The 57671-nt window shown below is 42.1% G+C and carries 54 protein-coding genes, 1 tRNA gene and 1 rRNA gene (1 of these 56 running past the window's edge); 28 read left to right on the plus strand and 28 right to left on the minus strand.

Annotation, left to right across the window (positions count from 1 at the left end; all coding sequences use genetic code 11):
* The first annotated feature begins 42 nt into the window (after window positions 1-42).
* Together AC1EU0_RS18165 and rrf are read left to right on the plus strand one after the other, a co-directional pair.
* Window positions 43-118 (plus strand) — tRNA-Thr (locus AC1EU0_RS18165).
* A gap of 22 nt (window positions 119-140) precedes the next feature.
* A 5S ribosomal RNA gene (gene rrf, locus AC1EU0_RS18170) occupies window positions 141-256 on the plus strand.
* A 181-nt stretch (window positions 257-437) separates the two neighbouring features.
* Here the strand turns inward: rrf and AC1EU0_RS18175 are convergent.
* From AC1EU0_RS18175 to AC1EU0_RS18185, 3 genes are read right to left on the minus strand one after another with little or no spacing between them, the layout of a single operon-like run.
* Window positions 438-887 carry a thioesterase domain-containing protein gene (locus tag AC1EU0_RS18175; RefSeq protein WP_480304069.1) on the minus strand — a complete coding sequence of 150 codons (450 nt, stop codon included), beginning with the start codon at window positions 885-887 and terminating at the stop codon, window positions 438-440.
* Window positions 884-1327, minus strand: coding sequence for a D-aminoacyl-tRNA deacylase (gene dtd, locus AC1EU0_RS18180; protein ID WP_480304070.1), 444 nt, complete (start codon window positions 1325-1327; stop codon window positions 884-886). The genes AC1EU0_RS18175 and dtd overlap by 4 nt, the downstream gene beginning before the upstream one ends.
* Entirely contained in the window at window positions 1293-2186 is an 894-nt protein-coding gene (locus tag AC1EU0_RS18185) for a virulence factor BrkB family protein (RefSeq protein ID WP_480304072.1), read from the minus strand. Before AC1EU0_RS18185 ends, dtd begins: the two co-directional genes overlap by 35 nt.
* 108 nt (window positions 2187-2294) lie before the next feature.
* Here AC1EU0_RS18185 and AC1EU0_RS18190 point away from each other — a divergent pair, with 108 nt between their 5' ends.
* Both AC1EU0_RS18190 and AC1EU0_RS18195 read left to right on the plus strand, forming a co-directional pair.
* Window positions 2295-2777, plus strand: a complete 483-nt coding sequence (locus AC1EU0_RS18190; RefSeq protein ID WP_480304073.1) for a SycD/LcrH family type III secretion system chaperone — start codon at window positions 2295-2297, stop codon at window positions 2775-2777.
* Between the two features lie 51 nt (window positions 2778-2828).
* Window positions 2829-4922, plus strand: coding sequence for a hypothetical protein (locus AC1EU0_RS18195; protein WP_480304075.1), 2094 nt, complete (start codon window positions 2829-2831; stop codon window positions 4920-4922).
* Here AC1EU0_RS18195 and AC1EU0_RS18200 read toward each other — a convergent pair.
* A complete protein-coding gene (locus AC1EU0_RS18200) occupies window positions 4902-5837 on the minus strand; it encodes a pseudouridine synthase (RefSeq protein ID WP_480304077.1) in 936 nt (311 codons plus the stop codon). The genes AC1EU0_RS18195 and AC1EU0_RS18200 overlap by 21 nt on opposite strands.
* Window positions 5838-5944: 107 nt before the next feature.
* Here AC1EU0_RS18200 and AC1EU0_RS18205 point away from each other — a divergent pair, with 107 nt between their 5' ends.
* Window positions 5945-6865, plus strand: coding sequence for a manganese-dependent inorganic pyrophosphatase (locus AC1EU0_RS18205; protein WP_480304079.1), 921 nt, complete (start codon window positions 5945-5947; stop codon window positions 6863-6865).
* A 49-nt stretch (window positions 6866-6914) separates the two neighbouring features.
* On the opposite strand, the gene AC1EU0_RS18210 is transcribed toward AC1EU0_RS18205, so the two are convergent.
* Window positions 6915-7787 carry a hypothetical protein gene (locus AC1EU0_RS18210; RefSeq protein ID WP_480304081.1) on the minus strand — a complete coding sequence of 291 codons (873 nt, stop codon included), beginning with the start codon at window positions 7785-7787 and terminating at the stop codon, window positions 6915-6917.
* Between the two features lie 386 nt (window positions 7788-8173).
* Between AC1EU0_RS18210 and AC1EU0_RS18215 the strand changes: the two genes are divergently transcribed.
* Entirely contained in the window at window positions 8174-8737 is a 564-nt protein-coding gene (locus tag AC1EU0_RS18215; protein ID WP_480304082.1) for an SDR family NAD(P)-dependent oxidoreductase, read from the plus strand.
* 164 nt (window positions 8738-8901) lie between these two features.
* Here the strand turns inward: AC1EU0_RS18215 and AC1EU0_RS18220 are convergent, their stop codons facing one another.
* The gene (locus AC1EU0_RS18220; protein WP_480304084.1) at window positions 8902-12414 is read right to left on the minus strand and encodes a hypothetical protein; all 3513 of its coding nucleotides are present in this window, start codon (window positions 12412-12414) and stop codon (window positions 8902-8904) included.
* Window positions 12415-12586: 172 nt separating this feature from the next.
* Window positions 12587-13996: a glutamate--ammonia ligase gene (glnA, locus tag AC1EU0_RS18225; protein ID WP_480304086.1), complete on the minus strand. Its 1410-nt coding sequence runs from the start codon at window positions 13994-13996 to the stop codon at window positions 12587-12589.
* A gap of 399 nt (window positions 13997-14395) precedes the next feature.
* Here glnA and typA point away from each other — a divergent pair, with 399 nt between their 5' ends.
* Window positions 14396-16219: a translational GTPase TypA gene (typA, locus tag AC1EU0_RS18230; protein ID WP_480304088.1), complete on the plus strand. Its 1824-nt coding sequence runs from the start codon at window positions 14396-14398 to the stop codon at window positions 16217-16219.
* A 61-nt stretch (window positions 16220-16280) separates the two neighbouring features.
* Here typA and AC1EU0_RS18235 read toward each other — a convergent pair whose 3' ends face one another.
* Window positions 16281-19775: a hypothetical protein gene (locus tag AC1EU0_RS18235; protein WP_480304090.1), complete on the minus strand. Its 3495-nt coding sequence runs from the start codon at window positions 19773-19775 to the stop codon at window positions 16281-16283.
* 797 nt (window positions 19776-20572) lie between these two features.
* Between AC1EU0_RS18235 and AC1EU0_RS18240 the strand changes: the two genes are divergently transcribed.
* Complete coding sequence (locus AC1EU0_RS18240; protein WP_480304092.1) at window positions 20573-21337, plus strand: hypothetical protein; 765 nt, start codon at window positions 20573-20575, stop codon at window positions 21335-21337.
* 34 nt (window positions 21338-21371) lie between these two features.
* On the opposite strand, the gene purD is transcribed toward AC1EU0_RS18240, so the two are convergent.
* On the minus strand, window positions 21372-22664 hold the full coding sequence (gene purD / locus AC1EU0_RS18245) for a phosphoribosylamine--glycine ligase (RefSeq protein WP_480304094.1): 1293 nt from the start codon (window positions 22662-22664) through the stop codon (window positions 21372-21374).
* A 180-nt stretch (window positions 22665-22844) separates the two neighbouring features.
* Complete coding sequence (gene purH, locus AC1EU0_RS18250; RefSeq protein ID WP_480304096.1) at window positions 22845-24434, minus strand: bifunctional phosphoribosylaminoimidazolecarboxamide formyltransferase/IMP cyclohydrolase; 1590 nt, start codon at window positions 24432-24434, stop codon at window positions 22845-22847.
* A gap of 248 nt (window positions 24435-24682) precedes the next feature.
* Between purH and zntR the strand changes: the two genes are divergently transcribed.
* The 3 genes from zntR to AC1EU0_RS18265 all read left to right on the plus strand — a co-directional run bounded on the left by zntR (window position 24683) and on the right by AC1EU0_RS18265 (window position 27831).
* Complete coding sequence (gene zntR / locus AC1EU0_RS18255; protein ID WP_480304098.1) at window positions 24683-25147, plus strand: Zn(2+)-responsive transcriptional regulator; 465 nt, start codon at window positions 24683-24685, stop codon at window positions 25145-25147.
* The gene (locus tag AC1EU0_RS18260) at window positions 25141-26349 is read left to right on the plus strand and encodes an SO_0444 family Cu/Zn efflux transporter (protein ID WP_480304100.1); all 1209 of its coding nucleotides are present in this window, start codon (window positions 25141-25143) and stop codon (window positions 26347-26349) included. The genes zntR and AC1EU0_RS18260 overlap by 7 nt, the downstream gene beginning before the upstream one ends.
* A 99-nt stretch (window positions 26350-26448) precedes the next feature.
* A complete protein-coding gene (locus AC1EU0_RS18265) occupies window positions 26449-27831 on the plus strand; it encodes a hypothetical protein (RefSeq protein ID WP_480304102.1) in 1383 nt (460 codons plus the stop codon).
* On the opposite strand, the gene greB is transcribed toward AC1EU0_RS18265, so the two are convergent.
* A complete protein-coding gene (gene greB / locus AC1EU0_RS18270) occupies window positions 27810-28292 on the minus strand; it encodes a transcription elongation factor GreB (protein ID WP_480304103.1) in 483 nt (160 codons plus the stop codon). The two genes, AC1EU0_RS18265 and greB, sit on opposite strands and share 22 nt — an antisense overlap.
* 222 nt (window positions 28293-28514) lie before the next feature.
* Here greB and AC1EU0_RS18275 point away from each other — a divergent pair, with 222 nt between their 5' ends.
* Window positions 28515-30851, plus strand: a complete 2337-nt coding sequence (locus AC1EU0_RS18275) for a Tex family protein (protein WP_480304105.1) — start codon at window positions 28515-28517, stop codon at window positions 30849-30851.
* Between the two features lie 46 nt (window positions 30852-30897).
* Here the strand turns inward: AC1EU0_RS18275 and AC1EU0_RS18280 are convergent, their stop codons facing one another.
* Window positions 30898-31362, minus strand: a complete 465-nt coding sequence (locus AC1EU0_RS18280) for a hypothetical protein (protein WP_480304107.1) — start codon at window positions 31360-31362, stop codon at window positions 30898-30900.
* 34 nt (window positions 31363-31396) lie between these two features.
* On the minus strand, window positions 31397-32173 hold the full coding sequence (gene bioH, locus AC1EU0_RS18285; protein WP_480304167.1) for a pimeloyl-ACP methyl ester esterase BioH: 777 nt from the start codon (window positions 32171-32173) through the stop codon (window positions 31397-31399).
* Window positions 32174-32201: 28 nt separating this feature from the next.
* Here bioH and AC1EU0_RS18290 point away from each other — a divergent pair, with 28 nt between their 5' ends.
* Complete coding sequence (locus AC1EU0_RS18290; RefSeq protein WP_480304109.1) at window positions 32202-32945, plus strand: ComF family protein; 744 nt, start codon at window positions 32202-32204, stop codon at window positions 32943-32945.
* A 77-nt stretch (window positions 32946-33022) separates the two neighbouring features.
* Complete coding sequence (locus AC1EU0_RS18295; protein ID WP_480304111.1) at window positions 33023-33985, plus strand: aldo/keto reductase; 963 nt, start codon at window positions 33023-33025, stop codon at window positions 33983-33985.
* A gap of 409 nt (window positions 33986-34394) precedes the next feature.
* On the opposite strand, the gene AC1EU0_RS18300 is transcribed toward AC1EU0_RS18295, so the two are convergent.
* The 8 genes from AC1EU0_RS18300 to mlaF all read right to left on the minus strand — a co-directional run bounded on the left by AC1EU0_RS18300 (window position 34395) and on the right by mlaF (window position 40051).
* Entirely contained in the window at window positions 34395-35060 is a 666-nt protein-coding gene (locus AC1EU0_RS18300) for a hypothetical protein (RefSeq protein WP_480304113.1), read from the minus strand.
* Between the two features lie 365 nt (window positions 35061-35425).
* Window positions 35426-36685: a UDP-N-acetylglucosamine 1-carboxyvinyltransferase gene (gene murA, locus AC1EU0_RS18305; protein ID WP_480304114.1), complete on the minus strand. Its 1260-nt coding sequence runs from the start codon at window positions 36683-36685 to the stop codon at window positions 35426-35428.
* 12 nt (window positions 36686-36697) lie between these two features.
* Window positions 36698-36955 carry a BolA family protein gene (locus AC1EU0_RS18310; protein WP_480304116.1) on the minus strand — a complete coding sequence of 86 codons (258 nt, stop codon included), beginning with the start codon at window positions 36953-36955 and terminating at the stop codon, window positions 36698-36700.
* 20 nt (window positions 36956-36975) lie between these two features.
* Window positions 36976-37269 carry an STAS domain-containing protein gene (locus tag AC1EU0_RS18315; RefSeq protein WP_480304118.1) on the minus strand — a complete coding sequence of 98 codons (294 nt, stop codon included), beginning with the start codon at window positions 37267-37269 and terminating at the stop codon, window positions 36976-36978.
* Window positions 37269-37913, minus strand: coding sequence for an MlaC/ttg2D family ABC transporter substrate-binding protein (locus AC1EU0_RS18320; protein ID WP_480304120.1), 645 nt, complete (start codon window positions 37911-37913; stop codon window positions 37269-37271). Before AC1EU0_RS18320 ends, AC1EU0_RS18315 begins: the two co-directional genes overlap by 1 nt.
* A 9-nt stretch (window positions 37914-37922) precedes the next feature.
* Entirely contained in the window at window positions 37923-38396 is a 474-nt protein-coding gene (gene mlaD / locus AC1EU0_RS18325; protein ID WP_480304121.1) for an outer membrane lipid asymmetry maintenance protein MlaD, read from the minus strand.
* Between the two features lie 73 nt (window positions 38397-38469).
* Entirely contained in the window at window positions 38470-39252 is a 783-nt protein-coding gene (gene mlaE / locus AC1EU0_RS18330; RefSeq protein WP_480304123.1) for a lipid asymmetry maintenance ABC transporter permease subunit MlaE, read from the minus strand.
* Window positions 39239-40051 (minus strand): phospholipid ABC transporter ATP-binding protein MlaF, encoded by an 813-nt coding sequence (gene mlaF, locus AC1EU0_RS18335; protein WP_480304124.1) that lies wholly within the window; start codon window positions 40049-40051, stop codon window positions 39239-39241. The genes mlaE and mlaF overlap by 14 nt, the downstream gene beginning before the upstream one ends.
* Before the next feature lie 388 nt (window positions 40052-40439).
* On the opposite strand from mlaF, the gene AC1EU0_RS18340 reads away from it, so the two are divergent.
* The 12 genes from AC1EU0_RS18340 (at window position 40440) to AC1EU0_RS18395 (ending at window position 49316) form a co-directional block, all read left to right on the plus strand.
* Window positions 40440-41417: a KpsF/GutQ family sugar-phosphate isomerase gene (locus AC1EU0_RS18340; protein WP_480304126.1), complete on the plus strand. Its 978-nt coding sequence runs from the start codon at window positions 40440-40442 to the stop codon at window positions 41415-41417.
* 11 nt (window positions 41418-41428) lie between these two features.
* Window positions 41429-41974, plus strand: a complete 546-nt coding sequence (gene kdsC, locus AC1EU0_RS18345; protein ID WP_480304169.1) for a 3-deoxy-manno-octulosonate-8-phosphatase KdsC — start codon at window positions 41429-41431, stop codon at window positions 41972-41974.
* On the plus strand, window positions 41971-42534 hold the full coding sequence (lptC, locus tag AC1EU0_RS18350; RefSeq protein WP_480304128.1) for an LPS export ABC transporter periplasmic protein LptC: 564 nt from the start codon (window positions 41971-41973) through the stop codon (window positions 42532-42534). The genes kdsC and lptC overlap by 4 nt, the downstream gene beginning before the upstream one ends.
* The gene (gene lptA, locus AC1EU0_RS18355; protein ID WP_480304130.1) at window positions 42518-43081 is read left to right on the plus strand and encodes a lipopolysaccharide transport periplasmic protein LptA; all 564 of its coding nucleotides are present in this window, start codon (window positions 42518-42520) and stop codon (window positions 43079-43081) included. Before lptC ends, lptA begins: the two co-directional genes overlap by 17 nt.
* Window positions 43078-43809 (plus strand): LPS export ABC transporter ATP-binding protein, encoded by a 732-nt coding sequence (gene lptB, locus AC1EU0_RS18360; protein WP_480304132.1) that lies wholly within the window; start codon window positions 43078-43080, stop codon window positions 43807-43809. The genes lptA and lptB overlap by 4 nt, the downstream gene beginning before the upstream one ends.
* A gap of 66 nt (window positions 43810-43875) precedes the next feature.
* A complete protein-coding gene (locus AC1EU0_RS18365) occupies window positions 43876-45357 on the plus strand; it encodes an RNA polymerase factor sigma-54 (RefSeq protein ID WP_480304133.1) in 1482 nt (493 codons plus the stop codon).
* Window positions 45358-45398: 41 nt separating this feature from the next.
* On the plus strand, window positions 45399-45698 hold the full coding sequence (gene hpf / locus AC1EU0_RS18370; protein WP_480304171.1) for a ribosome hibernation-promoting factor, HPF/YfiA family: 300 nt from the start codon (window positions 45399-45401) through the stop codon (window positions 45696-45698).
* A 2-nt stretch (window positions 45699-45700) separates the two neighbouring features.
* A complete protein-coding gene (gene ptsN / locus AC1EU0_RS18375) occupies window positions 45701-46144 on the plus strand; it encodes a PTS IIA-like nitrogen regulatory protein PtsN (protein WP_121838426.1) in 444 nt (147 codons plus the stop codon).
* A complete protein-coding gene (gene rapZ / locus AC1EU0_RS18380; protein ID WP_480304135.1) occupies window positions 46141-46992 on the plus strand; it encodes an RNase adapter RapZ in 852 nt (283 codons plus the stop codon). The genes ptsN and rapZ overlap by 4 nt, the downstream gene beginning before the upstream one ends.
* Complete coding sequence (locus tag AC1EU0_RS18385) at window positions 46979-47254, plus strand: HPr family phosphocarrier protein (protein WP_480304137.1); 276 nt, start codon at window positions 46979-46981, stop codon at window positions 47252-47254. Before rapZ ends, AC1EU0_RS18385 begins: the two co-directional genes overlap by 14 nt.
* 351 nt (window positions 47255-47605) lie before the next feature.
* Window positions 47606-48229 (plus strand): HAD-IA family hydrolase, encoded by a 624-nt coding sequence (locus AC1EU0_RS18390; protein WP_480304139.1) that lies wholly within the window; start codon window positions 47606-47608, stop codon window positions 48227-48229.
* 94 nt (window positions 48230-48323) lie between these two features.
* Window positions 48324-49316, plus strand: coding sequence for a transposase (locus AC1EU0_RS18395; protein ID WP_480304141.1), 993 nt, complete (start codon window positions 48324-48326; stop codon window positions 49314-49316).
* An 85-nt stretch (window positions 49317-49401) separates the two neighbouring features.
* Here the strand turns inward: AC1EU0_RS18395 and AC1EU0_RS18400 are convergent, their stop codons facing one another.
* From AC1EU0_RS18400 to lptM, 6 genes are all read right to left on the minus strand, one after another.
* The gene (locus tag AC1EU0_RS18400; protein WP_480304143.1) at window positions 49402-50124 is read right to left on the minus strand and encodes an HAD-IA family hydrolase; all 723 of its coding nucleotides are present in this window, start codon (window positions 50122-50124) and stop codon (window positions 49402-49404) included.
* Window positions 50121-51020, minus strand: a complete 900-nt coding sequence (xerC, locus tag AC1EU0_RS18405; RefSeq protein ID WP_480304145.1) for a tyrosine recombinase XerC — start codon at window positions 51018-51020, stop codon at window positions 50121-50123. Before xerC ends, AC1EU0_RS18400 begins: the two co-directional genes overlap by 4 nt.
* Complete coding sequence (locus AC1EU0_RS18410) at window positions 51020-51673, minus strand: DUF484 family protein (RefSeq protein ID WP_480304147.1); 654 nt, start codon at window positions 51671-51673, stop codon at window positions 51020-51022. The genes xerC and AC1EU0_RS18410 overlap by 1 nt, the downstream gene beginning before the upstream one ends.
* Window positions 51670-52497, minus strand: coding sequence for a diaminopimelate epimerase (gene dapF, locus AC1EU0_RS18415; protein WP_480304173.1), 828 nt, complete (start codon window positions 52495-52497; stop codon window positions 51670-51672). The genes AC1EU0_RS18410 and dapF overlap by 4 nt, the downstream gene beginning before the upstream one ends.
* A 71-nt stretch (window positions 52498-52568) precedes the next feature.
* Complete coding sequence (gene lysA / locus AC1EU0_RS18420) at window positions 52569-53816, minus strand: diaminopimelate decarboxylase (protein WP_480304148.1); 1248 nt, start codon at window positions 53814-53816, stop codon at window positions 52569-52571.
* Window positions 53817-53836: 20 nt separating this feature from the next.
* Window positions 53837-54004 carry an LPS translocon maturation chaperone LptM gene (gene lptM, locus AC1EU0_RS18425; RefSeq protein WP_480304150.1) on the minus strand — a complete coding sequence of 56 codons (168 nt, stop codon included), beginning with the start codon at window positions 54002-54004 and terminating at the stop codon, window positions 53837-53839.
* A gap of 74 nt (window positions 54005-54078) precedes the next feature.
* On the opposite strand from lptM, the gene cyaY reads away from it, so the two are divergent.
* Window positions 54079-54408, plus strand: a complete 330-nt coding sequence (gene cyaY, locus AC1EU0_RS18430) for an iron donor protein CyaY (protein ID WP_480304152.1) — start codon at window positions 54079-54081, stop codon at window positions 54406-54408.
* Here the strand turns inward: cyaY and AC1EU0_RS18435 are convergent.
* Window positions 54405-56825 carry a class I adenylate cyclase gene (locus AC1EU0_RS18435; RefSeq protein WP_480304153.1) on the minus strand — a complete coding sequence of 807 codons (2421 nt, stop codon included), beginning with the start codon at window positions 56823-56825 and terminating at the stop codon, window positions 54405-54407. The genes cyaY and AC1EU0_RS18435 overlap by 4 nt on opposite strands.
* Window positions 56826-57291: 466 nt before the next feature.
* Here AC1EU0_RS18435 and AC1EU0_RS18440 point away from each other — a divergent pair, with 466 nt between their 5' ends.
* Window positions 57292-57671: the 5' end (the start) of a hypothetical protein gene (locus tag AC1EU0_RS18440; protein WP_480304155.1), read on the plus strand. 463 nt of this gene lie beyond the right edge of the window; the window shows 380 of its 843 coding nt (coding positions 1-380); its start codon is at window positions 57292-57294; the stop codon falls past the right edge of the window.

Raw genomic sequence — 57671 nt, forward strand, 5'->3', positions numbered from 1 at the left:
TATAAATCTTTACTGGCACTAAAAGTAAAGATGCTTTATTTCGCTGATATGGCTCAGTCGGTAGAGCGCATCCTTGGTAAGGATGAGGTCCCCAGTTCGATTCTGGGTATCAGCACCATTATAAAATTGAAAAGAATTTGTCTGGTGACAATAGAACTGTGGTACCACCTGATCCCATCCCGAACTCAGAAGTGAAACGCAGTCTCGCCGATGGTAGTGTGGGGTTTCCCCATGTGAGAGTAGGTCATTGCCAGACGCCAAATACGAAAGTGCCCCGCGCAGAAATGCTCGGGGTTTTTTTGTCTTTGCTTTTTGAAAATAATTAAATCGAACATGGGAATAGAGAGATTGCATGCGTAGTTTGCATGCATCATCACTCGTGTTGAGTAGGGCAAAGACGATGTTTATAAAGGTTAGGTTCGTTGCTGGTATATGAATCAAACGGGCAGGCTAACGTATACCCCCTCAAATCTTGCACATAATGTGTCTTTGCAAAAAATTTCAACCTTGAGCGTTACCCGCTGCTTCTTTGCGACGTTCAGCTCTGTTAGGTCTTTATTTACCCATTTGACTTTAGCTTGTGGTTGGGAGTCGATAGGGGCTAGGTACCTTATGTCGCCTTTCGCTAAGACGATATCTCCTTTGACGTGTTGAAGTTTATGGTTAAGCCAGAATACGCCCCAGCCAGTTAAAGTTGCTAAGGTTGATATCGAACCCGCAAACATAGTCTGGTGACAGTTTATATTTGGCTCTACAGGAGCGGTGACGACAAACTCTTTATCTTTATAACTGACAGGGGTAATGCTCATGGCTTTAGAAATTGGAATGGTGCTATGCCAAGTCGTTTCTAGTTCAGCAATTAATGATTCTATATGAGGTGTGGTCATTTTTTTGTTTCCAAGATAAAGGTAACTGGCCCATCATTGGTGAGGCTAACTTGCATATCGGCGCCGAAACTCCCTGTTTCAGTTATCACTCCTTGCTGCTGACAGTATTCAATAAAATGTTGATATAGGGCATTAGCTTGTTCTGGCGTCCCTGCTGATGAAAAACTTGGCCTACGCCCTCGACTGGTATCTGCTGCAAGGGTGAATTGAGAAATAACCAGTAACTCTCCCTGAACTTGCTCAAGATTAAGATTCATTTTTCCAGCATCATCTGAAAAAACGCGATAGTTAATGATCCTTTGAGCAAGTGTTTCGGCATCTTTAGGCGTATCTTGTTGCTCAACACCTAATAATATCAGTAACCCTTTTTGTATCTGACCTATTGTGGTTTGGTCTACTTCAACCTTAGCTTGACTGACTCTTTGAATGATAGCTTTCATCTTGTTGTTCTTGTATTTGATTAAAAAATTCTGGTAATGCAGCCGTAATTAATGCGCCTAATAACACGATCATCCATGAAATATACACCCAAACAAATAAGATCGGGATGGTGGCTAGTGTTCCGTAGATAGCTTCATAACTTGGAAAGTGAGTGAGATAAAAAGCGAATACTTTTTTGCCTGCTTCGAACAAAAAGGATGCGCATGCGGCACCAATAAGTCCATGCTTCCAGTTTACGTGTGTGTTTGGAACAGTCAGATAAAGCATAAAAAAAGCGGCAAAAGAAAATAACATAGGAAGCTTAGAGATAAAGAATGGTGCCACTTGGGGATCATTAAAAAACTTTAATGAGATCAAGTAAGAGCTTGCGGCTAAACTGGCTCCAACAAATATTGGGCCAAGGGTTAATACCATCCAATACATAGAAAACGAAATGGCCCAGCGACGTTTTTTCTTGATTCGCCAAATTTTGTTTAATGTGCGATCTACCGTTGAGATCAGCATTAAGGCCACAACGACTAATACCATGATACCAATAGTGGTGCCCTTAGAAGCGTTATTAACAAACTTGTTGATGTTGGACTGAATGATGTCATTGGCGGAGGGTAAAAAGTTTTGATAAATGAATTGTTCTATCAATTCTCGTATTCCCTGAAATACGGGAAAAATGGACAGCATCGACATCATTACGGCCACGATGGGGACCAATGACAGTAAGGTAACGTAGGTTAGATGGCCTGCAACAATGTTGATTTGGTCTTGTTTAAAGCGGTTAAACAAGTGAACTAAAAAGCAAGCAAAGGTCCTTACAAAAGATAATTGCTGGGGTAATGTGGCTAATGATTTAAACCCATTCATGGTTGAGTTCTCCGAGTCCATGAGAATTTTCGTAAACTATCGCATTGAAATGGCATTAGTGCAATACAGTCTATACTGATGATCAGTCCACATCATTAGGAGTCTTAAATGAAGCAGCGTGATCCTGACTGGGAAGTCGATATCAAACAGCTGGAAGAAGCGTGCCATCAAGCGTTAGTCGAGCATAAGACTTTGGCTGAAGCAAAAGGGATCAGCCCTCAAGAGCTCGAAGACCTATATGCGAAAGGCTTAGAAAAGTATCATGCTGAAAAACCAGAAGAGGCATTAGCCGACTTTAGTTATCTTGTGATGCACCAACCTTATGATCGCCGATTCCATATGGCACTAGGTTCAACTTTTCATTGGTTAGGTGAATTTAAGCACGCGATGAATTTTTATGGGTATGCATTATTAATGGATGCTTGTGATCCTGGTGCGACCTTTCGTATTGCTCAATGTTTTTTGAGCTTAGGGGATGAAGCCTCGGCGATAGATGCGTTGCAAACGGCTATATCTCAAAGTTTTACCAAACCTGAACATTACGAGATTGGTCAGCATGCTCGTAAGTTGCTAGAAGAAATTAATAAGTAACATTTTCTTTTAATCCTCAGGGAAGAGCTGTATTACACATAAAGAGGTAGTATGGCTGTCGTTGGTGATATAAGTCTTGCTCCAGCATTGGTAAGTACTTATAGCGATACAAACTCTGCTTCAGCTGATGAATGTTCAGAGCAAGATAAAAAAGTTCCTACCGTTATAGTTACTCCTCCATCAGATACTCCTCCAATGCGCTCTGCTATCAACTCTTCGTCTGCATTAACAACATTTCATCCAAATCAGATAGACATAACGGCTTCAAGGACAAGTTCACGTAAAGCACTACTTACTACGGTAAGTGAGCAAGTTAAAGCCTCAAAACTGGAGTTCGAAGAGTCACGAGAAAGAGCACAGCAAGAGCGTATTAATCTAGCAAAGAAGCGGTTTTTTCTTAAATTAGCCGCTCTAGGCGTGAGCATTTTTGCTTTAATTGTCTCTCTTGGTATTACAGCTGCTACAGGAGGGCAAGGGGCACCCGTCACAGTGATTTTTGGGGTATTAACACTGATTACATTGGCCGATCTCATGTGCGCATTAAAAGATCTCTCTGATAAAAAAAAAGGACTAAGAGGATTGCCCATGGCTGATGATTCTATCGCTAATGGCGTTTATGCTCTTTTGGCCAAAGCAGGGGTTAAACCAAAGCACGCTAGAGTCACAGCGAAAATAGGTTCTGTATCCGTTAAAGTATTACTTGGTATTGCTCTGATTGGCTTTTTAGAAGCTTCTCCAGAGTTTTTAAGTACTCCAGCAGGCATCATTCAAGCCGTGGATGAAGTGGTGGAGCAAGGCGTTATTTTTGGCGTCGAGCAGTCTCAAGTTTTACCGGAAACACAAGACTCTGTTTCACATCATAGAATTGAGCAAAAAGTCAGATATCAAGTCTATCTCGCTTTGGTGGAAAAAGAAAAAAAACTAAAAAAAATCACAGATGAACAAATGAGAATTGAACAAGAGTTTGCAGATAAAATCATTAAAGAAAAAGTGAATGTAGAGGAGCAAATTAAACGGACGGATGCTGAATTAACGATAGTAAAAAGACAACTAATGGCTTGGAATCAATTGGTCTCGAAAGCAAATAGCGATCAAGTTGAACTATCGCATAGTCTGGAAGACGTTAATGTTGAAATACAACCGCCTACTGTTACGGATGATGAAATAAAGCAGCATGCACTTATGTTTCAGCCATTCGAAGAAGCTCGCAAGATTAATATAGAGTTTAGCGAGGATGCACAAAGAGTCAGGGAACAAAAAAATCAGGCTCTAAAGGAGTTAAAAGAATCTAAGCTCAAGCATGCAAAATGGAACCTAGTGACTAAAAGCATTACAAGTGGAGTGTTGTTTGTCGGAATAGGCATTGCTGCTTCGATAACGGTTTTTACGTTAGGCTTAGGGGCGCCTTTGTTGCTATTTGCTATGCTCAGTTTTGGGATCAGTGCCTCTGATACTGTTGGTGCTTCTATAGAGTTGCATAACACAAAGAAAGAGCAGCCCTCTCAAGAGTTCGGTTGGGATATGCTTGCTAACCTCTCTTTTCGCTTTTTTACTTGGCGGAACGTAGAGCAAACAAAAGCAAGACGTTGGGCTGAAAGAACATCTGGAATCACTCGGTTATTGTGCAGTTTTGGTGCGTTATTACCCAGAACCTCAGCGTCAGATGTCACTGAAAAAATTGATGACGTAATGGATGTGATACAACAAATAGCTGAGCCTATTCAAGATTTATCGGAGCAAATGTCATCCCGTGAGGAGTGTGCAGAGGTTGTGACGGCGGTTGACCGTAAAATGTCACAAGAAGCACATCAACAGTCGCTGGTTTTTACTTCACATAATGATGCTATGGGGCGTCTTAAAAAAGATGCAATGCATAACCTCAATCCCTGTATACAAGAACGTTTAATCCATTTAGCCTTACTCAGAAGCTGCGAAGAGCAACTATCACAGTGCAAAGCACAGTTCTTGAAGCTCAAAGAGCAAGAAAAAGAAAAATTATTTTCCTACATTGGGGACATTAGTGGCTGTGAATGGTTAGTTTCGCTGCTGACGACATCGGAATTTGAAAAATATAACGAACGAATACCGCTTAAGAGGTTAGGCAGTTTAAGAGGGGAAGAAGTACTACTTCCTCTCATGGCTTAACGTCCATGGTTGGCAACTAAACGAAAAAGTTTGCTTTGAAATAGGATCAGTAAAACTTAATTTATGAGCCAACAATTTTAGCGGTTTTTCAAAAAAGTGGTCATCGATCATTTTGGGTTTGATTTGTAATGTTGGATAAAAGCGATCATTTAAAATAGGCATCCCTAAGCTTTGCATATGAACTCGCAGTTGATGGGTGCGACCGGTAATCGGACTAAGTTCAAATAATCCTATTCCTTGGTGAGTTTCAACCAATGAGATCTCAGAGTGTGAATTTACGTCTCCTTCAGCGACCTTGACTAAAAATGATGGCGTTGAGCGTTCAAGGCAATTTTTGACTGTCCAGTTCATTACTTTTTTTGCTGAAAACTCCTTTTCTATTGTTTTCGTTAGCACAGCAAGGGCTTGATAATGTTTTTCAATGTCACCATTTGAAAACAAATTATGATAGGTGCCTCTGTATTGAGGATCTTTAGTAAATAACATGACTCCGGCGGTATCTTTATCTAAGCGGTGTGCTGGTGCAATCGTGTCTATACCTGTTTTTAGTCTTAGACGGTGTACAAGACACTCGTTAACGTGATTACCGCTTGGGGTGACAGGCAAAAAATGGGGTTTATAAACAATTAAAAATCGTTCGTTTTCAAATAAAATCTCCTCTTGAAACGGCACCTTAGCTTCTTGTTCTACTTCACGAAAATAGTAAACGCGCTGAGTAGGGCGGCATAACGTTGTTAACTCAATCATTGTTCCGTCTTGCCAAAACACCTTGTTATCACAAATCCGCTGCTGCCAAACAGCATATTCAATATGAGGGAACTGTTGGCTAAGAAAATGAACAACTGTGGTGTCAGGTAATACCTGTTGCGGGATAACAATGTATGAAGGCTGAGCCGCACGAGCATGAGAAAGCATGAAAATTCTTGAGTGGTAAAAAGGGTATTTTACCCCATTTCAGAGATATTTTTGAAATGGGATGAATTTTGTTAAAATCCTAGCAAATAACTTGGAGACTATGAGCAATGTCAATGTATGTAGTGGGACACAAGATCCCTGATTCTGATTCAATTTGTGGCGCCATCGCTTTGGCTTACCTAAAAAATCAGATTGGTGAACCAGCAAAAGCATCTCGTTTAGGTGAGCTTTCACCAGAAACACAATTCATTTTAGATAAGTTCGGTTTTGAAGCGCCAGAACTTAAAATGAGCTATGCGGGTGAAGACGTTTATATTGTTGACCACTCAGAATTAACTCAAGCGCCTGACGATATTGCTGAAGCAACCATTGTTGGTATTGTTGATCACCATAAATTGGGTGATCTAACTACGTCTACACCGCTTGAATGCTGGATCCGCCCGGTAGGTTGTTCAAACACAGTCATTAAGATGATGTATGACTTTTACAATGTTGAGATCCCTAAAGACATTGCTGGCATCATGATGTGTGCAATTTTGAGCGATACCGTCATATTCAAATCACCAACTTGTACAACAGCCGATATTCGTTGTGTTGAAGCCCTAGCTGAAGTCGCAGGTATCGAAGACTTTAAAGCGGTAGGCATGGACATGTTTAACGTGAAGTCTGATGTAAAAGGCGCTAAGCCACGTGAGCTTGTGATGCGTGATTTTAAAGACTTTAACATGAACGGTAACCTTGTAGGTATTGGTCAGCTTGAAGTCGTTGACTTAGCCGTATTTGATGATATTAAAGCCGATTTAGAAGCCGATATTGCGGCACTTAAAGAAGAAGGCAATCGTCACACTGTAATGTTATTACTTACTGACATTATGAAAGAAGGCTCAGAGCTGTTAGTTGTGAGTGATGATGCTGATTTAAGTGAAAAAGCGTACAAGATTGCATCAGAAAATGGCCGCTCTTGGTTACCAGGTGTGTTAAGCCGTAAGAAGCAAGTTGTACCTCCTCTTCAGGAAGTGTTTGCTTAATTTGCTAATGAAGTGCTCAATCAATAGGTTGAGCACTTCATTAATATTTTCAGTACGATTTTTCTCTTTCATCAATCTTTGCGATGAATGCTCTTGGGTTATCAACGCCCAAATACACTTCTTTTATTTCTCCTATTGCTTGCTTTAACACCAATTTGATATTGGGCGAGCCAGAGAAATTATAGCGCTTGATATGAGGTGCGCGTTTTATCCATTTTTGGTTGAGTTCAGCCGTTTCAATATTGCAAAGCTCAAGGATAATTGGGTTAAACACACCATAGCGAATATAAAGGTGTTGGCTGTCGATTGATATTGGACGACGAGACAGTGCTCGATATTCAGCAATCAAAAAAGTCATACCTAGTAAGGTGACTAGCGAAACAATATTCGCCGCCGCAGCAGACCAAGTAAAATGCACCAATAAATGAACTATCGGGATCTCAAATATAAACAACAAAATAAAGCCGAGAGCGTTTGATTGTGCTCCGTCTTTGTTGTGATAGCTAAAATGTCTATCGCCTTTAAAGTGTTTAGGGTTGACCTTATTTGCGAACAAAGCAAAGGTCCAGATTCTGGCTTCAAAACTTAATATTTGGGTGATAATACCTTTGCCGAATGCCTTTTCAATCGGCGCTGCAATAGCGCTATCGGGATCCATATTTTCGGAAAGCGCCGATTTAATCCCGACATAAACAGTAAAAATAGTAAAAATTTCAAAGGCCAAAAATAGTGGAATGATCAAATAGCGTAATGCTGCTAAATAAGACCATATTTCTTGCTTAGGCTCTGGAATAATAAAACGGCCAATAAGAATTACCAACAGCAAGTAGCTGATGGATTTTATGAGCGCTTGCTTTTTGTCTTTGATACATAAAATCAAATGAGCGGAATTGATATTAAGCCATCCAGTAAATACAGCCATTCAAACTTAGCTTCTCCGTACTCGTTTAACCAAGTATTGGATTGATAGTAATACGCCCACCATACTGAAATTAAGGTAAAAAAGAGAAATGGAATGTGCTGCTTTTTTATTGGAATTAACAACTTATCTTCCTTGTTATAAGTGATTAATTATCAAGATGATAAATCAATTTGATAATTAATTCATTCATCCTTTTACCTTATTTGATTTATGGCTGATTCAGCTTAAATTCATGGAGTTAGCTCAATATAGTTTTATTTTGAAGTTTTGAATTGTATTAGGTCGTAGTATGGGAACATCAGTATTAGTCACAGGCTCTGCTAGAGGGTTTAGTTTTTTTAATAGTAAATACCTTACTGGATAATGGATTTACTGTGGTTGCGTCAATGCGTGATCCTTATGGAAAAGATTTAGCGATTGCCGATGAACTTCAATTGAAAGGGGCACGAGTGGTTGCCATTGATGTGACTGATGATAAAAGTGTGATCAATGGAGTGGCTCAAGCAATTGAAGACGTCGGAGAGATAGATGCCTTGATCAACAATGCAGGCAGAGGGACCTTGGGTTGGCAAGAGAGTTTTACGATTAATGACTTTAAAACTGTATTTGATATTAATGTGTTCGGGGTGCAGAGAATGATCCGAGCGGTGCTGCCATATATGAAGTTGCGTCAGAATGGAACACTGATCCAAATATCCAGTACTTTCGGTCAGTTCGTGCTGCCTTTTATGGGAGCGTATAACGCTAGTAAACATGCGCTGGAAGGAATGACAGAAACTTACCGTGTCGAGCTTTCGCAGTTTGAGATTCAATCGCTATTGGCGCAGTCGGGTGCTTTTGGAACACCATTATCATCCAATCTGATACAAGGCAGTGATAATGACGTGAGTCAGTCTTATGGAGAACTTGCTAATGCGCCTGAAAAGCAAATTGAACTCTTCAATATATGAACATCACCCTGTTGAAGAGGTTAATCAAAGCCTTGAACGCCCAATGTAGCAACTATATAGAGAAGACCCTTTTCATCATTTGTTGAGTCTGAAGCAAAATGGATAAATCGTTTTTGCTAAACGCTTAAGCAAGTGACTACTTTTCGCTTCTTAGCAAGTAAACATTACCGTTTCTTTTTCAATGATTCTTTGATCGTATTGGTTTTCTTTATGTCAGCCGTATTTACGTAAATTTCCCAACCTTCTTTGTATTTTGAATTCAACTCTTCAAAAATAAGAGCCTCTAATGCATCAGCATGATTGTCCAGTTGGAATTTAGGAAAGCACCAAATACCATTATTGGGCGCAAATAAATACACATCATATCCAGATTGCCCGCTGCTCTTGGCTGGCTCGATAAGTACTAAACAGCAGATATGCTCTTTAGTAGTAAGACCCAGATACTTATGCTGTGCGAGTAGCTTAAATAAATATCGACGATTGATTTTCAAGTGGTTCTGTGGGGTTCGAAATGAAACTGGGATATGATCAAATGAAAATAGCTCAGTATGCTCAGCTTGCAAATAGGCGATTCTTTCTGGTAGTACACTCCAAGGCTTAGCTGTCACGTTGCCTTTATCGGCATACAATATAGGCCTGTTATGGGTCATGGCATAGCGAATGAAATCTGAACAAAAGCCCGAACACCACCCTAGCGATATACGGGCAGTTGGTTCAGCATCCAGCCAATTACTTTGGTTGAAATGCAAATAATCACATTGGTTTTTCCATAATAAGGGTAATGGACGTGTTTTAATGGGTTGATGTTTTCTGTAAAGCAACAGTTGTTGCTTAGTTTTTACCTTATCCGAGGTCCAACGTAGCATTTCTTGCCATAGCGCATGAGTCCCATGAGCACGTAGTAACTCAATATCACGAATGTCTTCGATTAACCCTTTATCCACAAGAGCCAGAATAGATCTCGTTAATAGAGGGTGTAGTTTGGCGATTTGAAACCACTCTCGCTTATTGCTTCCCAGCACTAGGCGATGAAGCCCTTTCATGTCAACAATTAACATTTCAGCGATGGCCCGATGCATTTGACAAAGGGTAAACAGCTCTTTGGGAGATAATGTGGCGAATCTACTTGGTTGGGTAAATAATACTTTGGCAACTTGTACGTGCTTATTGGCTAGGTTAATCCACTGCTGATGAGATAAAAACTTAAAAAATCGGTTTGAAGTCTTATGATTACAAAATGATGTTACCGCTTTGGAGCTTGCTTTCATCAGTAATTGGTACTGCTGCTGAAGAGTAAAGTTCTGTTCAAAATAGCCAGTGTTGATCACATGCTCTGTTACATAGCTGTATTCCAAGCAGGCTTGAAAGTAATCCTCTGGCACCAATTTTCCCATGAGCGCAGCGTTGCCACATATTTGGTCAAGTTGTTGCCATAATTGGGTTCGAACAATAAGTTTAATAAGCTGTTTTGGTGACAACTTTTGAACAAGCGGCTGATACTTTGGCTTTAACAGAATTTCAAGGCAATGAGCGATACTGTCCATGCACATATGGTAGACATCTGTGCCTGTTAGGGATTGCCAAATTTGATCGTTACTCAAAATACTATCAATGTGTTGCTTTGTACAAAAAATTTTACTTGGAATATGCTGTCTTTCAGCGTCGACCAATTCCCATAAATGTGGCCAACTTTTAAGAAGTAGATTAACTTGTTTGTTTGAAAGCTGCTGAGTATTCTCTCGCATCAATTGAGTGGCCAGTACTCGTTTATAGCAAGCGGCATCCACTTGATCATCTAATGACAGTTCATGGGGTAAATCTGGCTGTGCGACTAATGCTTTACTTGTGCAGGCTTCAGCGATTTTCTTTTCGGGAATGCCAAAATCGAGTAATTGCCTCCCATATAAACTGAGTAGAAATAATTTCGCATCTTCATTGGTTGAATCCAGTATCTTATGGGCAGTATCTGCATCAAGCAATTTTGGTTCAGCATTTAAGCAATGACAAAGCAGTTGTTCTGTTTGTGGCATCGTTTTCGCCCAATGATATAATGCTTGCCGATAATCAAAGTAATTGACCAAATAGCACATTGAGGTGAGCCAAGCCGCCTTTTCTTTTTCAGTAAAGTTGTTGAATTTATCTCTTTGTAAATGAAAGCGAGTAAATTGAGTTAGAGCAAGTGAAGGGAACCTTGCGGCTACCTGACCTTTTTCAGCTTCTGTTAAGGTATCATCAAATTTCCCTTGAATAGCTTGTTGAGCCAGTTTGTTATCGCCGTAGCATAAACACATCAATGAATGCGCTGCTGCGGGGGAATAAAAAAGACTTCCAGCTAAATAGTAATCTCTTATTTCTCTGTGGTAATAAGATATTGAGCAGAGCGCCGATAAAGACAATCTGCAGATACGCAGAATTTTCCATGCCCCATCTGTTGAAGAGCGTCGAGCTAATGCGACTAATTGTCGCTCTAAGCTTCTAGTTTGGGAGTGTAAGGGATGATGTAGCCTCTCAGTTACTGGTGGAGAGAGAAATTTTTTACTTAGGTAATTGCCTTTTGTTAGTTGAGGGATTTCTGGAATTATTGAAGGTGCAAGAGGTTCAGTAAATGGCAATAAACAACGTATACTTTCGCATTCTTTATCCGTCAGTTTTGCGCTCGCAAGCCATTTTTCATCGGATAAATATTTGTCTAACTCCAAAATACAAGCATTAACTTGGGCATTGGATTTGTTATGCCTAAGGTATTGAGTGAGCAGCTGTAATCCTAAAACGACAAGTCGCCTTTGCTGCTGTGTAGATATAGCAGTAACAGAATAGCTTTTAGTTGGTTCGACCCATTGGTATTCGCTTTCATATCTTCCAGCCCCCAAATGCTGCTCGACGAGCTGAATTAATGTTACTAAGAGTTGCTTTATACAAGGATAAAGTATCGAGTCAGGCGTAATATTACATTGCTCTAATGTATTAATAGCCAGTTCTAATTGTTGATCAGGTAGTTCGCTTGATTTGAATTGGTCGACCTGTAATAACTGGCGTAGTTTACTTTTATATAAGGCCTCTGCATCCTCTTTTGAAATTAATGGACATGAACCTGATATAACAAGCTTTGAGAGCTGTATGTGTTCTTCAAGAGTTAATGATAAGTCTGTTTTATCGAAAGTTATCAATAAATACAGTTTATTCAGAAACGCATCAGGATCATTTATTGTTACGACTGATAGGCTACTTGAGAATAGGTAAAGAATAAAATCGGGTTGTTGTTGACTCCAATGTCGTAATCGTTGCAAAGGTAATGAAATTCGTTCTGCAAGTCTTAAGTCATCTCTATCGATCACGCATTTCAATTGTTGGAAAAAAATTTTAGCTTCAAGTTGCCCACTCTGTAATGCGTTATCACAATTGATAAAAAACTGACAGATTGACTGCGAACTGGCTGGTTCAATTTGCTTGTTTAGCTCATTCAAAATGGGAATAAGGCAATGGGGAGCATGGTTAATAAGAGTTTGTATTAAATCTAATTGCTCAACAGTAGTAAACCAATGTTCAGTATCAGTTAATAATAGCTGCACTTGTTCTTCGCGTGTTTTTGAAGAATAGATACTTACTTCATCAGGCTCTTGTGGAAAAACGTTATCTGTATAGACAAGGCCGTTATTGATATGTGGTGTACTGATCAAATAGAACTCAGGGAAATTACAAAAGTGTTTGTAATAAACCTTAGAGTAGGTAAAACAAGAGTTCCACTTAAAGCGGTCAGGCTGAATAAAGGTTAACCTGATGTAAATGTTAAAATAATGAAGCCGAATAATCTCGATTATTCGGCTTCAAATATCACGAGCATAAATAAGTTTACAAGCTGTAGTAAAGCTCGAACTCAACTGGGTGAGTAGTACGGCTTACGCGTTCTGCCTCTTCCGTTTTCAGCGCAATGTATGACTCGATGTAATCTTTACTGAATACGCCACCTTTCGTTAGGAAGTCACAATCAGCTTGTAGGCTTGATAATGCTTCTTCTAAAGAGGTCGCTACTTGCGGGATACCGTCAGCCACTTCTGGTGGTAGATCGTATAAGTCTTGATCCATTGCATCACCTGGGTGAATTTTGTTTTCAATACCGTCAAGGCCAGCCATCAGTAGCGCAGAGAACGCAAGGTACGGATTCGCCATAGGATCTGGGAAGCGAGTCTCAATACGACGTGCTTTCGGGCTTGGCACTACAGGAATGCGGATTGACGCTGAACGGTTACGTGCAGAGTAAGCCAGCATAACTGGTGCTTCAAAGTGAGGGATCAGACGCTTATACGAGTTAGTGCTTGGGTTGGTGAAAGCGTTTAGCGCTTTAGCGTGCTTGATGATACCACCAATGTAGTAAAGTGCCATTTCACTTAGACCTGCATATTGATCACCAGCAAATAAGTTTACACCGTCTTTGGCAAGAGATTGGTGAACGTGCATGCCGCTACCATTGTCACCAACGACAGGCTTAGGCATAAAGGTCGCTGTTTTGCCATAGACGTGTGCTGCATTGTGGACAACGTATTTTAAGATCTGAGTTTCATCCGCTTTAAGGGTAAGAGTATTAAAGCGAGTAGCGATTTCGTTTTGACCTGCGGTTGCGACTTCATGGTGATGAGCTTCAACAACCAAACCCATTTCTTCCATAAGTAGACACATTGCACTACGAAGATCTTGTGATGAGTCAACCGGTGCTACTGGGAAGTAACCACCTTTCACCATTGGACGGTGACCTGTGTTGCCATCATCATATTGCTTATCAGAATTCCAAGCGGCTTCTGTTGAATCAATGGCGTACATGCTGCCAGCCATGTCAGTTTTGAAGCGAACATCATCGAATAAGAAGAACTCTGGCTCAGGGCCGATTAATACTGTGTCTGCAATCCCCGTAGAGCGCAAATAGTCTTCAGCACGCTTAGCAATTGAGCGTGGATCGCGGTCGTAACCTTGCATGGTGCTTGGCTCAAGAATGTCACAGCGGATCAGTGCGGTAGTTTCTTCGGTGAAAGGATCAAGTACAAAGGTGCTTGGATCTGGCATTAATACCATGTCAGATTCGTTGATGCCTTTCCAACCTGCGATAGATGAGCCATCGAACATTTTTCCATCTTCAAAGAAGTCTTCATCGATCTGGCTAGCAGGAATTGATACGTGTTGTTCTTTACCTTTAGTATCAGTGAAACGTAGGTCAACGAATTTTACATCAAACTCTTCTAGTTGTTCTAATACAGCAACAATCGACATGCTTAAATCTCCAAATGGAATGAAAGGGTACGCTTTTATTGTGGGGCGATCATATCACATCACCTGTTTAGGTGTTGTTCTAAGCTAACATTGTGCCAAAAGATTAAGTTATTGATATATAGTGTTATTGCGTGATTTTTTGTTATGCAAAATACTCATTTTGCACCACGAAGCGATCAGGGTGCACCAATGTGGTGCGTGGAAAGGACTTTACTGGAAGATGAATTTTTAATTGAACAAAAAATAATCCTGTGCCTTGAGCCTGAGCTAGAGTAGAATAGCACGCTTTTTGAGGGTGAACCCTGTTTCACTCTTGAATGTTGATTTTGATATTTTCGCCAAATGCAGCACTCATTAACGAGTCTGTCTGGGTTTGGCATAAGATGGTAAGAGGCTAAAGTGTCTAAGCTAGAAAAATTACGTAACATCGCGATTATTGCTCACGTTGACCACGGTAAAACAACTTTGGTTGATAAACTATTGGCGCAATCAGGTACCCTTGAAACGCGCGGCGAAGCCACTGAGCGCGTGATGGATTCAAATGATCTCGAAAAAGAACGTGGGATCACCATTCTGGCAAAGAATACTGCCATCAAGTGGAACGACTACCGCATTAACATCGTAGATACTCCAGGACACGCCGATTTCGGTGGTGAAGTAGAGCGTGTTCTGTCTATGGTTGATTCTGTATTGCTATTGGTTGATGCAGTGGATGGCCCAATGCCACAAACTCGCTTCGTGACCAAAAAAGCATTCGCTCAAGGCCTTAAGCCTATTGTTGTGATCAACAAGATTGACCGCCCAGGTGCGCGTCCTGATTGGGTTATGGATCAAGTGTTTGATTTGTTCGATAACTTAGGTGCAACTGATGAGCAGTTAGACTTCCCTGTAGTTTATGCTTCAGCGCTAAACGGTTTTGCAACGCTTGAGCCAGATGAGCAAAGCGAAGACATGACGCCGCTGTTTGAAGCTATCGTTGAGAAAGTATCTCGTCCAGATGCTGATGCGGAAGGTAACTTCCAAATGCAGATTTCACAGCTGGACTATAACTCTTACGTTGGTGTTATTGGTGTTGGCCGTATTAAGCGTGGTAGCGTAAAAGTTAACCAACAAGTTACGGTTGTGAGTGCTGACGGCGAAACTCGAAATGGTAAAGTAGGTCAAGTATTGGGTTATATGGGTCTTGACCGTCATGAAGTACAAGAAGCAAATGCGGGTGACATTGTTGCAATCACCGGCCTTGGCGAACTGAAAATTTCTGACACCATTTGTCCACAAGGCCAGCCTGATGCCCTTCCTGCATTATCGGTAGATGAGCCTACATTGACCATGACTTTCCAAGTGAACACCTCTCCGTTCGCTGGTAAAGAAGGTAAATACGTAACATCACGTAATATTCTTGAGCGTCTTGAGCAAGAGTTGGTTCACAACGTGGCATTACGCGTTGAAGAAACTGACAGCCCAGATCGTTTCCGCGTTTCTGGTCGTGGTGAACTTCACTTATCAATTCTGATTGAGAACATGCGTCGTGAAGGCTATGAGCTAGCGGTATCACGTCCTGAAGTTATCGTGAAAGAAATTGATGGTCAAATGAGCGAGCCATACGAAAGTGTAACGGTTGACGTTGAAGAAGAACATCAAGGCAGCGTGATTGAAAAGCTCGGTATGCGTAAAGGTGATATGCGTGATATGCAGCCTGACGGTAAAGGCCGTGTACGTATCGACTTTATGATCCCAAGCCGTGGCTTGATTGGTTTCCAAACCGAATTCTTAACAGCTACCTCAGGTACTGGTTTGATTTACCACACGTTTGATCACTATGGTCCAGCGTTGGATGGTGACATCGGTCAGCGTAACAATGGTGTGTTGATTTCAAACGGAACCGGCAAAGCGTTAACGTTTGCTCTGTTTGGTCTACAAGATCGTGGTCGTCTGTTTATCGGACACGGTGCTGAAGTATATGAAGGCCAAGTGATTGGTATTCATGCTCGCTCAAATGACTTAACGGTTAACTGCTTAAAAGGTAAACAGCTTACCAACATGCGTGCATCGGGTACCGATGAAGCACAGGTACTGACACCTCCAATTGAGCTAACTCTAGAACGTGCACTAGAATTTATCGATGATGATGAGCTAGTAGAAGTAACGCCTGAAAGCATTCGAGTTCGTAAGAAAAACCTAACAGAAAATGACCGTAAACGTGCTGCACGTGGTCATGCTTAATCTTAAATAAAAGATAAGCGTCTGAAAACCCAGCCTGAGTTGCTGGGTTTTTTATTGCCAATTACAAAGTGAGTTGCTGGCGTAAATCTGTTGTTAATGTGCTGGTTTGTTTATCAATTTGAGCTTGTAGTTGTCGAACTTTAGTTTCAAGAGCCGCATTCTTTTCCTCTAGTGACTTAATAACTCCCTCTCTTTCTGCAGATCTATCCATTTGCTTTTGATGCAAAGTTGATGACAATGCCAGCAAACTCGTGAGCGATGGTGGTTCGGCATCTGGGTTTAATAACGACTGCTCTAAAGTAGGCAGGTGTTGCAAAATATTAGTTTCCTGTTGATATTTTGCTTGTTCAGTTGAGTATTCTTGTTCTGCTGATTGTTTATACTTCAGTGGCATTTCACCTTGGTCAACACCTAGGAAGCTTATATTTCCTGGTTTTTTAAATACTTGATTTAAAGCTTGAATCAAATTGCCACTTCTATAGGCGATTTGATATGGGGTTTGGTGGTGTTGGTTTTCATTCTTTTGTAAAAAATCAGTCTCTACGCTGCTCAACAGGTAAATAACGACATCTAAATTTGGATTTTTCATCCCGTAATGGACTGGAGTATTACCAAGCAATTGGTCTGGTCTATAGAGTTCTGCATTATCTGCAACTTGGGTATTGCTACTGCTTATACTGTTAGTTTCATCACTGAGTTCAGTTTGCATTTCGTCATCTATATACTGAGTTCCAACACTACTTTCACTGCTAGCGTCGTCATTGTGTTCACTTTGTGCTTCGTGGCTTCCTCGGCTTTGGACATCATCATTATTTAAGCTCAGGTTCTCACCGCTCCCCGTATTTTGTGATTGGGCACTTGTTGAACTTTGGGTCTCCTGGCTATCAACACTTCGAGTTTCAACTGTTTCAAGAGGATGGAAGTATTTTAATAAAATTTTCAAGATGGCTAATGAGTTCGTTAAAGCTGCTCGATGAAGTATGGTTCTTTGTGTGAGGCTTATCGATGGCTGTAGGCCACACAAAAATATAGCTTCTAATGATTTTGCATCTTCCTTGTCACAAATTATTTCAAGCAAAGAACTACTATTTATTTTTGTCTCTAAAAAATTATCTTTTTTATCGTTTTTTTGGGCATCGGATTGTCGCTCAGCGATTAATCGGCACAGTCCTGATCGAAATAATGGTGTTCCCCACTGCCTATTGATTATGTCATGCAAGTCTATCAATTCAATATTGCATGATTCATTTAACAGTAATGTGCGTAAATCGTCCCAGCGGTCAGATTGCCTAAATAAGGCTTTGATATTTTGACCATTAAAAACGACATCATTGACATTCACATTGTGTGAACACAAAACGGATAATAGATCCACACTGATATCATATTGCCATGCGATATGCAGTACATTTTGATTGTTACGAAGGCACATGATGTCGATATTGTTTGGTTGTCCTTTTCGCATCTGTTGTAATTTTCGAGACAGCTGGTGGCTTGTGCATTGTAAAATCAATAACGCGTGAATTAAGTTGAGCTCACAAGAGTCATGATTCAATATCGCGTTGATTAGTGTTTCCGTAAGTTGATGTTGTTGAACGAGTTCGTATAACGTTTCACCGGAAGCTGAAGCGTTACAAACATCAGCGCCTTGGATCAAAAGCTCAACCAGCAATGGCGTATTGTTTTTAGATGCAACTTGTTGGCACAGAGTGATGCCTTTTAATGGCTGATTTATTACTTTTCTACAATTGGGGAGCATTTTTTGAATCAGTGGAAATGACCATGAGTGTTTGATCCCAAAAGCGATATCAGTTAACTCAACACGCAGTAAGTTTTCCTCAAACAAAGCTTGCAATAGTTCATAATCTTTAGCTTGAAATGAGGCCTCTTTCAACGTCAGTCCCTCAGTAACTTGTTGCTCAGGATCAACGCCCGTTTTTAATAATGCCAGTATGGCTTGTTGATTGGTTTCTCTTGATTTCCAAAGACGTTGTAGAAGGGTTTGTTGCTCTACAGGCTCATTGAGTCCCTCAAGCAAAAGCGTGTCGGTTGAGGTGAATTTTTTTTCAAGAAATCTCAATAAAGTTTCTCTTGCTTGTACTGACTGATGAAGTTCAGCAAGAGCGTGAAGTAACAACAAGTTTGGTTTTTCAACCTCACCGCTTGCTTCAATGAATGAGTCAGTAGAATCTTTTTTATCTAATACTTGATACAAAGTTTGCCCTTCTGGAATGTAGCTAAAGGGCGTAAAGCCAAATGACGTTAACGCTAACACTACTTGGCCTTGCTTTCGTTGAGAAATGGCGAGTTGCATTGCCGTTTTTCCATTGACACATTCATTTGGATTTATTGTCAATTGAGGGTCGACGGCTTGAGCTCCTTCGAGGTAAGTGCAAAGAGTTGTTGCAGAAACTTGGAGTGTTAACAAAGCATTGAGCAGTGTTGGGTGATAGTGCACATGAGTGGCATTGAAAAGGGCTAATAAGTGTTCGTCCAAATGAAACCTTTCTCTAATATGGGCTCCACTTTTAGGGTGGCAACGGTTGTTAAATAATTGCCTTAAATCGGCTCCAAGCTGAATAAACTGCACAAAGGCGGAAATACAGTTCTTATTTAAGGCTTCCTCAGTGACTGAAGTACCATTGATTTTGAGGTCAATGTTAATGGGTTCTTTGGATTGGATATTTTGTTGTTGAATTTTTTCAGCCAGTGCTTTGTATACAGGGAACGGCTTTATCATCGATTGTTTTGAAAAGTCACTAGCGAGCAGAGCGTGAATATCTGCAATAGTAATGAGAAAATTGGGTTCCAGTAATAATTGGATATAGGCATCAAAATTCGATGATTGGAGTAAAAGTTGTTTGATATTTAATCCGTCTTGGATGGTTACATTGGTGTCAGCACCGTGTTTTGCTAATAATACGATGGCACTGAGTGATACAGGTCTATTTTCCCAAGCGATTTGTAATAGAGGTTTCTTATCTACTTTTTTATTGATTTGTTTTTTTGATATAGATGCCATTGATTGTAATTCCCTCCCCCCTTCTTCGGAGGTGAGCATCTTTGAGATGTCCTTGGCCGTTATGGAATGAGAAAAGCTAAACACACCATTTTTACTTGAAGGCGAAGCGACAGAATTTGGACTGCTAGGCGTTGAGCCGCTCGAGCAGCCGTTGCTTGAACTGGATGTTGTACTTGGACTTCGCCTCATGATCATTGATAGGCTACGCTTCGTTCTCTCCTTGTGAGTTTGCTCTGGATCTTGCGTTGGGTGAGACCGAGAACGATCTTTAGTCTCTGAATTATTCTGTGGTATTGACAGTACCCTTTCTGAGCGTTTTCTTCGTTTAGCCAGTCCATTTTCCGCCGAATGCGTGTTCAGAACAGGTAAATCGTGAAAGCTTGTTGCAGCACTGTGTGTTGGTAATTGTTGAGGATCAACAGACCAAGCTTTATTAGATGAGGTTTCTAACATAGGGGGAGGAGTGTCATTAACTGTCTCCTCCTTTGGAGTGCAGTTTGCTGAACCAACTGAAGCCGCTGCTGTTGCCATCATCAACCCTCTAATAGCCTGATTATATGGAAGTTCAGCATACCATGGTGATATTTTGCATGTTTCAATGTTTTTTGTCGCTTACAAGGCTAAATCAGCATTCAAAGTCATCAGCAATAAAGTTTTAATGTTTTTTGCTTTTAATTTCAATTGGTTAATTTTATTTGTGGCGTTGGTGAATAAAATTAAAATGAGATTAAATTTATTTAACCTTATGAATGTTATGGTTTTTTAACCATTATTTACTTAAAACACTGAACCGAGCAGAATCAGAATTCAAGTTGGCTGTGTTTCATTTTTACGATACAAAATGCCCTAATTGTCACTAAGCAAAAATGCCTCACTTCCCAGCTCGAGCTTCTCCTGACTCTCTAGAGGCCGTTCTCAATTAGATTTTTGATTTGCTGCTGTTAATTTTTTAGGTTAAACAAGGCGGAAAATGTGAAGTGTAGTTATTCTACACGAACATTTGACAACGTAGTTTAAACAAAAAAGAAACGCAGCCCTACGGGTTACGCCTAAAATTGGCAAACTCTGCGTCACTCATCATTCATTTAGCTCACAAAACTTCAATCTTCGCGCCTTGATTTTGCCAATTTTAGACGGTAACAAATCAAAAAGTCTTTAATTGGGAACGGCCTCTAGTTTCCAATGAATGAACAATAATTCACTGGCGCAAACTATAGGAAGTGATATTTTTCTTTTAAATCTTACTGTTAACGACTTTCGTTATCGCTATTGACCAATAGAGATATTTTCCTCGATTCTGTTTTACCTAAAATGACATAAGGAGAAATACAATGAAATTTACAAAACGATACCTGAATGCAAAAGGCCTTTTGTTCATTTTAAGTAGCCTTGTTGTTACCCCGTTTACCTATGCTCAACCCAACCCCGTTGATACGTTTGCTTGTCCAGCGGGTGGCGAGCCATTGACGATTTATTCGAATTTTGATGGTAAAGCGGTCGCGACGACTGACGAAGTAAAGCCCGCCTATGTAATGCCTGGATTTACAGCCAGTAACTTAAGTATTAAATCACCTCAACAATCGCCCGACTCATCAACTCAAAACTTAGTGATTAAGGCACGAAACCCAGCTGATACCTTTATTGAGTTTCAATTACAAAGACAGGATGGTGCTAAGTTTTGGGTGACCAGTATTCAATTTCCCACTGTGAGAGTAAGCTCTCTTTGGGAAGCCAATAAGCATAAATATATGAGCCTAGGTTATGCTGTTTTGGACGAGGGCAGTGTGTATCCAAGTTATGAAGCTCCTGTAAGAAACTATAACTTTGATGCAGATTATCGATTGAATCTCTTTCAAAATACCCAACAAATTACTGGAAAATTCAACGGGTGGACTGAAACATCAAATTGGGATGGTGCATTAAATCCAAAGTTCACCGATATTCCTTTTAGATTTGACATTGAAGCGGCGAAAGACGGTTCTAATAGCTTCGAAGGGTATGGCGCATGGGTGTGTGGAGAGTTACAACCTCAACCCCAACCATCATTAATGGCATCGCATAAAACAGTTAGCGTTAAAATGGATGATATCAAGTAGATGCGAGGTATCTCTCACATCTACTTGCTTATGGCTATTGCTCGCGAGCAATAGCGCGATAGGCGATATCGGTTCTAAAGAACACATCATCCCAATGGACGGTATCGACTAGGGCGTAAGCGGTTTTTTGAGCTTCAGTCACACTGTTTCCTAGTGCTGTGGCACACAATACACGACCACCGTTAGTGACGATGCGCTCGCCTTTTGCTGAAGTTCCAGCATGGAAGACTTTTTGGTCGCTATTACCAAGCGTTAGACCGTCAATTACATCACCTTTACGGTATGACTCAGGATAACCACCTGCGGCTAACACCACACCAACAGCAGCACGGCTATCATATTCTGCCGTAACTTTATCTAACTCACCACGGCACGCCGCTAAGCATAGTTCAACTAAATCTGACTTAAGGCGCATCATAATTGGCTGAGTTTCTGGGTCGCCAAAGCGGCAGTTGTACTCAAGTACTTTAGCTGTACCATCAGCAGCAATCATCAAACCAGCGTATAAGAAGCCTGTGTATGGATGACCTTCTTGTGCCATGCCTTCAACGGTTGGTTCAATCACGTGCTTCATGGTCCAATCGTGGATCGCTTGAGTGACCACTGGAGCAGGAGAATAGGCACCCATCCCGCCTGTATTAGGGCCGTTATCGCCGTTATCACGAGCTTTATGATCTTGGCTGGTGGCCATTGGCAGAATATTTTTACCGTCAACCATAACGATAAAGCTGGCTTCTTCACCTTTTAAGAACTCTTCGATAACCACGCGAGAACCGGCATCACCAAACTTGTTGCCTTCAAGCATATCGTCAATGGCCGCATCGGCTTCAGCTTGGCTTTGAGCGATGATAACCCCTTTGCCTGCCGCTAAACCATCAGCTTTAATCACAACAGGGTAACCTGTTTTTTCAGCCAATTGAGCCGAGAACGCCTTTGCTGGCTTAATGTCTGTAAAGTTTTGATAATCAGCAGTTGGGATATTGTGTCGAGCTAAGAAATCTTTAGTAAAGGCTTTAGAGCCTTCAAGTTGAGCTGCACCTTCAGTTGGACCAAAGATAGCTAAACCCTCAGCGCGGAACGCATCAACCACACCAATAACAAGCGGTGCTTCTGGGCCAACAATCGTCAAAGCAATCTCGTTTTCTTTTGCGAAAGTGACGAGAGCAGAAATATCTTCAACGCCAATGGCGATGTTTTCTAATTTTGGCTCTAGTGCCGTGCCCGCATTACCCGGTGCAACAAATACTGTGTCGACTTGAGGGCTTTGCGCGGCTTTCCAAGCTAAAGCGTGTTCACGACCACCGCCACCTATAACTAATATTTTCATTTCATAATCCTTGTTACTACTTGCTCTAGTAGAAATCAGTATTGCTGAATGTTCAAAGAGGAATGATAGTGGGATAAGACAACCGTCCGTGACAGGATGTCACGGTCGTGAGTACATGGACGTACGTTTCTGTTGTCGTTCACACTATCATTCCGCTATATCAGGTAAAATCATTCACTATTAATGACGGAAATGGCGCATTCCTGTAAAGACCATTGCCATGCCGTGTTCATCAGCCGCTTCAATCACTTCGTTATCGCGCATTGAGCCGCCCGGTTGAATAACACAAGTAATGCCTGCCGCTGCCGCGGCATCAATACCATCGCGGAATGGGAAAAACGCATCCGATGCCATGACTGACCCCGGAACCGTTAGTCCTTCATCTTCAGCCTTAATGCCTGCAATTTTAGCGCTGTAAACTCGGCTCATTTGACCTGCGCCAACGCCTACTGTCATACCGTCTTTGGCATACACGATAGCGTTAGATTTAACGAATTTAGCCACTTTCCAGCAGAAGAGTAAATCTTTTAGTTCTTTTTCAGTCGGTTGACGTTTTGAAACAACGGTTAGGTCGTCCAAATCGACCATACCTTGATCGCGATCTTGAACCAGCATGCCACCATTTACACGCTTGTAATCCAGTGACATGGTTTTGTTATCCCACTGGCCGCATTCTAATAAACGAAGATTGGCTTTGGCTGCAACCACTGTTTTAGCCGCTTCAGATATGCTGGGAGCGATGATAACTTCTACAAACTGACGCTCAACTATGGCTTTCGCTGTTGCTTCATCTAACTCGCGGTTAAAGGCGATGATGCCACCGAATGCTGATGTTGGGTCGGTTTTAAAAGCACGGTCGTAGGCTTCAAGTAGATTTTCACCTAACGATACACCACAAGGGTTAGCGTGTTTTACAATCACACACGCAGGTTCAACAAACTCTTTTACGCATTCGAGTGCGGCATCGGTATCGGCAATATTGTTGTATGACAACGCCTTACCTTGGATTTGTGTTGCTGTGGCCACCGACGCTTCATCAACCCTAGTATCAACATAAAATGCGGCTTGCTGGTGGCTGTTTTCACCGTAGCGCAGGTCTTGCTTTTTCACTAATTGGGTGTTGAACGTGCGTGGGAACTTGCTGTCTTCAGCGGCATGTTCAATGTGGTGAGCAGGTACTTTTGTGCCGAAATAGTTGGCAATCATACCGTCGTATTGCGCGGTATGCTCAAAAGCAGCAATCGCTAAATCAAAGCGGGTTTCATAAGTGGTTGAACCGTGATTGTCGGCAAGCTCCGCTAGTACGCGGCCATAGTCATTAGCATTAACAATGATGGTCACATCTTTATGGTTTTTTGCCGCTGCACGCACCATAGTTGGACCACCGATGTCGATGTTCTCAATCGCATCTTCTAATGTGCAATCTGGGTTAGCAACGGTTTGAGCAAACGGATACAAGTTAACAGCAACTAAATCGATAGCATCGATGCTGTTATCGGCCATCACGGCTTCGTCAGTGCCACGACGAGCTAAAATACCGCCATGAATTTTAGGGTGTAGGGTTTTAACACGTCCGTCCATGATCTCTGGGTGACCAGTGTGATCAGAGACTTCAATAACAGGGATTTGGTTGTCAGCTAACAGTTTTGCTGTACCACCTGTAGATAAGATCTCTACGCCTAAAGCATTTAAAGCTTGGGCAAATTCAATGATACCGGTTTTATCAGATACGCTAAGCAGCGCGCGGCGAATAGGTCTGGCGTTATTCATGTGGGTACTTTTATCCAGTTTATAGTGATCTTGGCCAGAGAGGGGATGATTATGTTTTTATCCTCCCTGAACTTGGGCGCGGCTATTCTACCTGAAAACCCATCAATCTGCTGATTTTGTGTACAAATTCCCTACAGTTAACACAAAACACTGAGTTCAATTTTTCATGATAATAAAATAGTATTTGACCTTGGAGCTTACTCCAAGGTTTATAATTAACAATATCGAATTATCACTGTGGATTTATCATGTATCGAATTGGCGAACTCGCAAGTGCCTATGGCATAAATTCAGATACTTTGAGGTACTACGAAAAGCATGGCTTGTTATCGCCCTCAGAGCGGACTGAATCTGGTTATAGGCTTTATAGCAAGAAAGACGCTCAACTCCTAAAGTTTATTCTACGTGCAAAAAATGTAGGCTTTACGTTGAATGAAATTCAAGAGTTGGTGTCCATTGAATTGAACAAGTCGCAATGGGCATGCGCTGATGTTAAAGGGCGTGTCGATAAGAAGCTTAATGCTATCTCTGCTAAGATTATGGAACTGCAAAAGTTTCAGAAAGGGTTACAAGAGTTATCTGATTCATGTTGCGGTGGCGATGAAAGTGCAGAGTATTGCTCAATTTTAGAGGCGCTGGATGACATCCATCATGATAGTTCAGTTCCGCGTTTTGATACGCCCGTTCCAGTCAATGGAGATGAATCATGTTGATTAATAATTTTGTGGAGTTGTTTTTAGAGTCAGCGCCTTGGCTACTATTAGGACTTGTGATGGCTGGGTTGCTAAAAATGTTCGTTCCTCTGGAATGGATGCAAAAGCAACTTGGCGGATATGGCGTTAAAACAGTTGTAAAAGCGGCTGTTTTTGGTGCGCCATTACCTTTGTGTTCTTGCGGAGTGATCCCTGCCGCGGTTGGGTTACGACGAGCAGGTGCCTCAAAAGCCGCTACTACTTCATTTATGGTCTCAACACCAGAGACAGGCGTGGATTCTGTTAGTGTATCGTATGTGTTACTTGGTCCATTTATGGCAATTGTTCGGCCGATTGCGGCGGTGCTCAGTGCCATTACCGCAGGCTTATTAGTCGGGCCAGATAGTAAAGATGATTCGACAAAAACGGTGAATGCTGAGAGCGCCAATACCGAATCTGATTCCTGTTGCAGCTCGAAAAATGAAGCACCCAAACCAGCGACATCTTGCTGCAGTTCAGAGACAAAAGCAGAGCCGAAAGTTGAATCATGTTGTTCATCTAAATCTGAAAATTCTAAAGCTAGCCATAGTCATTCACATTCTGATGAGAGTGATGATTGCTGTAGTTCAGAGCCTAGCACACCACCAAGCAGCTTTTGGGGTAAGGTGAAAGAGGGGCTGCATTATGCGGCTACGGATTTAGTACGAGACACTACCATGTGGTTATTGGTGGGTATCATCTTTGCCGCGATAATAAAAACCTATGTGCCTGAGGACTTTTTGTCTCAATACGGTAGCGGTATTTTAGCCATGTTGGTGATGATAGGTATTTCCATTCCTATGTATATTTGTGCGACGGCTTCTACACCGATTGCAGCAGGCTTGTTATTGGCGGGAGTTTCACCTGGCGCGGTATTAGTCTTCATGCTGGCGGGGCCCGCTACGAACATTGCCACTTTAGGTGTAGTAACAAGAGAGCTAGGCAAGCGAGCGCTATTTGGTTATTTAGGTGGTGTGATTGGCGTAGCGATTATTGCTGGTTATTTAACAAATTTTGTTGTGGCGAAGTATGGTATTGTCGTTGCTCCGCAAATTGGTGAGCATCATAGTTTATTGCCTGATTGGGTTGTGATCAGTTCAGGTGTAGTGCTAGCAGTATTAATGGCAAAAGTGGTTTTAGAGAAGCTCCCTAAACGCTGGTGGCGTAAAGATTGTTGCTCGTAATGTTTGATCATTAGATTTAAAGCCCATGTAAATTACATGGGCTTTTTTTATTGGCATATAAACTATACTCATATCATCACAGGGACGTTGGATGATGATATGAGTTTTAGCAGTGGTGGTATCCCAGCTGGTGGGTTGCAAGTTAAATTTTCAAATGGGGATGAACCCAAGGTTGAAATTACAACCTCCAAGGCATTTCAGTCTACTCAAGTAGGACTTGAGGCAGCGAAACTGTCTTCACAAAAAACAGACAAGCATGTAGATGTAAAGTCCAGCATCGAAGCTACTGCCCAATCCCATAAAGACGCTGAAAACCAAGGCGTAAATCTTAAGAAAAAAGCCTTTGTTAAAAACTTAGCCATCGCCATTGGTTCGGGTGTTGCGGTGGGAGCGACATTATTGGCAACCATAGCGACAGCTGGTGCAACAACCCCATTACTTTTGTTAGCAACCACTCATTTAGGAGTAGCCGTAGGCGACAGTATTTGCTCTTACATGGACTGGAAAGGAAAACGAACCGATTTACTGCCAATGGGGCAAGATTCTGTAGGCAACATGGCTTTCGCAGCACTTAAAAAATTAGGCTACCAAGATCCAAAAGCCTTTAACTTTGCCGATAAAATCTCGATGGCTACTCGTGGGGTACTTGCCTTTGCTACCTTATCGTCCAATGAAACTGTGAGAGAGAAAGCTCCAGCCGTCATCAAAGCAGCAGTTAAACAAGGCTATTACAGCGCCCAAGCTTCGCATATCAAACAGCAAGATGCATTGGCAGCACCGATAAAGCTCTCTCAATTGTCTCAAGAGAATGATAACGGTGATGATGCCCGTTCCGTAGATGAAAGCACGCCGTTATTGAAGACTTCAGAGCAAGCGCAACATAAAGTTGATGAGCTAAAGAAAAAAAACGATCAAGCTGAAACAGCGTTAAAACAGAAGCTTCAACAAGTGAGTGATAGACGCTTGCAGTGGAGCCAACAACACTCACAGTCAGTTCAATTTGACCCTAGCAGTGAGCAGTTGACGTTTGGTCAATCGCAATCCACTGGTGATGCTGAAAAGCCCAAAGAAATTGATACTCGTGGTAATGCAAAATCAGCAGCTAGAGTCAAAGCGCAAAAATCCGTTGAATATAAAGCCGTTCAACATGAAATCGATAACTTAAGAACAGAGCTTGATTATCGTGAAGAAATAAAAGCCCAACATTTAAAGCAAAAAGCTGAAGAGTTAAAACACTCTCCCGTTATGCAGCGCTCACAAGTCGTCGTGAGTAAAAAGGGCGTGGAAAGTGTTAAGACAACGGGGCTTGATGAAGCCAAAGTGAATGTTGAACTTAGGAAAGAAGCACAACTTTTAGATATACAGACCGAGAAATTGAAAGCCGAGCTTAAAGACAAGCGCGAGGAAGGTGAAGCGATACTGTCATCGGCCTTGGAATATTACGATATTATCGATAAGCATCAATTAGCGGAAAGTGAGTAACGAATGCTATTGATGTACCAAACTTGTTCGCCTGTAGGCGTGTGCACTACCGCTTCATCGTCCACTTCTTTTTTGAGTAAAGCGCGTGCCATTGGTGCATCGATAGAAATGTAGTCGTTATTACCATAAATTTCATCAGGGCCGACAATACGGAATGACTTTGTTTCGCCTTGTTCGTTCTCGACCTCCACCCAAGCACCAAAAAAGACTTTGCCTTCTTGCTCTTTAGCATGATGTACCACTTTTAATGCTTCTAGGCGTTTGCGTAAAAACCGTACTCGGCTATCAATTTGTCTAAGCAGGCGTTTATTTTCTTTATAATCGGCATTTTCACTGCGATCGCCAAGACTGGCTGCCCAAGCCACTTTTTTGGTGATTTCAGGTCGGTATTCTCGCCACAGGTAGTCTAATTCTTTTTGCAGAGCTTCATAGCCTTCTGGGGTGATCAAATTAGTACGCAAACGGAGATCTCAAGTTAACAATAACAGCAAATACCTTACTGAAATCACCAGAGAAATCAACGATTGTTATTGGTAAAAACAGTGGTAAATACTTTGGTAAGGCTGCAAGCGGTTGGTTAATCCTAAAGAGCTTACTTAAAAAAGGGTTTTGAGGATGTAAGCAAGTCTTAGCTTATGCTATGGTAACCATCATTTTTTTGAGTTCGATAGTAGAAGATTTTTATGCAGTCTATAGTTCAAACCATTTCTCACGAGTTATCTGCCAATCAGTCTCAAGTGTCTGCTGCCATTGCGTTATTAGATGATGGCGCAACTGTTCCTTTTATTGCTAGATATCGTAAAGAAGCCACTGGTGGGCTTGATGATACTCAGCTGCGAACTTTAGAGTCTCGTCTTAGCTATTTACGAGAATTGAACGAGCGCCGAGAAGTGGTGTTGTCCAGCATTTCAGCTCAGGGAAAACTCACGGAGTCCCTTAAGCGTGAAATCCAACAAGCGGACACCAAGACGCGATTAGAAGATCTGTATTTACCCTTTAAACCAAAGCGCCGCACCAAAGGTGAAATCGCCAAAGAAGCTGGCCTAGAGCCGTTAGCGGACTTTTTATTAGCGAATCGACAAGCTGCGTTAGAGGCCAAAGCGAGCGAATTTATTAACGCCGAAAAAGGCTTTGCTGATATCAAAGCCGTATTGGATGGTGCACGCTTTATTTTGATGGAGCGCTTTGCTGAAGACGCTGGGCTACTGCTTAAGATCCGTAAACACCTTGAGCAACAAGCACAACTTGAAAGCCGAGTGATGAAAGGCAAAGAAAAAGAAGGCGCTAAGTTTAGAGATTACTTTGAACATAATGAAGCCATTATCAAAATTCCATCTCACCGTGCCTTAGCTATGTTGCGTGGCCGCACTGAAGGTGTATTGGCATTGAGTTTAAATGCCGATCCTAACTCAGAAGCTAAAACCGGCAGTTATTGTGAAATCATCATTCGTGATCACCTCAATCTTTCGCTTTCAAACTCAGATGTTGATACTTGGCTTGCTACTGTGGTTGCATCAACATGGCGAGTGAAGATCTCACTACAGATGGAAACCGAATTCATTGCGGCCTTGCGTGAACGTGCTGAAGACGAAGCCATCAAAGTGTTTGCTCGTAACCTTAACGATTTGCTGATGGCATCGCCTGCGGGCAGTAAAGTCACCATGGGCTTAGATCCGGGCATTCGTACAGGGGTTAAAGTCGCGATTGTTAACGACACTGGAAAGCTGGTGGCACACACCACTATATTCCCGCATGCACCACAAAATCAGTGGGACAAGTCGGTTCGCTCATTAGCTAACTTAGTGAAAATGCATAAAGTGGAGCTGATTGCTATTGGTAATGGCACTGGCTCGCGTGAAACCGATAAGCTTGCGGGTGAAGTGATCGCCAGCCTGACAGAACTGAAAAACAAAGTAACTAAAGTCATGGTGAGTGAAGCTGGTGCTTCTGTGTACTCGGCTTCAGAATTAGCCGCAGCTGAATTTCCTGATTTAGATGTATCATTGCGTGGAGCCGTGTCGATTGCGCGTCGTCTGCAAGATCCTATGGCAGAGCTTGTGAAAATTGAGCCTAAATCCATAGGCGTTGGTCAATATCAGCACGATGTGAACCAAAGTCAGCTATCACGCTCACTTGACGCCGTAGTAGAAGACAGCGTAAACGCAGTCGGTGTTGATTTGAACATGGCATCTGAGCCGTTGCTGGCTCAAGTAGCAGGGTTTAATAAAACGCTGGCAAAAAATGTAGTGACCTATCGCGATGAAAACGGCAGTTTTGCTAATCGTAAGCAATTGTTGAAAGTGGCTCGCCTAGGGCCTAAAGCCTACGAACAAGCAGCAGGCTTTTTGCGTATTCAAGGTGGTGATAATCCGCTGGATGCTTCTGCGGTTCACCCTGAAGCTTATGGTGTTGTGGAGAACATGGCGCAAAAACTTCAGGTTTCGGTGGCAGACTTAGTGGGCAATAGTGAAAAGCTGGCGGCGGTTAATGCCAGTGATTTTGCCGATGATAAATTTGGTGAAGTGACCATTACTGATATTGTCACTGAACTGCAAAAGCCGGGACGCGATCCTCGTGGTGAGTTTAAAACGGCCAGCTTTAAAGATGGCGTGGAGGATGTTAAGGATCTTAAGCTTGATATGATCCTTGAAGGTGTGGTCACCAATGTCACTAATTTTGGTGCCTTTGTTGATGTAGGCGTTCACCAAGATGGTTTAGTTCATATTTCGTCGTTAACCGATAAGTTCGTCAGTGATCCGCATACGATTGTGAAAGCGGGTGATGTGGTGAAAGTAAAAGTGATTGATGTGGATGTAGAGCGTCGTCGTATTGCGTTAACCATGAAAATGAGTGAATCTGCGGCTAACGCGAAAGCCAATGCTAGCGGTCAACGTGATAATAAACCGAACTCAAAAGCAGCTAATAAGCATCACAAGCCTCAAAATAAGCAGAACAAATCACCAAAAAATGCAGCTATGGGGAATGCGTTTGCCGAAGCCTTTGCCAAAATGAAGAAATAGTTCAGTTGCTCTCTATTGCCTCGATGTCTTCGAGGCAATAGCCTTTCTACAATGTTTCGTCAATCATAGCTTTTGGTTTCGGGCTATCCTCATCTTGATACATCTTACTCAATTGCTGCCGAATACCTTTAGCATCCGCTGGTGTAACTTTTTTTGTTTCAGGCTCATGCTCAAGAATCACTGGTGGCTCAGTACCGATATGAATGTCAGAGCGTTTTAAGGCCGCTTGTATAGGAGGGACTTGAGTTGTGGTAGCAGTGGACGTTAGCTCGGTTGCTCTGTCAGTCTCTGCTTGCTCTGAAAATTCAGGTTCAGGCTGCTGTTGATGGTGATGCTGGCCTTGCTCAGCATCGTGTTCTTTTTCTGGATCGATCGCCCGTTCTTTATGGATTTCGGAGACAGATTTAGCTTCAGGGATCGGCTTTTTATGCTCATTTTCATTGCGTACGCTATCGGTAGCGACATTGGTTGGTGCAATGGGAACATTGCCGTAATGAGTAGTGATTGCCATGCCCTTTCCCTGAACGGTGAATGCTGAACAGAGTTTAGCCAGTTTTATGTAACCATTTCAATAGAATGTCGCAAAATTCCTCAGGGTGTGAGAAAAACGGGGCATGCGCACCATCGTGCATGATGACATCAGTAGTATTAAAGGTTGTGGGCATTTGCTCAATAATGGCTTTGGGCACTAGGCTATCCAGTCGTCCCCAAAGGCGAAGCCAAGGCAGTTTGATATTTGTTACTTGGTTTCGCAGATCGTATTTTTGCAGGAAAGATAACCCTTGTGCTAAAGCTTGTTGATCAGGTAGTGGCTGGGTGAGTACATCGTGTTTTAGCTGCTTGATTTCTTGTTTAGCCGTTTTACTTCCCATAGCTTGGATCGCTAAAAAGCGTTCGACGGTTTTTTTAATGTCCGATTGTAGTTGCTCAGAAAATAGAGATAGTACCTTAGGATCCATTCCCGCCCAGTGTTCATCAGGTTTACTCAAAAAGCAGGGGGAAGATGCAACCGTGATCAAGCCTTTCACTTTATCGGGATAGGTTAACGCCAATTGGGTTGCCACTAATCCACCTAATGACCAACCAAGCCAGATACTGTTGTTAGGCAAGTGCTCAATTAGATGATCCACCCAAGCATTAAGATCGCCTGCAATTGGAGCGCTATGACCAAAACCGGGTAAGTCAACATAATGCACACGAAACCCTTGTAGCCGTTCAAACAAAGGAGAAAATACCGCGTGATTCATTCCCCAGCCATGTAACAGCACAATATCCCTACCTTGACCTATGGATTCGATATTTAGTTTTGGTTGTGGCACGATGGACTTCCTTTCGTTTAGGAGAACGGCAATGGATTGGCGTACTCAATGGCAGCGTTTACAGCAGCAATGTGGACAATTAATTAAGCGAAGTGTACCGAATCGGTGCATTGCTTGCCATCAGTCTGTAGATGGTGACGGTCATGGGATCTGTTCGGTATGTTTACAGGCAGGGCTGTATTCTACGCCAGTTTGCTTAGGTTGTGGCGGCAGCATGACAGAAGTAATGCCCTATTGCGGTCAATGCCAGTTGCTGATGCCCTTGAAAGTTATTGCGCCGTGCAGTTATCACCAAGGGCTTGGTCGTTGGATTGCCGCCATCAAATATCAACGTCAATGTGCAGTATTAGAATCACTAACACAAGCACTTTATCAGCGGCTCGTTTTATTAGTTCAACAAGAGATGATCAGCATGCCACAGGCCATTATTCCCGTTCCGCTTCACCCCAAACGGCAGCGACAGCGTGGTTTTAACCAAGCATGGTTAGTGGCCAAGCCATTAAGTGAACGACTAAAATTGCCTTTACTGGATGAACACCTTATTCGCACTCAAGCGACCCAACCACAAGCTGGATTAGACGGGAAGCAGCGACGCCAGAATCTTCATCGGGCATTTAGCCTAGTCAAACCTATTGATGTGCAAAGAGTGGCCATTGTCGATGATGTCGTGACCACAGGTACTACGGTAGCTGAAATTACTCAGCTACTGACAAAGCAAGGCATTTCCTCTCAGGTGTGGTGTTTGGCAAGGGCAGAGGCACCAGACTTACTTTAGCTAAAAAAGGCCTTTGACATGATATAAATTGCACTTGAGAATGAACCACTATTATAAGTAACGGATCAAACCTCTGAATGAAATCACCAATACAAACACATTTTCCTCAGGCTAGCGCCATTGCGATGGGCTGTATGGGGTTTGGCGGTAATTGGGAAGCATCAACCTATAATAATGATGATCTCAGGGTTATGCGCCATGCTTTGGATACTTGTTTGGAGCAAGGGATTAACGTATTTGATCATGCAGATATCTATAAACAGGGACGAGCAGAAGCGATTTTTGGTGAAGCTCTCAAATCGAGTTCGGTGGCAAGAGAAAGCCTAATCATTCAAAGTAAGTGTGGGATTCGACTGGCAGAGACGGACAAAGTCGGACGCTATGACTTTTCCACAAATTGGATCATAGAGTCAGTCGAATCGAGCTTAACGCGCTTAGGCACAGAATATCTAGATATTTTATTGCTTCATCGACCCGATCCATTAATGGAAATCGAACAAGTAGCAGAAGCAATACATGCCTTAAAGTCAGCGGGGAAAATTCATCATCTTGGTGTGTCCAACATGCACCCTTACCAAGTTGACTTTCTTCAGCGACACTTGGATATCCCGCTCATCATCAATCAATTAGAAATGAGCTTAGCTAACTGCGAGTGGATTAATGAAGGATTAACCGCAGGAATGAATGATTCTGGGCGTTTCTCACCCGCTATCATCGAGCATTCGCAATTAAACAATATTCAATTACAAGCGTGGGGTTGTTTGGCACAAGGACGTTTCACTCGTAATGATGATACCTTTTCAGAACCAAAGGATAACCAGATACGAACTCGTGTCTCTGAGTTAGCAAGTGAGTATGGCGTATCGCCAGAAGCTATCGTATTAGCATGGTTAATGCGCCATCCCGCTGGTATTCAACCAGTGCTTGGGACAACTAACCCAGATCGGATCAAAGCCTGTTTACAAGCGCAAACCGTAACCTTGACTCGTGAACATTGGTACGAGTTATTAACCTTGGTAAGAGGTAAGCCCGTTCCCTAATTTAAAGGTTTTTTATAGGCCTATTTCCATTTATTGGATGTTGTCGGGTTAGGGAGAGGACAAGTTTGAGAGTAATTTGATTACTCCTTTTGTCATGCTTGAATGTTGTTATCAGGCATCTAGTGACTTTTGGGAAGGAAACTTCTTCGAAGTTTAAAACATCGTGGGTTTACCACCCACACCCGTGAAAGAGGGAGCTCTCCAGCAAGCCCCCTCTTTCATCTCCCCGTGCTGCCCAAACGTCGCTAAACGTTTCAGAGATAATTGAATAAATGCCTAACGGCTCTGATGGTACATCCATGTACCTCAGAGCCTAGCCCGACGTCCATGTCGGGCTTACGCCATTTTGATATTCAATTCTCACTGAAACAGCTCCGATGGGGAGTGGGGGTCTCTCTGAATACAATCTTTATTCAGTTATATACCCAATTTTATTTTCTAGTTTTTTAATAAGTTGTATAAAGTCTAAAAATAGCTCGTCACTGAAATCGTATTTATTACTGAATTTTAGATTATGACCTGAAAACCTCATATGAGAGGCATCTTCAATATCTGAAAGCAACTTAACTATCGCGTGATCCAACATATAATAATAAGGCTTAATTTCTGAGATTTGATTTTCAATTGGAATTGTCGTGTTGAGGATTAAATGTTCTTTATTGGTTTTGGGTTCGTATTCGATAAGTTGAGGATAATACACTCTCCAACCTGATGTTTTTTGAACAAATGATTCATCTTTTAGAAGACTTTCTATTTCACAAAGTTCAAGCTTAGAAGCTGTAGGTATTGGACGATAAGATTTATTTGGAAAAAGTAAAGAATTATGGATAGAGGAGTAAAGGCAATCTGGTATACGTTTTATCTTTGGGATGGTTATATTTTTTATCTTTTCTTTTTCAGATTGCTCTTTTAGTTTTACAGTAAAAAAGAAAAAAATATAGCTAGAGAAAATTGAAAGAATAAAACTGCTTAAAGCTTGACCCATATTACTTGAACCAAAGAAAAAACCAAAGCCAAAGCATGTTATTACAAGTCCAAAGAAAGTTATACCTACTGGGTAATCAAATTTTTTCACGCTTAAATTCCCTATATAAACGTATTAACATAGTAGGTTCGTATTATACTTTTTATAATTGACAAAGCAGTATCATATAGATTTTAAATGAGTCCATTTAGTGGAATATCCTAGCTCCGTTGGGGCGGCATGGGGATTCAAAAGGGGAAGCTGCTGGAGGCTTCCCCTTTTGGCGGTGTGGTATGCAATACCACGACTTTCTAGAGTTTCGTAGAAACTCTCCATTATCAATCAAAACCCAAAAGTAACTGGTTACCTGCCTTCGTAGGTAAGACGGAAAGTAGTAATGAAGCTACAAAAAAGGGAAGCTATGGAAGCTTCCCTTTTGTCAGCCGATACGCAGTATCAAAGATAACCAGTGAAATCTATTTCACCCGATACACTCGGCCACCTAACTTCTCAAACTTATCTTCAATATGCTCATAACCGCGATCAAGGTGATAAATTCGATCAACGACGGTTTTGCCTTCAGCCATTAAGCCTGCAATCACAAGGCTTGCTGAAGCGCGAAGATCAGTTGCCATTACTGGTGCCGCTTTAAGCTGTTCAATACCATGAATGATACAAGTATGTCCTTCAAGCTCCATTTTTGCGCCCATACGAATAAGCTCAGGCACGTGCATAAAGCGGTTTTCAAAAATGGTTTCGCTGATGGTGGCATTACCTTCCGCTAAAGCGTTTAAGACACAAAACTGAGCTTGCATATCGGTTGGGAAACCTGGATAAACAGCGGTTTTGATGTTAATCGCTTTTGGGCGCTTACCGTGCATGTCTAGCTCAATCCAATCTGTGCCTTTGGTGACTTCAGCCCCAGTTTCTTCAAGCTTCATTAATACCGCTTCGAGTGAAGCTGGATCGGCATCTAAACAGCGAATACGACCACGGGTGATCGCGGCTGCAACTAAGAAAGTACCGGTTTCAATACGATCAGGCATCACGCGATAATCACAACCTTTTAGTGATTCAACACCTTCAATCACTAATTTTGCGCTACCAATACCCTCGATTTTCGCTCCCATGGCTACAAGGCAGTGAGCGAGGTCGCACACTTCAGGTTCACGGGCGGCATTTTCAATGACGGTAGTACCTTCGGCTAATACGGCGGCCATGAGTAGGTTTTCGGTGGCACCAACACTGACCATCTCCATGATGATGTGAGCACCTTTAAGGCGACCATCGACTCTGGCTTTGATGTACCCTTCTTCTACTTCGATATGAGCGCCCATTTGCTCAAGACCTTGTAAATGCAAGTTTACTGGGCGGGCACCAATGGCACAGCCACCGGGCAGCGATACATCGGCAGTGCCGTAGCGAGCCAGCAGTGGTCCTAAAATCAAAATAGACGCGCGCATGGTTTTGACTAAGTCATAAGGCGCACAAAAATGGTCAAGATTTTTGGTGGAGATTTTAAATTGACCATCGTCCAACTTAGTGACATCTGCGCCTAGACATTGCAACAATTTGCAGCTGGTTTTCACATCGCGTAGATCGGGTACATTGCTGACGATAAAATCAGTTTCAGCTAATACGCCTGCCATCAGGATTGGCAAGGCGGCGTTTTTAGCGCCAGAAATAACCACGTTGCCAGCCAGTGGTTGGCTGGACTCTATTGTTAGTTTATCCACAGAGCGCCTCGATTATGCTGGCATGTTAAAGAGCTTTTCGCGTTTCCACTGCTCTGGGGTGAAGGTTTTGATGGTAAGTGCGTGTAAAGCGCCACTGGCAATCTGCTCAGATAACGGCGCATAAATCGCTTGCTGACGTTTTACTGGGGAAAGCTCACCAAACATATCGGCAACGGCGATAACTTTATAGTGAGTACCGTCTTGAGTTACGAACAATTCATCAAGTTCGAGCTGAGCGCGTATTAGCTCTTCTACTTGTTTGCATTCCATCGGAATTACTACCTTAGTATTTAAGAAATTTGGGATTCAAACATTGGTTGCAGATTATATAATGCAATCAATGGCTGTAACTGTTGGGAAGGGTTCGCCAACAATAGGGTTTGGTTATTCTTTTGCTGCTGTTTGACTAAGTGGAACAAAAACGCAATGCCTGAGCTGTCGATGTAGTTAAGTTCAGACAGATCCAGTTGGCTCACTTGTGAACCTAGCAAACTTTGGCGCTTTGCCCATAAGGCGACCACTTCTTCTCGTGACAGTCGCCCTGATAGTGAACAGCTATTGTCGTGGACTGTGAATTTTGCCATTACTTTTTCTCAGTCTTTGCTTGAATCGGCGCTTTAGCTTTTTCATTCAGCATTTTTATCACTGAATCAACGCCTTGACGTTGGATTAATCCACCGATCTCAGATTGTTTCGATTGCAATAAACTCACGCCTTCTGCCACTAAGTCAAAGGCTTTCCACGTTCCATTTTTCAGTTTACGGACCTTAAACGAAATATTGATGGGTGGACGGCTATTGGAAATTACTTGTACAGGGACGGTAACAATTTTTTGGTTACTAAAATCTTTCGCTGGCGCAAATTGGATTTTCTGATTCGTGTACTCAGTAAAAGCGGTCGCATACGTGCTGATCAAATAGTCTTTAAATGCGACTGAAAAATCACTGCGTTGCGTTTTAGATAGCTGTCTTAAATTACGGCCTAGCACCATATAGGCGGCGTATTTGTAATCTACATATGGCAAAAGTTCATCACTGATGATGGTCTTTAGGTGGTTTGGGTCCGCTTTAATTTTGCTTTGGTCAGCATTAAAGTGAGCAAACGTTTGATTAGCCACTTGCTGGATCATGGTGTAAGGGTTTTTGCTGTCGATGTCGGCAGCCATCGCTGAAAAGCTGCTGACCACTAGGCACAGTGGTAATAGTATTTTTGAAAGTAATGTTCGCATAATGTGCTCCTACTTATCTTTTGAGCCAAGGCTATACAGGAACTGCCCAATCAGATCTTCTAATACGAGCGCCGAGTGGGTGTTTTCAATTTTATCGCCACTTTTGAGCATCGAAGTATCGCCATCGTCAAACCCCGGCGTTAACCCAAGAAATTGCTCACCCAATAAACCTGAAGTCAAAATAGCTAAACTGCTGGTTTCTGGGAATTGATCGTAACGTTTATCAATTTGAATGGTCACTATAGCGTCGAGTTGTTTTGGGTCTAGGCTGATATCACTCACTCGGCCTACCGTTACTCCTCCAACTTTTACAGGAGAGCGTACTTTCAATCCGCCAACGTTAGTAAAATGAGCCGTAAGAGCATAAGTGCTCTCACCACTATCAATTTTGATGTTCGCAACATTAATCACGAGAGTGAGAAATGCGGCTAAACCAGTAAGTAAAAAACATCCAACTAAAAATTCAATTTTGCGAGTCAACATATTTGCCTACTACAAGTAAAAAGTCCGTTTAGGGACAAAAAGTCCATTGATTAAATAAATATTTCGTATTGCATTAACCAAACATTAATGCCGTTAATAAAAAGTCGAGCGCCAGTACCGCTAAGCTCGCTTGCACCACAGTTTTGGTGGTTGCACGGCTGATCCCCTCAGGGTTCGGTATAACTTGGTAACCTCGATAAAGGGCAATCCAAGTCACTACAACGGCAAATACAACACTTTTTATTAATGAGTTTAGAATATCTTGGTGCCACTCTACTTTAGATTGCAGAATCGACCAAAAAGAACCAGCATCAATGCCTTTCCATTCAACGCCCACGATGTGACCACCATAGATACCCACAGCGCTGAAAATCATCGCCAGTAACGGCATACTGATCACCCCAGCCCAAAACCTTGGGGCAATAACTTGTCTTAGGGGATCAACGGCCATCATTTCCAAACTGGATAGCTGCTCAGTGCTTTTCATTAGCCCAATTTCAGCCGTAAGCGCCGAACCAGCACGACCGGCGAAAAGTAACGCCGTGACCACAGGGCCAAGTTCACGCAAAAGACTAAGTGCCACCATTGGACCAAGGCTTTCAGAAGTGCCAAAATCCGACAATATGTTGTAGCCTTGCAGCGCCAACACCATGCCAATAAATAGGCCTGAAATGGTGATGATAACAAAAGATTGCACCCCAACCACATACAGCTGTTTGATCAGTAAAGGCGTGCCTTTTCTGAATCGTGGCACATTAACTATGGCATTCCATAGCATGATCCCGGCACGGCCGAATCCAGAAATAAATTCAATAGCATTGTGCCCAAGTGCGGTGATACGCTCAACGATTCTCACCCATTAACTCCTTTTTGTAATCTGGTGCAGGGAAGTGGAATGGTACTGGGCCATCTGGTTCGCCCCCCATAAATTGCTGTAATTGTGGGTTATCTGACTGTTTCAGCTGCTGCGGTGTGCCTTCGGCAATCACTTTTTTATCGGCGACTACATACACATAGTCAGCAATACTGAGCACTTCAACTACATCATGAGACACCACTACTGAGGTGAGGTTTAGTGATTCTGATAATTCTTTGATCAGCTTCACTAACACGCCCATGGCGATGGGATCTTGACCTGCGAAAGGCTCATCGTACATGATCAGCTCTGGCTCAAGTGCAATCGCACGGGCGAGTGCCGCTCGACGTTGCATTCCTCCCGAAAGCTCATTCGGCATAAGTTTACCAGCGCCTCTTAAGCCAACGGCTTCCAGCTTCATCGCGACAATGGTGTTAATGATGCTTTCGGGTAAGTTAGAGTGTTCACGCAGTGCAAAAGCCACATTGTCAGCGACATTAATATCGGTAAACAGAGCGCCACTTTGGAACAACATACTCATGCGTTGGCGTAAATTAAATAACGCTTTACGGCTAACCTTATGGATATCATGGCCATCAAATAATACTTGACCAGAATCTGGCGTGAGTTGCCCACCCATCAATTTAAGCAGCGTGGTTTTACCAATACCGCTAGGGCCCATGATGGCTGTGACTTTTCCCTTAGGAATCGTTAAGTTGAGGTCTTTAAAAATCGCTCTTGAGCCTCGATTGAAGCTCATATTCCTCACTTCTACCAAATTTGGTGTTTGATTGTCCATTTAGAGCCTTATTCGAAAGGAGTATCCCTCAACGGGAAATACAAAATAAAACAGTGTACGAAAATGTGTAAACTGGTACAACAAGTGAAGCCAAAGATGTCATGAATGACTTAAAATTTCCCGAATTGTAACTCATTGCGAAACATTAGTAACTAATTGATTATCAGTAGTTAATTGTTTATTTGCTAGCCGTTGAACGTTGTTTTCTACAATGGGGACGAGCACAGTATCATGCACTTAAGATGGCTAAAATTATATCTAAGTTCCATGAATTATCCTTTTTTATGGCATTTTTGTTTTGATCAATACGTCAGGTGAGGCTTTCAATTTGTTGCAATACCAGCGAAAATGTTATTCATGGAATCAGGTCGGATAATAATAGATAACGATGGCGAATAAAACTCAGCTCCAGCAGTGGGGCAGTAAAGTGGTTGATATAGAAAAAGCGGCGTTGGACAGCCTATACCATTATGTTAATTCTGATGAGTTTACACAAGCATGTGAACTAATGCTGAATTGTTCCGGCAAAGTGATTGTAATGGGCATGGGTAAATCTGGGCATATTGGCAATAAAATTGCGGCTACCTTGGCAAGTACAGGAACTCCGGCCGTATTTGTTCATCCTGGCGAAGCCAGTCATGGTGATCTGGGTGTGCTCTCGGCTAACGATATTGTCATTGCCATTTCTAACTCTGGTGAGTCTTCAGAGATACTAACTTTATTCCCAGTAATAAAACGTATGGGCTTACCGATCATTTCTATCACTGGTGTGCCTGAATCTAACATGGCTAAATTAGCCAATATCCACCTTTGTATTCAAGTTCCAGAAGAAGCGTGTCCTTTAGGGTTAGCACCAACCTCAAGTACTACAGCAACCCTAGTAATGGGTGATGCATTGGCTGTGGCATTACTGCAAGCCAAAGGCTTCACCAAAGATGACTTTGCTTTATCGCATCCCGGTGGCAGCCTAGGCCGTAAATTGCTGCTAAAAGTCGCTGATATTATGCATAAAGGCGATCAATTGCCTTTGGTTCAGCCAACTGTGAAGATTACTGAAGCCTTATACGTTATTTCCAACAAAGGGCTTGGGATGGCCGCGATTATCGATGATGATGGGAAGTTACTTGGCGTGTTCACTGACGGTGACTTACGTCGAGTTATTGATGCTGGAATACACTTACGCAATACTGATATTTCAGAAGTAATGACTTCAAATTGTATTACCATCACCGAAAATGTGCTGGCAGCAGAAGCACTTAAGTTAATGGATGAAAAAAACATTAATGGACTGATTGTGGTGGATGACGCACAATGTCCAGTTGGGGCATTGAACATGCTAGATATGGTCAAATCCGGAGTAATTTAACTGTGACTATGATGCCAACTTTATATGGTGAAGTGACCGAAACCGTTTGGAATAAAGCGCAACAGATCAAACTGATCATCTTTGATGTTGACGGGGTGTTTTCTGATGGCCGTATTTATTTAAGCAATAGTGGAGAAGAGCTAAAAGCTTTTCATACTCGTGATGGTTTTGGCGTTCGTTCGTTGCTAAATGCTGGTTTTCATTTGGCGGTGATCACTGGTCGTAAGTCGCAATTACTTGAAAATCGAATGAGTGCATTGGGCGTTGAACATATCTATCAAGGTATTGATGATAAATTAGTGCCATTTAATGAATTGCTCAGTAAGTTTGAACTTAAGCCTGAACAAGTCGCCTATATTGGTGACGATATGGTGGATTTACCCGTCATGAAACATGTTGGACTTTCGGTTTCGGTTGCAGATGGTCACCCTTACGTGAAACAACAAGTGAATATGATCACGACGATGAACGGCGGCCATGGTGCGGTGCGAGAATTAGCGGACTTGATTTTGGAGTCTCAGGGGCTATTTGAATCGGCTCAGGGAATGAGTGTATGAATCGAGTGACCCTCGCCATTATTGTTTTTTTCAGTACCGCACTGGTGCTGTATTGGCAGGTACAACAAAAACAAGGCGATAAAATTGCTCAAGGCCCTCAAATAGAACGGCCTGACTATATGGCTACCGATCTCAATAGTGTCGCCTATGACGAGCAAGGTCATTTAAGCAGTAAAGTAACAGCTAAGCACATGGAGCATTTCGCTACTCGTGATACGACCTTATTTACCGAGCCGGTATATTGGCTTTACGGTGAGGGCAGTGACAGCCCTTGGCGCATTTCTGCTAAAGAAGGTCGTCTAAAAAAAGATGATACACAAAAAGCTTATTTAGACTGGGACGTAAAGCTTGAAGCCATTGGGAAAAAAGAGCCCATTCAAAGTGTTAGTACCCGTTATGTTGAGTTAGATTTAGATAGTAAAACCATGACTACGGATGCCATGGTTTACATTAAAGGCAATGGATTTCAAAGCCAAGGTAAAGGCCTTTTTGCCGATTTTAATAATGAAACTGTACGCTTAAATGATCAGGTAACAGGAACCTATGAAGCGAATAAATAATATATTGCTGGCAGCGTTTTGCACAATGATGACCTTTTCGGCCGTAGCGAAGCAAGATGATTTAAAACAAGACCTAAGTATTAGCGCCAAAAGCCAAGCCGGTGATTTGAAAAATAATAAATTGTCGTATTTTGGAAACGTAAAAATTACTCAGGGCAGTATTAAGATTTACGCTGATGAAATGAGTGCGGTGAGTGATGATAAAAGTGGTCACAAGGTATTTGCTGCCAAAGGTAAACCCGCTACTTTTTCTCAAATTTTAGACAGTGGTGAGCTAGGAACGGCTAGTGCTTACAATATACGTTATGACAGTATTAGCGGTGACTTAGTGCTAAAAGGTAGCGCTGAGCTTGATATTGGTGGCAGTAAAATGAAAGCGGAAACCATTCGCTACAATATTGCAAATCAGCATGTGACAGCGGCAAGCTCGGGTGATGGCAATGACCGAGTGCAAACGATTATTCCGGCTGAAAACTACCAAGAAGCACGCAGTAAAAATAAAAAATCATCTTCAAAGCCTAAGACTGAAACTGAGAAGAAACAATGACTCAGAAAACCCTGACAGCAAAACATCTTGCAAAGAGCTATAAATCCAGACAAGTGGTAAAGGACGTCAGCTTATCAGTAAAAACAGGACAAATTGTTGGTCTGCTTGGCCCCAATGGCGCAGGTAAAACCACGACTTTTTATATGGTGGTGGGCTTAGTCAAAAGTGATAAGGGCCAGATTTTTATCGACAGCGATGATCTCACATTAGATCCCATGCACATGCGCGCTCGTAAAGGTATTGGTTACTTACCACAAGAAGCCAGTATTTTTCGCAAATTGACCGTTTATGAAAACATCATGGCGGTATTAGAAATGCGTGCATCACTTAATCAACAACAGCGCGAAGAACAGCTAGAACACTTGCTTGAAGAGTTTCATATTACTCATATTCGTGACAGCTTAGGTATGGCTTTATCAGGCGGTGAACGTCGTCGAGTAGAAATTGCCCGTGCGTTAGCCGCGAATCCTCAATTTATTCTCTTGGATGAACCTTTTGCTGGGGTCGATCCTATCTCTGTGATTGATATTAAAAAAATCATTGAACAATTGAGAGATCGTGGATTAGGGGTGTTGATCACCGACCATAATGTTCGTGAAACACTGGATGTATGTGAGCATGCTTATATTGTTAGCCACGGCAGCTTGATAGCCGAAGGCACACCTGAAGCCATCCTTGATGATAAGCATGTTCGGGAAGTGTACTTGGGAGAACAATTCACGTTATAGTAGTGATTATTTTTAGGGAGCTTTCCCATGCGCCAACAAAAACAATAAGAAGGATCAGCGGTAACTATGAAAGCGTCGCTTCAGCTTAAGTTAGGACAACAGCTCACAATGACGCCTCAGCTGCAACAAGCCATACGCTTGCTACAGCTTTCATCATTAGAGCTACATCAAGAAGTTCAACAGGCACTTGAATCTAATCCATTATTGGAATTAGAAGAAGAACTGGCATCGACAAAGACTGAGTCAGAAACGGCACCTGAAGTCGAGCTGGATTCGCTAATCAATCAAAACGAAAGCCAAGATATAGTTGAGCCTGAGATTCCTGACACTGTAGAGTCCCTAAGCAAAGAAAAGCTGACTGAAGAACTGCCCATGGATACCACATGGGATGAAACCTTTACGGCTATGCCTACTTCTGGCAGTGGTGCTTTACCTGCTGATGACCTTCCGTTTCAAGGCGAAACCAGTGATGGATTATACGAACACCTTGAATGGCAAAAAAACCTCACGCCTTTTTCGAGCACGGACTACGCGATAGCCACTGCGATAATTGAAGCCATCGACGAGCGTGGGTATTTGACCCAGTCACTAGATGATATTTTAGAGGCTATGGGTGACCCTGAAATTGAAATGGATGAAGTAGAGGCGGTGTTAAAACGAGTACAGCATTTTGATCCTATTGGTATTGCCGCTCGTGACGTACCAGAGTGTTTATATTTGCAACTCTCGCATTTTGACGACTTAACCCCCTATTTGGCTGAAGCGAAAAACATTATTCAGCATCACATTGATTTGATTGCTGTACGAGACTTTCGATCTTTACTGAAAAAAACTAAGCTTAGAGAACCACAACTCAAAGCTGCGATGAATTTGATCCAGAGTTTGGACCCAAGGCCGGGATTGAATATTGGCCGTAAAGACGATGAATATGTAATACCTGATGTGTCTGTCAGTAAAAAAAATGGGCGTTGGCAAGTGGAATTAAATCCAGATGTGATGCCAAAAATAGGACTCAATCAGCAATATGCCGCGCTGGCCAAAACCAGTCGAAGTAGAGATGATACCCAATTTGTTCGCGGTCACCTGCAAGATGCTAAGTGGTTTATTAAAAGTTTAGAGAGCCGTAACGATACATTATTAAAGGTGTGCAATTGTATTGTAAAAAATCAGGTCAACTTTTTTGAACATGGTCCTGAAGCTATGAAAGCGATGATTTTGAATGATGTCGCTGAAGAAATTGAAATGCATGAGTCGACGATATCGCGAGTGACGACACAAAAATACATGCACACTCCAAGAGGAATTTTTGAACTGAAATACTTTTTCTCTAGCCATGTTGGAACCGATGATGGCGGAGAATGTTCTTCAACAGCGATTCGAGCGCTAATCAAAAAACTGGTGGCAGAAGAGAATCAGAAAAAACCGCTCAGTGATAATAAGATTGCGCAACTGCTAGGAGAACAAGGGATCAAAGTGGCAAGACGAACCATCGCAAAATACCGCGAAGCGATGATGATCCCACCATCAAACCAGCGAAAGAGCTTATGATGAAATAAAGCGGCAGTTAACAACGACAGGAGGCAATGGATATGCAAATCCGGATCAATGGTCAACAAAATGGTCAGCAGTTGGATGTTACTGAATCACTAAAAGAATATGTCAGCGGGAAAATGGCAAAACTTGAACGTCATATCGAACAGATCAATAATGTGCGCATCGTACTCAATGTTCGAAAAACAAATCAAACTGCAGAAGCCAGTTTGGTCTTAAATGGCAAAGAAGCCTATGCCAAATCACAACATGATGATATGTACGCGGCTATCGATTTATTGGTAGCTAAATTGGATCGTCAAGTGATCAAACATAAAGAGAAGTTGATAAAATATTAACGATGGAATTAAACATCATTTTGAAGCCGGAATGCACCACTTGTGCAACGCCTGGCAGCAAGAAGAAAGTACTGGAAATGATCAGTGACTTAGTCGCTTCGCAGTATCCTGAACTTTCTTCTCAAGAAATCTTTGAAAGTCTACTCACCCGTGAAAAAATGGGCAGTACCGGCATTGGTAACGGAATTGCCATTCCTCACGGTCGATTAGATAACATTGATACCCCAATTGCGGTGTTGATCAAATGTGAGCAACCCATCGCCTTTGAAGCCATTGATAAACAGCCGGTGGATATCTTGTTTGCGCTGTTGGTGCCGTCTGATCAATGCCAGCAACACCTCAGCACCTTATCGGCTATGGCTGAAAAGCTCAGTGATAAGCAAACGCTAAAGCAGTTACGTCGTATTAATGATGAACAAGAACTCTATGAGGTGATCACTGCATGAAATTAGTCATTGTTTCAGGTAGAAGTGGCTCCGGAAAATCGGTTGCACTCAAAGTACTTGAAGATTTGGGCTATTACTGCGTTGATAATCTGCCTATGACTTTGTTAGGTGGTTTAATTGAAGAACTAAAACCGAATCAGGAATTAGTGGCAATCAGCGTTGATGTTCGTAATCTACCTGAACAAGACAAAGTATTTGAGCGCCAGCTTAAAAGCCTGACTGGGATTGAAATTCTTAGCTTTTTTATCAGTTCGAGCGATGATGTTTTACTAAAAAGATATACCGAAACTAGGCGTTTACATCCGCTGGCATATCAATGTAAAAGCTTACCAGAAGCGATTCGAATCGAAGGTGAACTGTTGTCTGGCATGTCTAAGATGATGGATCATTTTATTGATACCTCTAAATCCAATGCCTATCAACTCAGCGACAAAATTAGAGAAATTTTATTAGGGCGTGTTGAGCAAGATCTGGTGATCAACGTGGAGTCCTTTGGGTTTAAACATGGACGACCTAAAGATGCCGACTTTATGTTTGATGTAAGATTCTTACCTAATCCTCATTGGGAAGAAACATTACGACCTTTCACTGGGTTAGATAAGCCGGTACAAGACTTTCTCAATGCTCAGCCTGAAGTAAATAAATTCATTTGGCAAATCGCTAACTTGATTGATACTTGGCTTCCTCAGCTTGAGCGTAACAACCGCAGTTATCTAACCATTGCGATAGGGTGCACAGGTGGACAACATCGTTCCGTTTTTATTGTGGAGCAATTGGCTGAACATCTGAGAAAAAATAATCGTAACGTAGAGGCGCGGCATAAGGAATTGACCAATGCCGACACTTGAGAAAGAAGTCCTGATTTGCAATAAATTAGGACTGCATGCAAGAGCGGCTACAAAATTAGCGGTATTAGCCTCAGAGTTTGATGCCGAAGTCACGCTTAAACAAGGTGAGAAATCGGCATCGGCCTCCAGTGTTCTTGGGTTACTCATGCTTGAATCTGGTATGGGAAAAGCCATTAACGTTATTGCGACAGGCAAAGATGCGAAAGCGGCATTAAATGCGGTTTGCCAGCTGATTGATGATAAATTTGATGAAGCTTGTTAAATCTAAAAACATCAGTTGAACGCTAATTGAGTTAATAACTCTTTGAATGGCAAATTCAGTTTATAATCTCTAAGTTCATCCAATGGATGAAACGCTTTACGACCACAAGCTTGCTAAAATACCCGTTAACTGCGTTGTAACTTTTGCATGTACAATAACTACTTGCTGCAAGCTACACCTTACTAACGATCATTTTTTTTTCGCTTGAGGATTTAGCCAACTGATGCTTTTAGGTTAAAGACAATTTCCCTCTTATTTTGATTATATCCTGCCTTAACAGATTCTAATTCAGACTAGGTACAGACTCCTTCCTTTATCTTCAACGCGTTATCTTTATTCAATTTTCAGGCAATGACACAAATTAAAACATTACTGCTGGATCTCGGCGGCGTATTGCTAAATTTAGATTATCTGGCCACTGACAAAGCTTTCGCTGCGTTAGGTTTTGACGAATTTTCTAATTGTTATCATCAAAATGCCCAACAGCCATTCTTTGACCGTTTTGAGAAGGGGCTGGAAACGCCACAGGCCTTTAGAAACAAAATTCGAGCGTTGTCAGGCTTGGCCTTAGCTGATGGTGAAATCGATAGTGCTTGGAATGCAATGCTATTTGACTTACCTGTTGCACGAATAGAGTTGTTATTAAAACTTCAGCACCGCTACCAATTGATACTGTTTTCAAATACTAATGCGATTCATTATGAAGCGTTACAGTTGATCTTACAGCAACAATTTCAATGCGATATTTTGCAGCAAGTGTTTGACTTCACCTTTTACTCGCATTTAATCAGAGCACGAAAGCCAGAGCTTAAAGCTTTTCGAAAAGTATTGAGCATAGCTGACGCTAACCCTGAAACCACTTTTTTTATCGACGACACCCAAAGACACACTGTGGGCGCTGGTCAATGCCATATACAAACGTACTGGCTCCAAAACCATGAAACGATAGAAGACATACTCAACCCACTTGTGTAACTCATAATTTATTAAGACACCCATAATTATTTGCATTAATTATAATCCTTGCCTACGCTTATAAAATATCCGCTAAAGACAAGGAGAGTCGTGGATGCCAGCCTCAAGAAAAAGTGTAGTTAGCCTGCAAGATACCCCTTATTATCATTGCATCTCGCGATGTGTTCGTCGTGCATTTTTATGTGGGCAAGATAAGCTCACAGGTAAGAGTTATGAGCATCGACGTGGTTGGGTTGAGCAACGCATTTTGCAACTTGCAGAAATCTTTGCCATTGATGTTTGTGCTTATGCTGTGATGTCAAATCACTTGCATGTGGTATTGCATGTGGACCTTGTTAAAGCCAAGGACTGGTCGGAGCGAAAAGTAGTAGAGCAGTGGCATCAATTGCATAAGGGAACTCCTTTAACCCAGTCATTTATTCAAGGTGACTCTTTATCAAAGTTAAAAAAACGAGAGTTAGCGAAACAAATCATCGAGTATCGAAGCCGGCTTTGCGATATCAGTTGGTTTATGAGAGCCCTCAATGAACCAATCGCTCGTTTAGCGAATAAAGAAGACGAATGCAAAGGTCGATTTTGGGAGGGGCGATTTAAATCTCAAGCTCTGTTAGACGAAACGGCTCTTTTGGCCTGCATGGCTTATGTGGATCTAAACCCGATCAGAGCAAAAGTCTCCGACAAACCCAAAGATTCTTCATTTACAAGTATTCAGCGTCGTATTCATGCCAAATTGAAAGGCGTGCAACCAAAAGAACTAATGAAATTCAATCATCAAGATATTAGTGAGAACGAAAAATGCTTACCGCTTGGTATGCGAGATTATATCAAGCTAGTGGAAGAAACGGCATCAAGCTTAGTAAATAAAGACAGCGAACACATGGTAAAAAGTGAGCGAATTTTGATGGGGTTAAACCTGCCAATTGAGAATTGGCTGAGGTTGTGTTCTCGGTTTACCAAGATGTTTAAAGGCCCTGCAGGTAATCTCATGGCGCTAACCGAATATTGTCAGCGCTTAGATCGAAGGCGACGTCAAGGTGCAGCGAACAGCGCTAAATGGCTGAGCTCTAATAAGGATGAAACAGGGTGAAAGTCAACTGCTCAACTGTTAATAAACTTTAAAAATCATAATGTTGTGCGCTAATGAATGTTTCACATACTCAACGTGGTAATGATTATGGAAGTAAATAGCGAAGTTGTTGAATATCACTCAGTTCAATATGAGGCAAGGTGGTTATTGGCGTCTGTTTTTCGGTTTGGCCATAGCCCGGATTTAGCCATGCAGCCTGACAGCCAAAATTTCTGGCTCCAAATACATCGGCTTGGGCATTGTCACCCACATGCAGAATATGTTCAGGAGCCAGTTGTAAGCGTTCACAAGCCAGAGCAAACATATCTGGTGCCGGTTTCATTCTTAACCCATTTCCAGAATGTAAAATAAACTGGAAATAGTCAGCAATGCCGATGCGACCTGGGTCAACATTTCCATTGGATATGCCAATTAGCGGGTAGTGCTGACTTAAACTGTCAAGAAGTTCAATACTAGACTGAGGGACTGTAAAGTTGCTGCGGTGGAATAAAAAATGTTCCATGCCTTGGTGAGTAAACTGTTGAACTTGAAGCGCTGTTATTGCTTGTTGTTGCAACGTGTATTTCAACGTTTGCTCGCGGCTTTGCCAAGTATCGTGGGACAATTCGGGAGATTGTTGTAATACCTGTTGTTTTTGACTGAGCCAATGCTCTCTCTGCCACTGATGTTGGGCAGGAGCGATTTGCTGCATAAACTTGAGAAATTCAGTTTCAGCTTTAATGATAATGGGGCGATTGTCGTATAAGGTGTCGTCTAGATCGAAACTGATGACTTGGATTTGATTAAGGCCAAGGTAACTGCGCATCATTTTTCCTTTCTTTTGGCTCTCGGATGAGCACCGTCGTAAACGTTTGCTAAGTGTTGGAAGTCTAAGCTGGTATAGATTTGAGTGGTAGATAAATCGGCATGCCCCAGTAATTCTTGTACGGCTCTTAGATCAGAACTGGCTTCTAACATGTGGGTGGCGAATGAATGACGCAACTTATGTGGATGAACTTTGTTTGAAAGTCCTTGTTGTTGAGCCCACTTGTTGAGTCGAATTTGAATACTTCGATGGGATAAGCGTTTGCCTTTTTGGGTAACAAACACCGCTTTATCCTCAGTGTGAATACTTTCTCTAATTGCTAACCAATTCTGTAATGCTTCGACAGCCTTGGAGCCAACGGGTAACAGTCGCATTTTTCCGCCTTTACCGATCACTGTGACTTGTTTTAGGTGGTCGCTAAAGTCGTCGACATTTAATCCGGCAAGTTCGGCTAAGCGAAGCCCACTGGAGTAAAACAGTTCCATAATGGCTTTATCACGTACCGCTAATGGATCATCCAGATCGATGTCGACGAGATGCTGAATGCTGTCTACATCTAAATTTTTCGGCAATGGTTTATTTTGTTTTGGCGCTCTAAGCAAAACACTAGGATCGGTTGTGATGATGCTCTTTTGCAACAAAAATTGATAAAGCTGTTTGATGGAAGACAAGCTTAAGGCAATGCTTCTGGGGCTTAATCCTTGGCGGTGCAGCTTAGCCAACAAGGATTGCAGGTTATCAGGAGTTAGCTTTTTCCAAGGTTGTTCTTGCGATTGCAGCGCTTTAAATCGACGTAATTCACGCAAGTAATTTCGGCAGGTATAAGAAGACAATCGCCTTTCTGAGCGCAAGTAGCGTTCGAAGTCTTTTTCTATGTCGTTATTGGTTGGTTGTGCCATTATTGAAAACTGCTGAGTTTAAGCGTGATGATGGTTTTCAGTTGCTCTAAAAATAAGGTATCCATATCTGGAGTAAAGTGGGCGGCATTGGGGCTAGCAATGGCTAAGATAACTTTATCGCAGCTTGATTTTGGCGTTAGCTTAGATAATGCGACAGAGCCCACTTGGCTACCGAATAATTTTTGTGATTCGGTTTGAGTCAACCGCCCTAAATAGTAGCCGGAATGCATGCGTTTATTCCAAAGTGTCATCATTTCTGCATCGATGTTTTGGACGGCAATCAAACGCACATTACTAAAACCGAACTCACTTTTTAGAGCTGTAGATAGGGTTTGTTTAAGGGTGTCGAAATCGTCGCACTTGTATAAATCTAATACCAATTGCGAATTAAAACGAAAGATGCGCTCATTGTTGGTGGCCGCGCTCATAAGAGCAGTAATTTCCTCTTCAAGCTGAACAACACGTTGGCGCAGTGTTTCTTGCTGGCGTTCAACAATGGATACAGTGCCTCGCTGTTGATGGGGAAGCTTTAACGTATGCAATAAGTTGGGGTAACGATTAAAAAAGTCCGGATTATCAGAAAGGTATTCATAGACCAATTGTTCGTCAAGTTCGGCACAGATTTTTTCCTTGGGCGTTAAAGCATTAGTCATAGTTGAATGTTTCCATCATATACATGTTGAGCTGGACCGGTCATCCACAGAGGTTTTCCTTCACCATCCCAAGCGATTTTTAAACGACCGCCAGGTAAGTCTACTCGAACGGCATGTTTTAGCTTATTTTGCCGTTGTCCAATGGCGACAGCGGCACAAGCGCCACTTCCACAGGCCAATGTTTCTTGGGCGCCTCGTTCATAAACTCTGAGTTTGATGTGATCAGGGCTAATGATTTGCATAAAGCCAACATTGACGCCTTTTGGAAAGCGCTCATGCTTTGAAAGTATAGCGCCAATCTCGTCAACGGGAGCAGTTTCTATATTGTCGACTTCAATAACGCAGTGAGGATTCCCCATTGAAACCGCACCGCATAGAAACGTTTGATCTTGTGCTTGGAGTAAATAGATATTTTCAGTTTGTTTCGCCTTAAAGGGGATACGTTGTGGATCAAAAATCGGCACGCCCATATTAACCGTTACTAATTCATCACGCTCAAGACGCAGTGTCATTTTGCCATTAGCGGTACTGACTTTAACTTTATGTTTCTGGGTAAGCCCTTTATTTTTTACAAAACGGGCAAAGCAACGTGCGCCGTTGCCACATTGCTCGACTTCGCTGCCATCGGCATTGAAAATACGATAATGGAAATCAAGATCAGGATCATATGGTGGCTCTACTAACAACAATTGATCAAAACCTATACCAAAATGACGATTCGAGAGACGTTTGATCTGCTCTGGTGAAAAGAAGACGTTTTGGGTGATGGCATCAACCACCATAAAATCATTTCCCAAGCCGTGCATTTTCGTAAAGTTGATCATGTTCGCTTTTCTTTTATCGTTCATAATGCTGTTGTTGATCCCAATATTGTTTTCGGTTCAAAGGCTGAGGGTTACTGAGGTAACAGCTGCTCACCTTGCCAAAGTTGAGTTAACGTTTCTCGCTGACGGATCACATGACTTTTATCGCCATCCACGATAACTTCTATCGCCTTTGGGCGAGAGTTATAGTTTGATGCCATGGTAAAACCATAAGCACCACAGCTGCGAACGGCAAGGTAATCGTTGGGTTTGGTTACTAGTGGGCGATTTTTACCCAAAAAGTCACCCGTTTCACAAACGGGGCCAACAATGTCGTACTCGGTTGATTCGCCAGACTGTTTGAGCACAGGAATGATCTGGTGATAAGCTTGATAAAGTGATGGACGTAATAAGTCATTCATCGCACCATCAACAATCGCAAAATGCTTTTCTTCATTTTGTTTGAGGTACAACACTTGTGTTACAAAAATACCTGCATTTGCGGCAATGGCACGTCCCGGCTCCATAATGAGTTTTAATGGACGCCCTTGTAATTTTTTGACCACAGCTGCAGCATATTCATTAGGGTGTGGTGGTACATCATCATCATAAGGGGCACCTAAGCCACCCCCTATATCAAGATGCTGAATGCCAAAGCCTTCCTCATTTAGAGTATCAATTAATACCAGCATGCGATCCATGGCATCAAGGAAAGGCTGTAACTCGGTTAGCTGAGAGCCAATGTGACAGTCTGCGCCTATCACCTCGATATGAGAGAGGGATTGAGCCAGACGGAACGTTGCTAATGCAGCGCTCATGGTGATCCCAAACTTATTCTCTTTCATGCCCGTTGAGATATACGGGTGAGTACCAGCATCGATATCAGGGTTGATCCTTAAAGAAACCGGCGCTATTTTGCCACAATCTTCTGCAACAAGGTTTAGGGTTTCTAGCTCGGCGATGGATTCAACGTTAAAGCAATGGATCCCAACCTCTAGTGCCTCGCGCATTTCGTGCTGAGTTTTACCTATGCCAGAAAAAACCACTTTTTTGGGATCGCCACCGGCTTCAATGACGCGGGCGAGTTCACCACCCGATACAATATCAAAACCACTGCCCAACTTTGCCATTAAACTCAAAATAGCCAAGTTTGAATTGGCTTTGACGGCATAACAAATGAGATGGGGATGATCGGCTATCGCCGTTTTAAAGGCTTTAAAGTGACGTTCAAACGTGGCACGAGAATAGAGGTACATTGGAGTACCGTATTGCTGTGCTAGTGATTGCACGTCGCATTGTTCTGCATAAAGAGATTGGCCTTGATAAGTAAAGTGATCCATAACTTATTTCCTTATGTGACTTATTTCGAGGCCGTAGATTGGGTGGTTTCAGCATGCTCAATAGGAGAGTGAACCTGTTGTGTCGATGCTTTATTGGTCTCTGGTGCTGGGGTTTGATATAAAGGACCTTTCTGCCCGCAGCCACAGAGGCAAAGGCAGCTCAACAACATCAACATCATTGGTTTCATGCGTCTAATACTCTAAGTTTTATACATTTAGAGTTATAATCGCATTCAATGACTAAAAAGCAAAGGGTTCAAGCATGAAAATGACAGATACTGAATATCACCATAAGGTTGATGAAGTATTTCATACGATTGAAAACGCCATAGAGGCCATGATCGATGAACAAGATGCCGATATTGATATTGATGCCAGTGGTGGGGTTCTTGACATTGCATTTGAAGATGGCTCCAAAATTGTCATCAATAAACAAGAGCCATTACATGAAATTTGGCTAGCGACGCGTTTCGGTGGTTATCATTTTGGTTTTGATGGCAATCAGTGGTATGACTCGCGAAATGAGTGTGAGTTTGTGTCTCACCTTGAATCGTCAATCACCAAGCAAAGCGGATTTGTGATTACTTTCTAAAAATCACTCAGTGCTTCTTCGGCTGACATGCCAAAGGGCACGACCTCTAACTTACCCTCGGTTCGTTGCAGTAAGAAAAATTGCGGCAAATTAAAGTGGCCGCGATTTTCTGTTATTTCATTAAAGGCAAAGTGACGACTGATGGTAGAGACCAGTTGTTCAATAGGCTGCTTTCTTTGAATGTAGTGTTGTATTTGATTGTGTTCATCCATAACAAATACTTCAATATCCTCACCATTTTGCCTAAGAAAATATTGGATGGCGTCCATGGCGGCATAATCCAATATGATTGGTGGGGCGCAGGCGTGGGGATCATCACACACTTCAGGGCGAGGTAGTTCGGTTAATTGATCGCAACTGATGCGTTGATAAAATGATTTTGGTTCTTGTAAATCTTGGCAAAAGGCGTTGTGACGGTTGATAAAAATGCCAAAACGTTTCTCTGCAATATGGATAGGTTGCAACAAAGTGCAGGCATCTGTTGCTCTGTGGGTCAAGCGAAGTATTTGACGTGTCAACCGTTCAATTTGTTGGGTTAATTGCTGGTTAAGACGATCTGAGCAGCTGAGCACTTCGATTGGCAACAGTTCATCGGCACGACTCAACCCCGGTGCTATAAAGGTTAGGGCATCTAAGATAGCATTTTTGCCTTTAAAACTGTGGTAATGCCATTCTCCCCAGCTATTTACCGATAAGACATCAATGCTGCCAAGCATATTTTGCTTTTTTCTGCCTAAAGAGAAAATGTTGGCGTTGAGCACATCGACCATCAGCTCTTGCCCCTGCCATTCGCTGGTGGGATCGGCTGATAAGTTGATAAGCAAGATCAGTTGACGATAGTACCAAGGTTGGTACAAGTCTTTTTTACTGACCTTATTTTGTGTTGGCAGATTTTGGGTTAGCCCAAGTAATCGTTTCGAGGTGCATTCTAACTTTTTGCATCGTTTGGCTGTATCGTGGGCGGTGTACCATTTCGTTTTTTGTGCAGCGACTTGATTAAAGCAGGCCCACATCATTAACCCTGATAATGCGGTGGCTTTATAAATTGGGCTTTCACCAATAAAGTCTGATCCTCTAAGCGCGCCTTGATACAGATAGAAGTGACCATCACGATTGGATTGTATTACGGTTAATTCCGACTCTGCAATGATCGAAGAGGAAATGCGGCGAAGTTGATTGATTTGGTGATCATTTTTATGGAAAAAAGTACTGAGCTTTCTGGTAAGAATATTTAACTCTTCCATTTTTAAACTTTCACTAAGTCCCTGCTTAGACGCAAAAGCCAATAAGGTCTGGTAGCTGGAGAGTAATATCTCATGTAACTGGTTATTAAACTGCTGAATTTGACCGCAATGCCAATTTTCACGTTGATCCAACATTTGTAATAAGGTGTTTGGCCATTGCCATTGCGCCACTAATTGTTGGAATTTTTCTGCTCGCCAATCGTCTTTGTGTTCTTCAAAGGTTAGCTTTAAACCACATTTTAAATAAAAACAGCGACGCAAGACTTCTAGGCGACGCTTGTCGTTTAGCTTTAATAAATAGTCCTCGATGTAGTAATACATCACTAAATAAGGATCATTTTCTAAGGAAAAATCATCCGATAAGATTTTTTGCCAAATTTTATCGGTAAGTAGAATAGAGTTAGGGTAATCACTGGCATATGCTTCCAGCAACAGTACCTTTAATAGCGCCTTATGTGGCTTTTCGATGCCTTTATATAAGTGCCATAGTGACGCACTAAAATACTCACTGGCGTCGAGGTTGCGGACATCACCCAAATGTAACAGCTCAGGGAGATCTTTAACGTGTGGCCACCAAGCTACAGCACGTCCAGCAAGACAAATCTGAGTACGATAAAACTCTTCGAGCAATAACCAATGCTGCGCACTACCACTGTGCTCTCTTCCTAGCGTTTGCTGACAATTAGATAGCTTATCGTCACGGCAAAATTGCTGAGGGTGAACGAGATAAAAATTCACTTCAAGATCATAGCTGGCAAACCATACTGTAAGCTTGTCGAGCTTTGTTCTAAGTAATTCAAGATCTGAAGCTAAAATGTCGGGGCGATGGACAGCCCAAATATCGATATCACTATGCCTTGAGTGCCCAAAGCTGGCCACACTGCCCATGGCATAAATTCCCTCAAATACTGGAGTGGCATCATATTCAATTTCGGTTGGGAAATTAAACACTTCGCAGGCATCAATAGTCTCAGAGGCTAAGGAAAAGTCAACAATACCCTGTGGAGTATCTTGGCTTACAAAACCAGGTAGCTTGCTGTGATTGTGGTGCAAAAAATAGGGGATCAAGCGAAAGATGTGCTGCTGCATTGGCTCTAGTATCGATAAGATTCGAGCAAGTCTTATGTCATTTAGCTGATTGGCCAGCTTAGAAATTCGCTGTTGTTCAAGCATCGAAAGAGTACATCAAATACGGCAGGAGGGGCTAATGCTAGCGAGAAACACTATTATGAGCAAGTTAAAGTGAAGTGGATCACGAAACTTGTTGGTTTTATGGGGTGAGTCACGTAATTGTCATATAAATAATAACGAGTTTTACGAAAAAAAGTGGGAGCCATCCATGGCGGGGGTGAGTGCCTTCACGTTATAAACCTCGAAACCAAAATATCATGGCGTTAAGTTATCCATATAGGGTGGTGTAAGGCTTACATTTAGATTAAACCCAGTCAAAGGTGTTTAAAATCAGGTTAAACCCTGATTTTAAGAGGGACTGTTTTCCTGTTTGGTGTTATTTCTTTTTGAACGATAATTTTATGATCATAGCTTATGGTATTTATTGATTTTTATGTATAAATGTTAATTTGAAAAACTTAAATGTGAGTATTATTTTTTTAATATGAATGTCGTATTGAATAACTAAATGCATTTCGTACCTAGAACAGAAATCGCCCCGTGTTTTTTTGCACAAAATAGAGAACTATCGGATGGACAGCGATACTCAAAAGCGTTGCAAGAACATTGTGGGAATTTTATTTATCATCAAAGAACACGTAGTGATAGTGATAGTTCCTACCATGATTTAGTTGGCAGTGATGCTGTTAAACGCTTTTGGCAACTTGCCGATAATAGACAAGGCTCTTTTGCTCCTCATCCCCAGATATTTACCCCTAAACCTGAAGCGATCAGTCAAATTGGTCTAGTGTATCTAGGGGATAGCAAAAGTCCGGAGCATGTTTTTACCAATGGGTTTTCATCAAGAACTCATCCTAATATTGATTCGGATAAAGTGTTATATGAAGC

The sequence above is a fragment of the Parashewanella sp. 2210YD4-3 genome (genome assembly GCF_056591735.1).

What these genes read in the sequence shown, in the direction of transcription:
- AC1EU0_RS18175 (WP_480304069.1), bottom strand. Translation starts at nt 887, where the DNA reads ATGACCACACCTCATATAGAATCATTAATTGCTGAACTAGAAACGACT.
- dtd (WP_480304070.1), bottom strand. Translation starts at nt 1,327, where the DNA reads ATGAAAGCTATCATTCAAAGAGTCAGTCAAGCTAAGGTTGAAGTAGAC.
- AC1EU0_RS18185 (WP_480304072.1), bottom strand. Translation starts at nt 2,186, where the DNA reads ATGAATGGGTTTAAATCATTAGCCACATTACCCCAGCAATTATCTTTT.
- AC1EU0_RS18190 (WP_480304073.1), top strand. Translation starts at nt 2,295, where the DNA reads ATGAAGCAGCGTGATCCTGACTGGGAAGTCGATATCAAACAGCTGGAA.
- AC1EU0_RS18195 (WP_480304075.1), top strand. Translation starts at nt 2,829, where the DNA reads ATGGCTGTCGTTGGTGATATAAGTCTTGCTCCAGCATTGGTAAGTACT.
- AC1EU0_RS18200 (WP_480304077.1), bottom strand. Translation starts at nt 5,837, where the DNA reads ATGCTTTCTCATGCTCGTGCGGCTCAGCCTTCATACATTGTTATCCCG.
- AC1EU0_RS18205 (WP_480304079.1), top strand. Translation starts at nt 5,945, where the DNA reads ATGTCAATGTATGTAGTGGGACACAAGATCCCTGATTCTGATTCAATT.
- AC1EU0_RS18210 (WP_480304081.1), bottom strand. Translation starts at nt 7,787, where the DNA reads ATGGCTGTATTTACTGGATGGCTTAATATCAATTCCGCTCATTTGATT.
- AC1EU0_RS18215 (WP_480304082.1), top strand. Translation starts at nt 8,174, where the DNA reads ATGCGTGATCCTTATGGAAAAGATTTAGCGATTGCCGATGAACTTCAA.
- glnA (WP_480304086.1), bottom strand. Translation starts at nt 13,996, where the DNA reads ATGTCGATTGTTGCTGTATTAGAACAACTAGAAGAGTTTGATGTAAAA.
- AC1EU0_RS18235 (WP_480304090.1), bottom strand. Translation starts at nt 19,775, where the DNA reads ATGATGGCAACAGCAGCGGCTTCAGTTGGTTCAGCAAACTGCACTCCA.
- AC1EU0_RS18240 (WP_480304092.1), top strand. Translation starts at nt 20,573, where the DNA reads ATGAAATTTACAAAACGATACCTGAATGCAAAAGGCCTTTTGTTCATT.
- purD (WP_480304094.1), bottom strand. Translation starts at nt 22,664, where the DNA reads ATGAAAATATTAGTTATAGGTGGCGGTGGTCGTGAACACGCTTTAGCT.
- purH (WP_480304096.1), bottom strand. Translation starts at nt 24,434, where the DNA reads ATGAATAACGCCAGACCTATTCGCCGCGCGCTGCTTAGCGTATCTGAT.
- zntR (WP_480304098.1), top strand. Translation starts at nt 24,683, where the DNA reads ATGTATCGAATTGGCGAACTCGCAAGTGCCTATGGCATAAATTCAGAT.
- AC1EU0_RS18260 (WP_480304100.1), top strand. Translation starts at nt 25,141, where the DNA reads ATGTTGATTAATAATTTTGTGGAGTTGTTTTTAGAGTCAGCGCCTTGG.
- AC1EU0_RS18265 (WP_480304102.1), top strand. Translation starts at nt 26,449, where the DNA reads ATGAGTTTTAGCAGTGGTGGTATCCCAGCTGGTGGGTTGCAAGTTAAA.
- AC1EU0_RS18275 (WP_480304105.1), top strand. Translation starts at nt 28,515, where the DNA reads ATGCAGTCTATAGTTCAAACCATTTCTCACGAGTTATCTGCCAATCAG.
- AC1EU0_RS18280 (WP_480304107.1), bottom strand. Translation starts at nt 31,362, where the DNA reads ATGGCAATCACTACTCATTACGGCAATGTTCCCATTGCACCAACCAAT.
- AC1EU0_RS18290 (WP_480304109.1), top strand. Translation starts at nt 32,202, where the DNA reads ATGGATTGGCGTACTCAATGGCAGCGTTTACAGCAGCAATGTGGACAA.
- AC1EU0_RS18295 (WP_480304111.1), top strand. Translation starts at nt 33,023, where the DNA reads ATGAAATCACCAATACAAACACATTTTCCTCAGGCTAGCGCCATTGCG.
- AC1EU0_RS18310 (WP_480304116.1), bottom strand. Translation starts at nt 36,955, where the DNA reads ATGGAATGCAAACAAGTAGAAGAGCTAATACGCGCTCAGCTCGAACTT.
- AC1EU0_RS18315 (WP_480304118.1), bottom strand. Translation starts at nt 37,269, where the DNA reads ATGGCAAAATTCACAGTCCACGACAATAGCTGTTCACTATCAGGGCGA.
- AC1EU0_RS18320 (WP_480304120.1), bottom strand. Translation starts at nt 37,913, where the DNA reads ATGCGAACATTACTTTCAAAAATACTATTACCACTGTGCCTAGTGGTC.
- mlaD (WP_480304121.1), bottom strand. Translation starts at nt 38,396, where the DNA reads ATGTTGACTCGCAAAATTGAATTTTTAGTTGGATGTTTTTTACTTACT.
- mlaF (WP_480304124.1), bottom strand. Translation starts at nt 40,051, where the DNA reads ATGGACAATCAAACACCAAATTTGGTAGAAGTGAGGAATATGAGCTTC.
- AC1EU0_RS18340 (WP_480304126.1), top strand. Translation starts at nt 40,440, where the DNA reads ATGGCGAATAAAACTCAGCTCCAGCAGTGGGGCAGTAAAGTGGTTGAT.
- kdsC (WP_480304169.1), top strand. Translation starts at nt 41,429, where the DNA reads ATGCCAACTTTATATGGTGAAGTGACCGAAACCGTTTGGAATAAAGCG.
- lptC (WP_480304128.1), top strand. Translation starts at nt 41,971, where the DNA reads ATGAATCGAGTGACCCTCGCCATTATTGTTTTTTTCAGTACCGCACTG.
- lptA (WP_480304130.1), top strand. Translation starts at nt 42,518, where the DNA reads ATGAAGCGAATAAATAATATATTGCTGGCAGCGTTTTGCACAATGATG.
- lptB (WP_480304132.1), top strand. Translation starts at nt 43,078, where the DNA reads ATGACTCAGAAAACCCTGACAGCAAAACATCTTGCAAAGAGCTATAAA.
- AC1EU0_RS18365 (WP_480304133.1), top strand. Translation starts at nt 43,876, where the DNA reads ATGAAAGCGTCGCTTCAGCTTAAGTTAGGACAACAGCTCACAATGACG.
- hpf (WP_480304171.1), top strand. Translation starts at nt 45,399, where the DNA reads ATGCAAATCCGGATCAATGGTCAACAAAATGGTCAGCAGTTGGATGTT.
- ptsN (WP_121838426.1), top strand. Translation starts at nt 45,701, where the DNA reads ATGGAATTAAACATCATTTTGAAGCCGGAATGCACCACTTGTGCAACG.
- rapZ (WP_480304135.1), top strand. Translation starts at nt 46,141, where the DNA reads ATGAAATTAGTCATTGTTTCAGGTAGAAGTGGCTCCGGAAAATCGGTT.
- AC1EU0_RS18385 (WP_480304137.1), top strand. Translation starts at nt 46,979, where the DNA reads ATGCCGACACTTGAGAAAGAAGTCCTGATTTGCAATAAATTAGGACTG.
- AC1EU0_RS18390 (WP_480304139.1), top strand. Translation starts at nt 47,606, where the DNA reads ATGACACAAATTAAAACATTACTGCTGGATCTCGGCGGCGTATTGCTA.
- AC1EU0_RS18395 (WP_480304141.1), top strand. Translation starts at nt 48,324, where the DNA reads ATGCCAGCCTCAAGAAAAAGTGTAGTTAGCCTGCAAGATACCCCTTAT.
- AC1EU0_RS18400 (WP_480304143.1), bottom strand. Translation starts at nt 50,124, where the DNA reads ATGATGCGCAGTTACCTTGGCCTTAATCAAATCCAAGTCATCAGTTTC.
- xerC (WP_480304145.1), bottom strand. Translation starts at nt 51,020, where the DNA reads ATGGCACAACCAACCAATAACGACATAGAAAAAGACTTCGAACGCTAC.
- AC1EU0_RS18410 (WP_480304147.1), bottom strand. Translation starts at nt 51,673, where the DNA reads ATGACTAATGCTTTAACGCCCAAGGAAAAAATCTGTGCCGAACTTGAC.
- dapF (WP_480304173.1), bottom strand. Translation starts at nt 52,497, where the DNA reads ATGATCAACTTTACGAAAATGCACGGCTTGGGAAATGATTTTATGGTG.
- lysA (WP_480304148.1), bottom strand. Translation starts at nt 53,816, where the DNA reads ATGGATCACTTTACTTATCAAGGCCAATCTCTTTATGCAGAACAATGC.
- lptM (WP_480304150.1), bottom strand. Translation starts at nt 54,004, where the DNA reads ATGAAACCAATGATGTTGATGTTGTTGAGCTGCCTTTGCCTCTGTGGC.
- cyaY (WP_480304152.1), top strand. Translation starts at nt 54,079, where the DNA reads ATGAAAATGACAGATACTGAATATCACCATAAGGTTGATGAAGTATTT.
- AC1EU0_RS18435 (WP_480304153.1), bottom strand. Translation starts at nt 56,825, where the DNA reads ATGCTTGAACAACAGCGAATTTCTAAGCTGGCCAATCAGCTAAATGAC.